A 45345-nucleotide genomic window follows, 5' to 3' on the forward strand; every position below is an offset into this window, starting at 1 on the left:
GGTCGCTGGGCGGCCGGTCGGCCCGACGTCGTCACGCGGCGGCCGCACGTCGAGGCGGGCGCGTTCGTGCTCGCGGCCGTGCTCGGCGTGGTCGTCGCGCTCGTCGTCCTGCTCACGTCGACCGCCCTGGCGGACCCGACCGCGGCCGTCGTGGCGGCCGTCCTCGCGGTCGCCGCCGTCGCCGTCGCGCTCGGGCGCACCGCGGCGGTCGCCTCCGCGACGGTCGCGGGCCCGGCGCTCGGGTTCGCCGCCGGCGTGCTGCTCGTCGATCCCGTCGACGGTCCCACCGGACGGCTCGCGGTCACCGTGGGCCTGGTCGTCGCCACCGTCGTCGCGGGTGTCCGGCTGGTCGCCACCCGGGCGGCCGGTGCGGGTGCCGACGACGCCGGCGTCGTGCTCGTCGTCGTCGCGCTCGCGGCGGCCGTCCAGTCCGCCGTCCTGCTGGCGGGCCTCCCTCCGGTCGTCGCGGCCGCCGTCCTCGTGGGCGCGGCGCCGCTCGGCCTGCGACTGCTCCCCTCGCTGTCGCTGAGCGTGCCCGACGAGCAGCTCATCGACCTCGCACACGTCTCGCGGACCGCGGCGTCGGTGCGCAGCCCGCGCCCGCGCGCGCTCGGCCGCGTCAACGAGCGCCAGGTCGGGACGAGCGTCGGCCACGCCGAGCGCCGCAAGGCCACCGCGACCGTCGTCCTGTCGATCCTCCCACCCGCGCTGCTGCCGGTGGTCCTCATCGCCGCCGAGCCCGGGACGGTGCCCGGCGTCGGCGCCCTCGTGCTGTCGGCGTGCGTGGTCGTCGCGCTCGTCCTGGGACCCCGGTCCGCGCGGGGCGCCGTGGGCCGGTGGGTGCCCCGCGGCGCAGCCGCGGTCGTGCTCGTCGAGCTCGCGCTGGGCGCCCCCCTCGACGCTTCGTGGCGCCTGCCCGTCGCCATGGTGGCCCTGGTGCTCGTCGTCGGCCTGGCGGCGCTGTCCATCGCGCTCGGCAGCGGCTGGCAGTCGGTCGTCGCCTCGCGGCTGGCGGACGCGCTCGAGGGCCTGGCCGTGGTGCTGGCCCTGCCCGCCGCCCTGGTGGCGGCCGACATGATCGAGACCTTGCGGAGGGTGACGTCGGGATGAGCGTGCAGACGGACCAGGCCTGCGTCGCGTGCGGGAAGCCCCTGCGGCCCGGCGCGCGCTTCTGCACGGCCTGCGGCACCCCGGTCGATGCGGCCGTCGTGGTCGTCGAGGCCCAGCGACCCGGTGCGCCCGGACCCGCATCGCCCCCCGTGGCCGCGCGGCGCCGTCGCGAGCCGGACCCGGTCGCCGCACCGCTCGGCGCCGCCTTCGACGGCGTGCGGACCGCGGGTGTGGGGCAGCGGCTGCTGGCGTTCCTCGTCGACACCCTGGCCGTGTCCGTCGCCGGCGGGGTCGTTCTCGCGCTCACGCACAGCGCCGTGCTCGCCGGACTCGCGGCCGTCGAGGTCATCGTCGGCATCGTCGTCTGGGAGGCCCGCACGGGACGCACGTTCGGCAACACGCTGCTCGGCCTGCGCTCGGCCCGCCAGGAGACCCCTTACGCGCCCGGGCTCGCCCGCAGCGTGCCGCGGGCGCTCGTGCTCGCGGCCGGTCACCTCGTCGCCGGCCTCGGGCAGTGGCTGGTCGTCGGGTCCGTGTCGTTCGACAAGGCCGGCCGCGGACAGGGCTGGCACGACCACGTGGGACGGTCCGTCGTGGTGGACGTCCGCGGCCCGCGCGCTCCGCTCGCGGCCACGTCCGGGGTCTCCGGCGGCCGCGCGCCGGTCGCGGTGCCGGTCCACGCCGCGGCGGTGGCGACCTCGACGCCGCCCGCTCCCGCGGCCGTGGCGACGTCCCCCGCGCCGGCGGTCGTCCCGGCGCCGACGGCCTACGTCGTCACGCTCGACACCGGGCAGGCCATGACCGTCAGCGGTCCGGGGCTGGTGGGCCGCGCCCCGCAGGTGGTGCCCGGCGAGCGGTGCGACCACGTCATCGCCATCGACGACCCCGAGCGGAGCCTCTCGCGCACGCACGCGCGATTCGGCCTGGACCGCGCCGGGTTCTGGGTGGCCGACGCCGGCTCGGGCAACGGCACGGTCGTCGTGCTGCCGAGCGGTCAGTCCGTCCGCGCGGCCCCCGAGCAGCGGGTCGTCGTCCCCTCCGGGTCGACCGTGCGCATCGGCGACCGCACCTTCACCGTCCAGGCAGTCACGCCGCGCTGACGGCGCCTGCGTCCAGCCGGGTGCCCCGCACGCGTCTCGCCACTCGACGGCGGCCGCCCCCCTCGCGACACGACGACGGGCCCCGGCGCACGTCATGACACGGAGACGGCCCCGCACCGGTGAGGTGCGGGGCCGTCGCTGGACTCGTCGCGCTGAGCGGACGGCCGGCTCGTCGGGTCGCCGCTCAGCGGTGGCTCACCAGCCGTCGTCGCCCGTCTCCACCTCGGGGAGCTCGCTCAGGACGGGGCCGTCCTCGCGCGACCCGGCCTTGGCCCCGGCGCCCAGGGCCGGCGTGGAGCCGTCCTCGTCGTCGAGCCCCAGGTCCGGAGCCAGGTAGCCCAGCGCGGTGCGCTTCTTGCCCTTGGACGACCCGCCGCCGCCCGCGCCACCGCCGCCGCCGGCCATCATCGTCCCGCCGCGCGAGCCGGCCGCCGTGCCCGCGGCACCGGTCTGCGAACCGGAGAGGACGGAGGCGCCGCCCGTGCCGCCCTTGGCGGCGGCCGCACCGGCGAGGCTCGACCCGGCACCGCCGCGTGCGCCGCCGAGGGCCGAGCCGCCCGCGCCGTTCGATCCGGGCAGGATGCCGAGACCGCTCGCCCCGCCGGCACCGCCGAGACCTGCTCCGCCGCCCGCGCCGAGGCGGTTGAGCCCGGCCGCGCCCAGCGCCGTGCCGCCGACGGCCAGGCCGCCCGCCAGAGCGCCGCTCGCGGCGCCGCCGGACCCGAGTCCGCCGCCCGCCCCCGCGCCACCGTTCCAGCCACCGGCACCGCCGCCCGAGTCGGGGACACGTCCGTCGACGCTGCCGTCGGACGTCGTGTCGCCGGGCGTGTGGACCGTGGTCGGCGGGAGCGAGACGGGTGGCTCGGCGGGCGTGTCGACGGGGTGGGGGTGGGGGGCAGTGGTCGGGGGCTGACCGGTCGTCGTGGGCGGGAGCGCCGGGGTGCTGCCCCACGTCGGCGTGCCGATGCCGTGGGTCGGGGTGGCGGGCTGCGCGTGCCCGAGCGTGGGTGCGCCGCCGACCGGGCTGCCGCTGCCGGACGGGCTGCCGCCGCCGGGCTGGCCGCCGATGGGGCCCTGCCCCTCGTCCTCGTGGGAGTAGTCGTCGGTCGCGGGAGGGAAGCTCGCGCCGGCGGCCTGGAGCGAGGCGTTCAGGGTCTCGATCGCCTTGCGGGCCGCCTTCTCGCGCTCGGCCTCGCGCTGGTCGGACCAGATCCCCCCGGCGACGATCGCGGTGACCGTGCCGATGCCGGGGAGGGCGACCGTGCCGCCCGCGGCGAGGGCCGCCCGCTCCCCGAAGCTGAGCTCGCCGTCGGGCAGGGCCCGGTAGTCCTCGCGGGCCTGCAGGATCGCCGAGCGCGCGGCGGCGGCGGACTTCGCGACCCCGTCGAACCGGTCGGCCGTGTTGACGATGGCCGTGGCCAGTTCGGCGAAGCTGTCGCCGGCGAGGTCCGCGGTCGAGCCGCCGAGCCCCAGGTCGGTCGCCATCGACCGCAGCGACTGGGCGTAGGAGCTCACGGCGTTGCCGATGAGGCCGAGCTGGTCGGTGTCCTCGTGCAGCGACCCCACCTCGGCGCCGAGCGAGGCGCTCAGGTCGTCAGCGTGCTGTCCCATGTCTGTTCCCCTCTGCGGTCGTGCGGTATGGCTGGGTGGCGGCCGTGGCGGGCACGGTCAGGTGGGCGGTGGAGTCGGGCCGGTGCGGCGTCGGGCGACGAGGACCGCGATCACCACACCGACGACGGCCAGCGCAGCAATGATCCCGCCGACCACCAGCATCGTCGACGGGCCCGAGGCCGGCTCGCTCTCGGGCGCGGTCGTCGCGTCCGGGGAGCTCGCCGGGTCCGTGGGTCCGGCGGTCGATGCCCCGGTGATGTCCGCGATGCTCGGCTGCACGTCCGGGTCGTCCGTGAGCAGCGGGTTGACGTCCGGGTACTCGGTCGGGTCGTGCTCGAGCATGTGCCGGACGTTCACCGCGCCGTAGCCCCAGGCGTCGTCGTGCGCGAGCTCGTGGTCCTCGGCGTCGGTGTTGCGGACCAGCGTCTGGATCAGCTGGTTCGCCGTCGCGCCCGGGTAGGCCGACCAGACCAGGGCGAGCGCGCCGGACGTGTACGCCGTCGCGTTCGAGGAGCCGCCGGTGTACTGGTAGACCGACCAGTCGTCCGCCGCGGTCAGCGTCGCGAAGTACTCGCCCGGGGCCGCGACCGTCAGCCGCGGGTCGGTGTTGTTCTTCGCCGCCAGCTGGCCGTCCGGGCCCATCGACTCGACCGCGACGACGCCGTTGCCCGAGGCCGGCGGCTTGAGGCCGGTCCCGCCGTCGTGCGGCGACGCGGCCACGACGATCACGCCCTGCTGCTGCGCGTAGGCGATGTCGGCCCAGTCCTGGTCGGCGTCGGTGATCGACATGCTGATGATGTCCGCACCGTCGTCGACCGCCTGGCGGACGGCACCGACTGTCCGGCCCGCCGGCGCGAAGCACGGCCCCAGCGTCCCGTCGGCGGCCTGGTCGCCCCGCGAGCCCGCGTAGTGCAGGAGGCGGACGCCGGGCGCCACGCCGAGCGTGCCGGGCTGCCCGGCCACCCCGACCCCCGTCCCGACGAGGATCGCCGACATCGCGGTGCCGTGCTCGGCGCCGACGTCGGCCGTGACGGACTGCTGAGGGGTGCCGCCCTCGGTCGTCGCGCAGAACGACGGCTCGTGCGTGACCAGGTCGGTGCCCGCCAGGTCGGCGATGCCCGGGTTGATCGGGCCGTCGATGACGGCGACCGTGATGCCCGAGCCCGTGGTCCGCTGGTGGATGTCCGCCAGGCCGGTCTGGTTGATGTACCAGTGGCCGCCCTCGCGGATCGGGTCGTCGGCGGCCGAGGCCGCGGAGACGCCGGTGGTGAGCAGCCCGAGCAGCACCAGGGCGGTGCTGCAGGCGCGTGCGGGCAGCCTCATCCGGCGGAGTGCGTGCTCGGCGCCGGGGTGGTCGAGGCGGGGCTCGTCGGTGCCGAGGTCGGCACGCCGGGCGGCGGCGTGGCGCCGTTGGGGGAGGCGTTCAGGCGCGCGGCGACCTGCATGAGCCGCTCCTGCACGTCCGCGTCCGTGCTGACCAGCGCCTTCATGTTGTCGTGCAGCGCCGTGTGGTACGCGTCCATCTGCCTGCGGATCTTGGCCAGCTCGGAGTCGAGCGAGCGCAGCTGCTGGCGGTAGAGCGCGACGAACTGCGCGGTCGCGCCCGCGTCCGACCAGGTGCCGGTGGTCTGGCGGCCGAGCAGGTCCTTGAGGGAGTCGCGCAGCATCGTCACGTACTCCTGCAGGTGCACGAGCGTCTCGAGGCGCTGCTTCACGACCTCGCGTTCGAGCTGGATGTCCCCTGCGGCCACCGTGGAACCTTTCGTCTGCGTGCCTGGGTCGGTGCCCATGCGTGTCCCCCTGCCCGTCGTGCGGTGAGGCTGAGCGCGGCGGTCGCGCACCGTGGAGGTGCGCGACGTCGTCGCCCGAGGTCGCCACGGCGCGCCCGACGTCGGCCAGCAGGGCCTTCATGTCCTCGATCGCGGCGGTCCACTTGGCGCGCGCCGCCTCGTAGGACGAGGCAGCCTCGCCCGACCAGTTGGCGCGCAGCGGCTGCAGCGAGGAGTCCAGGTCCGCCAGGCGGGCCTCGATCTGGCGGGCGCCGGTCTGGATGTCGGCGGCGGCGGTGGCCAGGCCACCGAAGTTGACCTTCAGGTCGCTCATCGTCAGCTCCTCGTGGTTCAGCCGAGGCGACCCTGCAGTCGCGAGAACGTCGACTGCTGGGCGTCGTCGGACGCGGTGTAGGTGGACTGGGACGAGACGAGGTTCGACTCGAACTCGTTGAGCGCGGACACGATCTTGGTCGCGTCCTCGCGCCAGCGAGCCATCAGCTGGTTGAACGCGACGGCGCCCTGGCCCTGCCAGTGCGACCCGATGCCGGCCAGCTTGCCCTCCAGCGAGCTCAGCTCGCGCTGCAGCTCCCCACGGGACCGGGCGACGACGTCCGCGCCCTGCTTGAGCGCACCGTCAGCTGCGGAGACTTCAGCTGCCATGACACCTCCCCTGCACGCGGCCCCAGACGGCGGGACCGAATCATGGGACACCCCCCGGGTCGGGCGGTGTCGACCGCGGGATCTTCCCCACGGAACCGTCTGGACCTTAACCGAAACGGACACCGGCCGTCGCCCCAGGCGACGGCCTGTGGACAGCGTTCACCCGCGCGGCGGACCGCTCGGATCCCGTCCGTCCTGCGCCGTGGAGGTCCGGCGGTCGGGGCGGACGCCACTGGTTATGCTGACCGACGACCTCACGCGGATCGGCCCACGCCGACGCACCAGAAGGACGCCGATGACCGATCCGACCTCGTCCCCGACGCCCGTCGGGACGCTCCTGCGGGTCTCCGTGACCGCCGGGGACCGCCGCGTGGACCTCGGGGTGCCGGGCAACGTCGCGGCGGCGGAGATCGTCCCCGGCCTGGCGCGCACCCTGGGCGTGCTGGACGCGGCCTCGGTGTACGGCGGCTACCGGCTGGTCCGCGCCGACGGCGAGCCCGTCGACTCCGCGCGCAGCCTGCTGGCCGCGGGGGTCGAGGACGGCGCGGTGCTGACGCTCGAGTCGGGCGCCCGCAAGCCCGAGGTGCGCGTGTACGACGACGTGGTCGAGGCCGTGGCCGACGCCGTCGAGTCGCAGTACCAGCCGTGGACCGCCCGCGACAGCGCCCTCGGCGCGGCGTGGGGCGCGGTCGCCCTGGTTCTCGTCGCGGCCGCGCTGCTCGTCGGCGCCGACCCGGCCGCGTCGATGCCCCCGGTCGTCGCGGCGGCGGGCGCTCTGCTGGCGCTCGCGAGCGGCGCCGTCGTCGGCCGGGTGGGCCGCGAGCCCGCCACCGGCCGCATCCTCGTGCTCGCCGCGACCGTCCTGGGCGGCGTCGCCGGCCTGACCGCCGGCGAGACGGCTCCGGCGTGGGGCTGGCCCGCCGTGTGGGCCGGGCTCGGGCTGGTGGTCACGGGGCTCGTGGCGATGCCGGCGCTCGTCGACCGCCGCGAGCTGGCGGCCGGCCCGGTCGTGCTCGGGCTCGCGCTCGCGGTCAGCGGGGCCTCGGTCGCCCTCACCGACGCGAGCGCGGGCGAGGTGCTCGCGGTCGTCGTCGCCATCGTCGTCACCGCGAGCATCGGGGTCCCGTGGCTCGCGCTGTCGAGCACGCCACTGCGCGTGGTCAGCGCCCGGACGGAGGCGGAGATCCTCCTCGACCCGCCGGTGGTCGACCCGGAGCGCGTGCGCCGTCAGCTGGAGAGCGGGCACCGGCTGCAGGTGTCGCTCCGCGTGGCCGTCGGGCTCTTCGCGCTGCTGGCCACGCCCGCGGTCGTCGCGACCGGCGCCGTGGGCACGGCCCTGCTGGTCGTCGGCTTCGCGGGCGTGCTCCTGTCCAGCCGCCAGTCGTACTCGCGTCTCGACGTCCTCCTCGTGGTCTCGGCCGGGATCGTCGGGCTGGCCGCGACAGTGCTCTCCGCCGCCGTCCAGCACCCGTCGTGGCGCAGCACGCTCGTGGTGCTGGCCGGGGCCGCCGCCGCCGTGGTCGTCGGGGTGGGCCTGGTCGCCCCGCGGCAGCGCATCGGGCTCGCCCGGGTCGGCGACGTGCTCGAGGTGACCTGCCTCGCGGTCCTGCTGCCGCTCGGCGTCGCCGCGGCCGGGCTGGTCTAGCGGCCGATGGCGTCCAAGCGTGACCTCGTCGAGGCGCAGACGTACAGCCGCCGCCGGCTCCTCACCGCGTTCGTCAGCGGCGCGCCCGCCGGTCAGGAGCTCGAGCCGACCAAGCCCATGCGCGGCGTCGTCGCCGGGGTGCTGCTGACGGTGATCCTGGTGCTCGGCAGCCTGGCGTACGGCCTGCTCAAGCCCACCCTCCCGAACGGCTGGGACGACAGCTCGCTGGTGGTCGTCAAGGACGTCGGCACCCGGTACGTCGCGATCAAGGGCACGCTCTACCCGGTGCTCAACACCACGAGCGCCCGCCTGGTCGTGCCGTCCTCGGCCTTCCACGTGGTGCAGGTCTCGCAGGACGACATCGCGGACACACCCCGCGGAGCCACCATCGGCATCGCCGGCGCCCCCGACTCGCCCCCGCCCGCGGACCGGCTCGTCGCCACGGGCTGGCTGTCCTGCCTCGTGCCGGACGGTGCGCGGACGACGATCGGGGTGGACCTGCCGATCGACACCGACGGGGACGGCGTCGACGACGAGTCCACCGCCCCGCCCGCGCTCACGGAGGCCGAGCAGGGCGTGCTCGTGTCCGTCGCCGACGACCTGTACGTCGTCGCGGGCGGCCTGCGGTACCTGATCCCGCTCGAGTACCAGTCGGCCGTGCTGCGCGCCCTCGGCCTCGACACGGCGACCCCGGTACCCGCTCCGGCCGCGTGGCTCAACCTCTTTCCCGCAGGCACCGACCTCGAGCCGGTGACCCTGCCCGACGTCGGCAAGCAGGTCCCGTCGATCTCGGGGCTCCCGCTCGACACGGTCATCGGCACGGTGGTCGAGGTCTCGGGTGTCGGCTCCGACACCAAGCGTTACGTGGTCGACCAGGACGGCAACCTCGCCCCGCTGGGCGACCTGGCGCTGCCGCTCTACGAGCTGGGCTCCGGCCAGGACGCCGCCGTCGTGCAGAAGTCCGCGGCCGACGTCGCGGGCGTCCGCACCGCGACCGAGCCGGTGGCGCCCGCGGACTGGCCGCAGGTCGCGCCCGTCCCCGTGCCGGACGGCCGGTCGGCCTGCGCGCGGCTGACCGCGGGCGACGACGTGCGGGTCGCCCTGGTGACGACGGCGGTCGATCCCGAGGCCGCCGCGGGCGTGCTGGTCGCGCCCGGCGGCGGAGCGCTGGTCCGCGCAGCCACCACCGAGGACGGGGCCGGGGGAGTGTCCCTCGTCGACGAGAGCGGCACGGCGTTCCCCGTGCCGGACGCGAGCGACGAGATGCTGGCCCGGCTCGGGTACCTGCCGTCGCACGTGACGCGGGTGCCGCCCGCCTGGACGGCGCTGCTGCCCGCGGGTCCCGCGCTCACGCAGGACGCGGCGGCGATGCCGGTGGGGTCGGCGGGCGCATGATCCGACGCCTGGCGGGGGGCGCGGCGGCCCTGGCGCTCGCAGCGGGCCTCGTCGGGGTCGGTTCGCCCGCGCTCGCCGCCGACAGCGCCTGCGAGCTCGACAACCCGGTCCCGATCGCGACCCGGCCGCCGAACCTCGACCGGTTGTCGGCGGACCTCGCCTGGACCACGGCGACCGGGGCCGGCGTGCTCGTCGCGGTCGTCGACTCCGGCGTCGACTCGAGCAACCCCCACCTGACCGGCGCGGTGGTGCTGGGCACCGACCTCGTCGGGGTCGCGGCGGACACGACCGGCCGCACCGACGTGTACGGCCACGGCACGGCGGTGGCCGGCGAGATCGCGGCCCGGCTGGTGCCGGGGTCCGGCGTCGTCGGGCTCGCGCCGGACGCCACGATCCTGCCGGTGCGGGTGTACTACGCGGACGACGACCAGGCGTCCCGCGAGGGCGTCGCGCCCGACGCGGGCCGGATGGCGGCCGGGATCGCCTACGCCGCCGCGCAGGGTGCGCGCGTCATCAACGTCTCGATGAGCACCACGGTCGACGACCCGGCCCTGCGCGCCGCGGTCGACCAGGCCACGGCGGCCGGAGCGCTGGTCGTCGCGAGCGCCGGCAACCGGAACACCGCCGACGACAAGGCCGACGTGCCGCACTACCCGGCCGCCTACCCGGAGGTGCTGTCGGTCACGGCGGTCGACGTCGACGGCAACGCCACCGAGGACTCGGTGCACGGGCCGCACGTCGACGTCGCCGCGCCGGGCACGAACGTGCTGACCACGCTGCCCGGCGGCGGCGACTGCATGCTCGGGGTCGAGGCGTCGAGCAGCTACGCGACCGCGTACGTGAGCGCCGCGGCGGCGCTGCTCGCGCAGCAGCACCCGGACGAGACGCCCGCGCAGTGGGCCTACCGGCTGGAGGTCACGGCCGCGCGGCTCGACCCGGCGACGCGCGACGACCTCGTCGGCTGGGGCGTGGTGCGGCCGGCGTCGGCCGTGAACTTCGTCGACGACGGGTCCGCCGCGGGTCCCGACAGCCCGACCCGCCCGCGCCCGACTGCCCAGGTGGTGCCGGCGCAGGTCATCGACACGACGGTGGTCGCGTCGCCGCTGGCCGGACCGCGGCGGGATGCGGCGTGGTGGGTGCTCGGCGGGCTCACCGCAGTGGCCCTCACGGCGCTGGGCGCGCGCATGGTCGGCGTCCGCCGGCGCCGCACGACGGTGCCGCGATGATCGACGACCGCGTCGGCCTCGACGTCGGCGTGGCGACCGCGCAGGCGCGGCGGAACCAGAACGAGGACAGCCTCTGGGCGTCGGACGGCGTCTTCCTGGTCGCCGACGGGATGGGCGGTCACGACGCCGGCGAGGTGGCCAGCGCGACCGCGATCGCCGTGCTCAAGACCCTCGCCGACCCGATGCCGACCACCGACGACGTCCGGCGCGCGGTCGCCGCCGCGCACGCCGCCGTGCGAGAGCTGCCGTCGACCACCGGCCGCCGACCGGGCACCACGGCGACCGGCGTGGTCCTCACGGTGCACGGCGACACCCCGTGCTGGCTGGTGCTGAACGTCGGCGACTCGCGGACCTACCGGATGGCCGGCGGCGTGCTCGAGCAGGTGACGCACGACCACTCGGAGGTCGCGGAGCTGGTCGCCCAGGGCCTGGTGACGGCCGACGAGGCGAGCCGGCACCCGCGGCGCAACGTGGTGACCCGCGTGCTCGGGGGCGGGGCGTCGGAGGTCGAGCCCGACGTCTGGCTGCTGCCGGTGAGCCCGGGCGACCGCATGCTCGTGTGCTCCGACGGGCTGACGGACGAGCTGTCGGACGCGCGGATCCAGGCCGAGCTGCGGGCGGCGCAGGACGGGTCCCAGGCGGCGGCGGACCGGCTGGTCGCGGCCGCGCTGGCGGCGGGCGGCCGGGACAACGTCACGGCGATCGTGGTCGACGCGACCCTCAGCCGGCGCTGACCTCGACCGCGCGACGGCTGAGCCGCTGGGACCGGCCGGTGCGCACGCCGTCGACCGTCAGCACCGCGAGCGCGACCCACACGAGACCGAAGCCCCACCACCGCGCGGCCGGCATCTGCTCGCCGAGCACCACGACGCCGATGATCAGCTGCAGGGTCGGCGCGATGTACTGCAGCAGCCCGAGCATGGCCAGCGGCAGGCGTCGGGCCGCGGAGTTGAAGAGCAGGAGCGGGATCGCGGTGACGACGCCCGACGACACGAGGATGAGCGCGTGCCCGAGCCCCTCGGTGGCGAACGTCCCGGTCCCCGCCGCGTTGATCCAGACCAGGTAGCCGAGCGCGAGCGGTGCGAGGACCAGGGTCTCCACGGCCAGGCCCGGCACGGCGCCGACGCTGCGGCCGACCCGGTTCTTGATCAGGCCGTAGAACCCGAAGCTGAGCGCGAGCGTGAGCGCGATCCACGGCAGCTGCCCGTAGCCGGCGGTGATGACGACGACGGCGGCGGCGCCGAAGCCGAGCGCCACCCACTGCACCGGCCGCAGCTTCTCGCGCAGCACGACGACCGCGAGAGTGACGGTGACCAGCGGGTTGATGTAGTACCCGAGTGCGGCGTCGACCACCCGGTCGGTGAGGATGCCGAACACGAAGACCAGCCAGTTGACGGCGAGCAGCACGGCCGCGATGGAGAGCAGCCCGAGCGTGCGCCGGTGCCGCAGCGCGGTGACGAACGCGCCCCAGGTCCGGGTGACGCCGAGCAGCAGGACGCAGAACAGCAGCGACCAGACGACGCGGTTCGCGATGATCTCGACGGCCCCGGCGGGCTGCAGCAGCGGGAAGTAGAGGGGCAGCACGCCCCAGAGCACGTAGGCGCCGACCCCGGCCGCGAGGCCGAGGCCGTCGAGGGGCGCGACGGCGGGACGGGAAGCCGTGGGGGAGTCGGGCACGGGATGAGCCTAGGTCCCGGTCGGCGGAGCGGTTGACGAGGCCGCGGACCTCCCCTAGTGTCCGGTTGCAGCAAGTTTCACGCCTGTTGCAGGATCTGTTACACGCCTTCCTGCGCGCCCTCTGCCGGTCGTCCCCGGCGGGCGGCACACCTCCTCCCGGGATCGATCCGTCGGTCCCACCCCCGCGTCGCAGGCGCGGGTGCAGGCCGGGCACCGCGACGATGCGGCGTCCGCGGAGCGGTCCGACGACGCCGTCGGTCCCCACCTCGAGGAGCGCACCACGTGACCATCCACGCCCCCGGCCGAGCCGCGCTCGGCGCCCTGCTCGCCGCCGTCCTCGCCCTCGCCGGCCTGACCGTCGCAGGGCTGACCGCAGCCACCGGCGCGGTCGCGGCGCCCGCGACGATGCGGCCGGCCGTCAACCTCTTCCAGTGGACCTGGACGTCGATCGCCCGGGAGTGCACGAACGAGATCGGGCCGGCGGGCTACGGCTTCGTGCACACCTCGCCGCCGAACGAGAACGTGCAGCTGGCCGGCCAGTGGTGGACCTCGTACCAGCCGGTCAGCTACAAGGTGGAGTCGAAGCTGGGCACCCGCGCCGAGTACAAGGCGATGATCGACACCTGTCGCGCGGCCGGCGTGAGCGTCATCGCCGACGTCGTCGTCAACCACATGACGGGCCAGACCAGCGGCACCGGGTGGGCGGGCACCACCTTCACCGAGGAGCGCTACCCGGGACCCGACGGCGGGTACGGCCCGCAGGACTTCCACTCGTGCCGCACGAACATCAGCAGCTACGACGACCGGTACCAGGTGCAGAGCTGCCGGCTGGTCGGGCTCCAGGACCTCGACACGGGCAGCGACTACGTCCGCTCGGAGATCGCGGCCTATCTCAACGACCTCGTCTCGCTGGGCGTCCGCGGCTTCCGGGTCGACGCCTCCAAGCACATCGCGGCCACCGACCTCGAGGCCATCAAGGCGAAGCTGACGGACCAGAGCGTCTACATCGAGCACGAGGTGATCGCGGGCGGTGGCGAGCCCGTCCAGCCCGCCGAGTACTTCGGCTCGGGCGACTCCAACGAGTTCACCTACAGCCGCACGCTCAAGTCGGTGTTCCAGAGCGGCAACCTGTCCTCGCTCGTCGGCCTCAAGGACCAGTCGTGGCTCCTGCCGACCGACAGGGCCGCGGTGTTCGTCGACAACCACGACACCGAGCGCAACGGCGAGACCCTGAGCTACAAGAACGGGTCGGACTACCGGTTGGCCAACGTCTTCGAGCTCAGCTACCCGTACGGCTGGCCCACCGTGTACTCGGGCTACGCGTTCAGCAGCAACGACGCGGGCGCGCCGCAGCAGGGCAACGGCAAGGTGAACGACGCCGTGTGCGGGCAGGGCACGTTCACGTGCGCGCACCGCTGGAACGAGACCGCGCACATGGTCGGCTTCCGCAACGCGGTCGGCACGGCGGCGCTCGGGAACGTCTGGTCCGACGGCGGCGGCGCGCTGGCGTACGGCCGCGGTGACAGGGGCTACGTGGCGATCAACAGGAACGGCTCCGCCCTGCAGCGGACCTTCCAGACGTCGCTGCCCGCCGGCCGCTACTGCGACGTCATCAGCGGCGCGACGACCAGCGGTGGGTGCTCGGGTACCACGGTCACCGTGGCGTCCGGCGGCTCAGCGTCGTTCACGGTCCCGGCCAACGGCGCGGTCGCCGTGCACGTGGGCCAGCGGGCCGGTGGCACGAGCACCCCGCCCCCGACGACCGACTCCCAGGTGTCCTTCGGCGTGAACGCGACGACGTCGTGGGGCCAGAACGTCTTCGTGGTGGGCGACCGCGCCGAGCTGGGCGGCTGGAACCCGGCGAGCGCCGTGGCGCTCTCGTCGGCCGGCTACCCGGTCTGGCGGGCGTCCGTCGCGCTCCCCGCCGGCACCGTCGTGCAGTACAAGTACGTGCGCAAAGAGTCGAACGGCGCGGTGACCTGGGAGTCCGGGTCCAACCGCACGGTGACCGTGCCGGCGAGCGGGGTGCTCACCCTCACCGACACCTGGCGCAGCTAGACCGGTCCGGGCGCCGTCCTTCTGTGGGGGACGGCAGCTCGGGCGTCGGGGACGGGGGTGGCGTCGAGCGCGTGGAGGTGTGCGGCGCCACCCCTGAGCCCCACCCGACCGTCTCACGTGTGTCCAGATGTTGGCGGACGACTCAGGGTCGCCTCACCGCCGGTCCTACACTGGACCGAGCACAGCCCTGCACCGTGCCGTCTGTCGCGCCCGGCCCTCGCCGGAGCAGACCGGACGCACCCGTCCGCAGGGCTCCCCTGATCGGAAGGCACCCGCGTCCCGTGAGCACCCCGACTCTGCGAGTGGCCGTCGTCGGCGCAGGACCGGCAGGCATCTACGCCGCCGACATCCTGTCGAAGACCGACCTCGACGTCAGCATCGACCTCTACGAGCGCCTGCCCGCGCCGTTCGGGCTCGTCCGCTACGGCGTCGCGCCGGACCACCCGCGCATCAAGCAGATCATCGTCGCCCTGCACAAGGTGCTCGAGCGCGGCGACATCCGCCTGCTGGCCAACGTCGACTACGGCACGGACCTCAAGCTGGACGACCTGCGCCAGTTCTACGACGCGGTCATCTTCTCCACGGGCTCCATCCGCGACGCTGCGCTGCCGGTCCCGGGCATCGACCTCGAGGGTTCCTACGGTGCCGCCGACTTCGTGTCCTGGTACGACGGGCACCCGGACGTCCCGCGCACGTGGCCGCTCGAGGCCCGGACGGTCGCCGTCCTCGGCGCCGGCAACGTGGCGCTCGACGTGGCGCGCATCCTGGCCAAGCACGCCGACGACCTGCTGCCCACCGAGGTCCCGGGGAACGTCTACGAGATCCTCAAGGCCTCGCCGGTCACGGACGTGCACGTGTTCGCCCGCCGCGGCCCGGCCCAGGTGAAGTTCTCGCCGCTGGAGCTGCGCGAGCTGGGTCACGTCCCGGACGTCGACGTCATCGTCTACCCCGAGGACTTCGACTTCGACGAGGGCTCGATGGCCGCCATCCACTCCTCGAACCAGACCAAGCAGGTGGTCAAGACCCTCACGGACTGGACCCTCAAGGAGCCGGAGGAGAACACCGCGAGCCGGCGCATCCACCTGCACTTCCTGCACAAGCCGGTCGAGATCCTCGGCGAGGACGGCCGGGTCGTCGGCATCCGGACCGAGCGCACCGCGCTCAACGGCGACGGCAACGTCACCGGCACGGGCCAGACGCACGACTGGCCGGTCGAGGCCGTCTACCGCGCGGTCGGCTACTTCGGCTCGCCGCTGGTCGACATCCCGTTCGACGACGTCGCCGGCGTGATCCCGAACCGCGAGGGCCGGGTGGTGGACGTCGACGGCGAGCACCTGCCGGGCGTCTACGCCACGGGCTGGATCAAGCGCGGCCCGGTCGGGCTCATCGGGCACACCAAGTCGGACGCGTCGGAGACCATCCGGCACCTCGGCGAGGACGTCGCCGAGGGCGGCGAGGCGTTCTACACGGCCACCGACCGCGACCCCGAGGCCGTCACCGAGTTCCTGCACGGCCGCGGCGTCGACGTCATCACCTGGCAGGGCTGGGAGCTCCTCGACGCCTACGAGCGCTCGCTGGGCGAGCCGCACGGCCGCGAGCGCGTCAAGCTCGTCCCGCGCGACGAGATGGTGTCGGTCTCGCTCGGCCGCGCCTAGAACCACCCGCAACGTCCGAGCGGATGCAGGTCAGAGCCTGCGGCTGCTCGGACGTTGTCGTGTGCGGGGGCGGGCTCAGCCCGTGATGCGGCGCAGGAACTCGCGCGTGCGCTCCTGCTGCGGGTCGCCCAGCACCTGCTCGGGCGTGCCGCGCTCGTGCACGCGGCCCTCGTGCAGGAAGCAGACCTCGTCGGCCACCTCGCGCGCGAAGCCCATCTCGTGCGTGGCGACGACCATGGTCAGCCCGGTCTGCTTGAGCTCGGCCAGGAGCGAGAGGACCTCGCCGACGAGCTCCGGGTCGAGCGCGCTGGTCACCTCGTCCAGGAGCATCACGGCGGGCTTCCCGACGAGGGCGCGCGCGATGGCCACGCGCTGCTGCTGACCGCCCGAGAGCTCGTCGGGGAACGCCTGCGCCTTGGTGGCCAGGCCGACGCGCTCGAGCACGGCCAGCGCCTCGGCCCGCGCCTGCTCGACCGGGATCTTGTGCACCAGCCGCGGGGCGAGCGTCACGTTGTCGATCACGCGCAGGTGCGGGAACAGGTTGTACGCCTGGAACACCATGCCGATCCGGGCGCGGACCGCGTTGGCGTCGAGCCGGGGGTCGGTGATGTCCTGCCCCTCGAGCTCGATCACGCCGTCGTCGATCTCCTCGAGCAGGTCGATGCACCGCAGCAGGGTCGACTTGCCGGACCCCGAGGCGCCGATCAGCACGACGACCTTGTGCGCACGCACGTCGAGCGAGAGGTCGTCGAGGACCACGTGCTCACCGAACGCCTTGCGGACCCCGCGCACGGAGAGCAGCGGCGTCGCCCCGACGCTCAGCGGCTTGCCGGGCATCGGGTCGCGCATGCGCCCCGGCGTCACCGCAGCGCCCCGCCGCCGGCGAGCGCGCCTTGCGACCCCACCCACCCGGAGCGCTTCGCGAACGCGTCCGTGAACCGGGTGAGGGGGATGGTCAGGGCCACGAACAGGACGCCGGCCACGACGTACGGCGTGAAGTTGGCGTAGCGGGCGGTCTCGATCTGCGCGGCACGGACCGCGTCGATGGCGCCGAGGATCGAGATGAGGCCCGAGTCCTTGGACAGCGCGACGAGGTCGTTGAGCAACGGCGGGATGACGCGGCGCACGGCCTGGGGGAGCACGACGTGCCGCATCGCCTGCGCATGGGTGAGGCCGAGCGAGCGGGCGGCAGCCACCTGCGACGGGTGCACCGACTCGATTCCCGCCCGGAACACCTCGGCCACGTACGCCGAGTACGTGAGCACCAGGGCGAGCCCGCCGAGCACCACCGCCGACGTCGGGATCCCCTGGAGTCGCAGGCCGGGCAGCCCGAACCCGACGAGCAGCAGGACGAGGATCAGCGGCAGGCCCCGGAAGATGTCGACGTACCCGGTGGCCAGCGCGCGCAGCGGGTAGAACACCGGGCCGCGCAGCGTGCGCACGAGCGCCAGCGCGAGCGCGAAGACCACGATGAACACGGCGCTGACCGCCATGACGCGGATGTTCAGCCACAGCCCCTGCAGGATCGCCGGGAACGAGGCCGTCGCGACGTCCCAGTCGAAGAACGACGCCTTGACCCGCGGCCACCCCGGCGACGACCTGAGCGCGAGGACCGCGACCGCGACCAGCGTGATCGTCGAGACGACGGCGACGGCCGTCGACCTGCGGGTGCGGGCCTGCCGGTAGGCGTCCCGCTCCTGCTGGCGCGCCGAGGGCACGAAGCTCGTCGCCGGGCTCACGGGCGAGCTCACTGGAGCATCACTTGAGGACCGGGGCACCCGCGGCGTCGGTGAGCCACTCGGCCTCGAGGTCGCCGAGCGTGCCGTCCTGGTCCAGCGCGTCGACCGCGTCGCTCACCGGCTTCGTGAGCGAGCTGCCCTTGTCGAGCACCAGGCCGAACTGGTCGCCACCGGCGCTCTCCGGGAGCGTGCCGACGAGGATCCCGCCGTCCAGCTCGGCGGCGGTGATGTAGAGCGCGGTCGGCAGGTCCACGACGATGGCGTCGACGAGCCCGGACGTCAGGGCCTGCTTGACCTGGTCGTTGTCGTTGAACGGCGACACGGGCGTGGTGGGGTCGATGACCTCCTGGGCGGCGGTGAGGCTCGTGGTGCCCACCATCGCGCCGATCTTCAGGGCCTTGAGGTCCGCGAGGGTCTTCGCGGCGGCGCCGGCGGAGCCCTCGAGCGTCACCACGGCCTGCGACGTCGTGTAGTACGGCGAGGAGAAGTCGAGGTTGGCCTTGCGCTCGTCGCTGATCGACACCTGGTTGATCGCGAAGTCGAACTTCTTGGCTCCCGGCGCGATGATCTGGTCGAAGCTGGCGACCTCCCACTTCACGTGGTCCTTGTCGAAGCCCAGCTGGTCGGCCACCGCGTACGCGACCGCGGACTCGAAGCCCTTGCCGCTCGACGGGTCGTTGTCCACGACCCACGGCTCGTAGGCAGGGTCGGAGGTCGCGATCGTCAGCACGCCCTCGGTCACGGTGGCCAGGGTGCCGTCGCTCGGAGTGGTTCCCGCATCGTCGTCGGTCGGCGCACACGCCGCGAGCGCCAGGGCGGCGAGGGCGGCGAGGGCTGTCCAGCGGGCTGTGCGCACGGCGATCTCCGGAGGGGTGTGGTCGGGACGTGGGGGCCAGGATACGAGGGAACCTGCGTGCGGCGGCGCGCGTTCCACGGGTGCACGTGCGCAGAGGGAGAGAAGGACGATGGGTCACCAGCACTACAACGGCGTGAAGACGGCGGCACTCTTCGGGGCGATGTGGGCCGTCCTCCTCGGCATCGGCTGGCTGCTCGGCGGCGGCACGTCCAAGTACCTGCTCCTGTTCACCGGCCTCGGCCTCGTGATGACGGCCTACAGCTACTGGAACTCGGACAAGATCGCGATCCGGGCCATGCGCGCTCGGCCGGTCAGCGAGATCGAGCAGCCGGGCATGTACCGCATCGTCCGCGAGCTCTCCACGGCCGCGCGGCAGCCCATGCCGCGCCTCTACATCTCGCCGACGGCCGCGCCCAACGCCTTCGCCACCGGCCGCAACCCGCAGAACGCCGCGGTCTGCTGCACGGAGGGCATCCTGCAGCTGCTCGACGAGCGCGAGCTGCGCGGCGTCCTCGGGCACGAGCTCATGCACGTCTACAACCGCGACATCCTCACGTCGTCGGTCGCGGCGGCGGTGGCGGGCGTCATCACCTCGCTCGCGCAGTTCGCCCTGTTCTTCGGCGGCGGCAGCGACCGCGACCGCGGGGGTAACCCGATCGCCGGCCTGCTCCTCGCGATCCTTGCCCCGGTGGCGGCCACGATGATCCAGCTCGCCATCAGCCGCACCCGCGAGTTCGACGCCGACGAGGACGGCGCCCGGCTCACCAACGACCCGCTCGCGCTGGCCTCGGCGCTGCGCAAGCTCGAGCAGGGCACCAAGGCGCGGCCGCTCCCGCAGGACCGCCAGCTGGTCGACGTCTCGCACCTGATGATCGCCAACCCGTTCCGCGGGGCCGGTATGGGGCGCCTCTTCTCGACGCACCCGCCGATGGCCGAACGCATCGCGCGGCTCCAGGCGCAGGCCGGCGCGCAGGGCGGCATCGAGCGCTACTGACGTATTTGGCTGGCGTGGGTGCCGCGGCGCCCGGCAAGGTACGGCAGTCGAGCACACGGGGAGGAGAACCCACGATGAGGTCCATCGACGACCGACGCCGCGCGATGCCCGCGGCCCGTGTGGTCGTCCACCTGCCGCGCGCGGTGACGCCGTCGTGACCTGACCACAGGTCGTCGAGGGCCGTTCTCCGCACGCGGGGAGCGGCCCTTCGCGTTCCCCCTGCGGGCGCAGGTGCCCGAGGGGTCTCATAAGCCCCGCCGGAGAGGTTCGACTCCTCTGCCCGCAACCCCGCGCCCGTCCACGCCCATCCATCCCCGTCCACGCCCGGAAGGAGACCGACATGGTCCGCCTCGTCAACCAGTCCCTGATCGCCTCGCACGCGGAGCTCTCCGCGCAGGACGCCGAGCGCGCCCGGCGCCGCATCGCCCGGCGCACCGCCCGCAACCCGTTGCGGCGCGTGCACCTGACGTGCGAGCCCGTCGCCGTGCGTGACCCGCTCGCCCGGGTCGGCGACCGCGTCTGGTGCGACAACCACGCCGACTGGGCGACCGTCGTCGACGTCGTCGAGTAGAGGCCCGGAGGCGAGCGCTCGCCGGGGCGCACGAACCGCGTCTCTGCAGCAGACTCGTCTGCGGTCGACCACGGCGGTGGGCGGACCTCGATCCGACGCAGACGGGACGCGGGGCATGACCGGTCACGACGAGGACCTGAGAGCGGAGCTCCGCCGGGAGCTGCGGCACCGGGTGCGACCGCTGACGGGCCTCGTCGCGCCGGGCGCCGCCCGCCGGGTCACCCCGCTGGAGCTGCTGTACGACCTCACGTACGTCATCGCGTTCGGGGCGGCGGCGGAGGAGCTCGCAGCCGCCTTCGCCGACGGCCACTTCACCGCCGGCGTCGCGGCGTACCTCTTCGCGATCTTCGCGGTCGGCTGGGCGTGGCTGAACTTCACCTGGTACACCTCCGCGTACGGCAACGACGACGCCCTGTTCCGCGTCGCGACGATCGTGCAGATGGTGGGCGCGCTGATCCTCGTGTTCGGCCTGCCGCAGAGCTTCGAGGACGCGGCGGACGGCCGGAGCCCGAACAACCTGCTCCTGGTCGTCGGGTACCTGGTCATGCGCGTGCCGCTCATCGCCCTGTGGTTGCGTGCCGCGGTCCACGACCCGGCCCACCGCCGGACGACGCTCGCCTACGCGATCACGATCTCGATCGCCCAGCTCGGGTGGCTGCTGACCGCCGTGATCCCGATGACGACGGGGATCGCCGTCCTGGCGCTGGGCGCGCTCGTCGCCGCAGAGATGACGGCGAGGGTCGTCATCGAGAACGTGCTGGGCTGGACGCCGTGGAACGCCAGCCACATCGCCGAGCGGTTCGGGCTCCTGACCCTGATCACGCTCGGCGAGATCATCTTCGCCACGACCCGCACCGTGAGCGCGCTGACGCAGGAGCAGGGGTGGTCGCTGCCCGCGGTGGTCATCGCCACGTCCGGCCTCGTCCTGGCGGCGGGGCTGTGGTGGGCCTACTACCTCGTCCCGTCCCAGGTGCTCCTGCGGCTCTGGCCCGAACGCGTCTTCGCGTGGAGGTACACCCACCTGCTCCTGTTCGCCGCGATCCCGGCCGTCGGTTCAGGACTGCGCGTCGCGGCCGACGCGCTCGAGGGCGGGGCGCCGACGCTGCTGCAGATCGCGCTCTCGCTCGCCGTCCCCGTCGCGGCCGTCCTCGTGCTGATCTTCGTCCTGTGGAGCGTTCTGGTGCGCTCCTACGACCTGACGCACGTCCCCCTGCTGCTGGTGTCGCTCGTGCCGCTCGTCGCCGCCGTCGTGGTGGCCGTGGCCGCGGGCCAGGGCGCGTCGTTCGACGCCGAGAGCGCCTCGGACCTCACGGCCCTGACCGCGATCGTCGCCCTCGTCGCCGGCAGCGCGGTCGTCGAGGTCGTCGGGCACGAGATCGTCGGGTACCCGCACACCCTGCGTGTCGTCGAGCGCCAGCAGCGCGAGGATGCGAGGACGAGCCCCCCGGACGACCGGCGCGCCGCCCGAGGGGGTCGCCGCGACTAGCGGTAGTTGGTGAACTGCAGGTCGGCGTCGACGTCGGCGCCCTTGAGCAGCGCGATCACGGCCTGCAGCTCGTCGCGGCTCTTGCCGGAGACGCGCAGCTCGTCGCCCTGGATCTGCGTCTTGATGCCCTTCGGCCCCTCGTCGCGGATGATCTTCGCCACCTTCTTGGCGGTCTCGCTGCTCAGACCCTCCTTGATGAGCGCCTCGAGCCGGTACTCCTTGCCGGACGGCTTGGGCTCGGGGCCGTCCTCGCCGGTGTCGAGGGACTTGAGCGAGATGCCCCGGCGGATGAGCTTCGACTGGAACACGTCGAGCACGGCGAGCACGCGCTCGGACGAGTTGGCGATCATCAGGATCTTCTCGCCGCTCCACGCGATCGAGGCGCCCACGCCCTTGAAGTCGTACCGCTGGGCGATCTCCTTCGAGGCCTGGTTGAGGGCGTTGTCCACCTCCTGGTGGTCGACCTTGCTGACGACGTCGAACGAGGCTTCGCTCGCCATGGCTCTCCTCCTGCTGCCCGGTCGTTGCCGGGACTCGTCTGATGGACGGGCGGCTGGCTCCGGGGGACCGCTTTCGCGAGCACCGCCCGGGTGTTGCTATCCTTCCACCCGCACGCTGCACGCGCGTTCGCCCCTGGGGCGTCCTCTCGGTCGGTGGGCACACCCTTGGCGGGTTACCCGAGTGGCCAAAGGGGGCTGACTGTAAATCAGCTGGCAACGCCTACGGGGGTTCGAATCCCTCACCCGCCACGTCCGGACGGCCGTTCTCCTCGAGAGAGCGGCCGTCCGTCGTTCCCGGGCAGACGAACGGGCCGCCCCGGTCGAGGCGGCCCGAGCGGCATGCGGTCAGGACGAGGCGCCGCAGGTGTACGTCCCCTCGGTGAGCGAGACCATCGATCCCTCGTAGAGCGTGAAGAACGTCCCGGCGTCCTGCTCCGACGCGAACGCGACGCCCACGCCGAGCGGGTCGGCGATCCCGGTCAGGCCGGCCAGCTGTTCCTCGGCGCCGCTCTGGCACGCGGGGTCCCACGGCAGCGTCTGGTAGCCCAGCGCGGACAGCGAGTCGATCGACGGCTGGAGCGTCGTCGTGTCCCCGTCGCCGGTCTCGGTGACCTCGGTCCACACCACCCAGAAGGGCGCGGAGGTGGCGGTCGGGTCGATCGCGGTGGGCCACGTGGACGGGGTCGGGGTGCCCGTGGGGGCGGGTTCGGCGGTGGCGCCGCGGTTGTCGCCCGTGCACGCGGCGGTGCCGAGCAGGAGGGCGGCGGTGAGCGTGAGGGCAGCAGCGGTGCTGCGTCGAGGCGGGCGCATGGGCGGGAGCGTGGCACGCACCGCGGGGCGCCGACCATGAGGCGAAACGTTTAGGCAGGGCGCTCCGGGACCGGTCGGAGCAGCCGATTTCGCGACCACCCCAGGGCCCGTGTAACCTTGCTCGCGCTGCCCCGATAGCTCAGTCGGCAGAGCGTCTCCATGGTAAGGAGAAGGTCAAGGGTTCGATTCCCTTTCGGGGCTCTGTGGTGTGTTCGAAGAAGTGCCGTGATTGCGCGGCACGGACCGCGGGCGCATCGACATGGCGGGGTAGCTCAGGTGGTTAGAGCACACGGCTCATAATCGTGGTGTCGCGGGTTCGAGTCCCGCTCCCGCTACCGCCAGTGACACAACAGCGCGTCGGCCGGCGCGCAATGACGAGATCGCATGCATCCCGTACCGGGTGCGAGAGGTGGCAAGACCATGGCCAGCAAGAGCTCGGACGTCCGTCCGAAGATCACGCTCGCGTGCACGGAGTGCAAGGAGCGGAACTACATCACCAAGAAGAACCGTCGGAACGACCCCGACCGTCTCGAGATGAAGAAGTTCTGCCCGCGCGACAACCGTCACACCCTGCACCGCGAGACCCGCTGACCTCGCCGCGATGCCGGTCGATGTCGGGTACGCGGGACGCCAGTACCCGCCGACCGAGGCCTACGAGGTAGGCCGCGAGAAGCTCCGGGAGTTCGCCGACGCGGTCGGCGCCTCCCACCAGGCCCACACGGATCCGTCGGTGGCGCGCACGCTCGGGTATCCCGACGTCATCGCGCCGCCGACGTTTGCCGTCGTGGTGGCCCAGCGGGCCGAGGCCCAGCTGTTCGAGGACCCCGCCGCCGGCATCGACTTCAGCCGGGTCGTGCACGCGGACGAGCGCTTCACGCACCACCGGCCCATCCACGCGGGTGACCGCCTGGTGACCGTGCTGCACGTCGACGCGATCACGGTGCGCGCCGGGCTGGCCATGATCACCACGCGCGCCGAGATCGCGGCCCAGGACGGCGAGCCCGTCGCGACCGTCGTGTCGACGCTCGCCGTGCGCCCGGAGGAGTCATGACCGAGCTGGCCGTCGGCGACGAGGTCGCCCGCCGCGAGATCACCGTCGACCGCGCGCGCCTGGTCCGGTACGCCGGCGCGAGCGGGGACTTCAACCCCATCCACTGGAACGACCGCGTCGCCACCTCGGTCGGCCTCCCGGGCGTCATCGCGCACGGCATGTGGACCATGGGTGCGGCCTCGAGCGTCGTCGCCGACTGGATCGGTGACCCCGGTGCCGTCCTCGACTACCAGGTCCGCTTCACGCGTCCGGTGCCCGTGCCCGACCCCGGCGCCGCCACCATCGAGGTCGTCGCCGTCGTCGGCGCGATCGACCCCGAGGCCGGCACCGCGCGCATCGACCTCACCGTCGCCGTCGACGGCGTCCGGGTCCTCGGCAAGGCGCAGGCGGTCGTCCGCCTCAGCTGAGGTCGGCCGGCGCCGGGCCGGTCGTCGTCCCGATCCGCAGCTCGACAGGCAGCTCCCGCGTCGACGGGCCCTCGCCGGCGAGGAAGTCCTCGACGGCGTGCCCGACGGCGGCGCCCTTCTCCTCGAGCGGCTGCACCACGGTGGTCAGCACGTCCGGCTGGAGCCAGGGCAGGTCGAGCCCGTCGAACCCGCTCACCGACACGTCCTCAGGGACGCGCAGGCCGAGCTCGCGGGCGGCGAGCACGACGCCCGAGGCGAGCAGGTCCGACTGGCACGCGATGGCGGTCGGGCGGTCGGGCGTGGAGAGCAGCGCGGTGCCGGCCGCGCGGCCGTGTTCGACCAGCGAGGCCGGCGTCTCCCAGATCGCGACCGGTGTGACGCCCGCGTCGGTGATCCCCGCCAGGCGGCGACGCGTGATCTCCCAGTCGAGGTGGCCCATCTTCTCCGGCGCGACCAGGCCCTCGCCGCGCGAGCGGTCGAACGGCAGCGTGACCGTGGCGATCCGGGTGTGGCCCAGCGCCAGCAGGTGCTCGGCCGCCTGCCGCATCCCGCCGCGGTCGTCGATCCCCACGGAGCTGACGTCGCTCTGGTGCTGCCCCTCGACCAGGACGGTCGGGATCCCGCGGCGTCGCAGGGCCCCGAGCATGGGGTCGTCGGTCGTGCCGCCCCACATGATGACGGCGACGTCCATCGCGGCGGACTCGAGCAACGGGTCGACCGCCGGGCCGCTCGGGTCGCTCGAGCCGGGGATGAGCAGGACGCCCAGGTCGAGCGGGCCGAGGGTGCTGACCAGGCCGTCGAGGACCTGGATGGACACGGGGTCGCGGAACGAGCGGCGCAGCGAGTCGCCGACCACGACGCCGACGATCCCGGACCGCCCGCGGCGCAGCTGGCGGCCGAGGGGGTTGGGCCCCGAGTAGTCCAGCGCGGTGGCGGCGTCGAGCACGCGCTGGCGGGTGGCCGCCGCGATCGGACCGGCCCCGGAGAACGCGAGGGATGCCGTCGACACGGAGACGTGCGCGGCGGCGGCGACGTCGGCCAGGGTGGGACGGTGCGGGGACAGGGGTCGGACCTCCGAGTCGGCGTCGCGGGGCCGAGGCACGCGACGCGCGGGACGCGCGCGCAGGTTTGACGCAGCGGCAAGCGTACCCGCAGAATGACACCGTCCCTCAAATCGATTCGACCGATCCCGACGGCGCCCGGTCGAATCGATTCGATACGTCAGTCAGATCCGATGGAGCAAGCCCGTGCGCCACCCCGCCACCGCCGTGAGTCGAGCCCGTTGGCTCCTCATGGGTCTGTTCGCCCTGACGGGCATCACCTTCTCCAGCTGGCTCGCCCGCATCCCCACGGTCCGCGACCTGCTCGACCTGTCCACCGCCGAGCTCGGCGTGATGCTGCTCATCGGGTCGGTCGGTGCCCTGCTCACGGTCACCGTCTCGGGCGTCGTCGTGCAGCGGTTCGGCAGCCGCGTCGGCATCGTCGCGTCGACGGGCGTGCTCGCGGTCGGCCTCGTCCTCATGGGCATCGGGCCGACCATCGGCTCGCTGACCCTGCTCGGGGTCGGCATCTTCCTCAACGGCGTGGCCGTCGCGCTGGGCAACGTGCCGCTCAACGTCGAGTCGGCCCGCATCGAGCGGGCGATGGGCCGCACGGTCATCCCGCAGTTCCACGCGGCCTTCTCGATCGGCGCCGTGACGGGCTCCGCGCTGGGCGCGACCGCGTCGCACCTCGGCATCTCGGTCGCGGCGCAGTTCACCGCCGTCGCGGTGCTCGCCGTCGTCTGGCGGCTGGCGTCGCTGCGCGGCGTCGTCCTCGCCGGGGCGCCCAGCGACCGACCTCGCGCGCACACCGTCGCGCCCGCGGGCACGCCGACGATGGGCCGACGCCGGCGGATCGCCAGCTCGCTCGACTCGTGGCGCGAGCCTCGCACGCTGCTCATCGGCGTCGTCATCATGGCCGCCGCCCTCTCGGAGGGCTCGGCCAACGACTGGCTGTCGCTCGCCGTGGTCGACGGCTTCGACCAGCCCGAGGCGGTCGGTGGCGCGATGCTCGGCGTGTTCGTGGGCGCCATGACGCTGGTCCGGCTGCTCGGCACCCGCCTCATCGACCGGTTCGGCCGCGTGGCCGTCCTGCGCGCGTCGGGGCTCGTCTCCCTCGTCGGCCTCCTGCTCTTCGGCTTCGCGCCGAGCCTCGCCCTCGCCGGCGTGGGCACCGTGCTGTGGGGCTTCGGCGCCGCGCTCGCTGTCCCCGTCGGCATCGCCGCGGCGTCCGACGACCCGATGCGCGCGGCCGGCCGGGTCGCGGTCGTGTCGTCGTTCGCGTCCGTCGCGTCGATCGCCGCCCCGCCGCTGCTGGGCATCGCGGCGGCCTCGACCGGCGCCCGGCACGCGCTGGTGTTCATCGCCGTCGCCATGGTGGCGAGCGTCCTGCTCGCCGGCCGGGTGGCCCCCGAGAAGGCGTCGATCTCGGAGGCGCCCGAGCGTCACGAGAGCGACGAGCCGTTCGTCCACCTTGCGGACGCCGACCCGGACCCGCTGGGTGCGATCGCCGCCCGGCACGCCGACCATCTGGCGGCCGACCGCCGCCGCCGTTCCCGCCGCCGCCTCGTGCGCGTGACCTGACCCAGATCGGACGACATCATGAGCACCGGAGGGCCGATGACGACGCCAGCGGGACAGGACGACGAGCTGATCGGGACGGGCGCGCGGGACCGGGTGGTCGCGAAGGCGTCGGTCGCGGTCTTCCTCGTGTTCTTCCTCAACGGCTTCAACTTCGCCAGCTGGGCCGCGCGCCTGCCCGCGATCCGCGACGGCCTCGACTTCTCGCCGGCCCAGATGGGCCTGCTGCTGCTGGTCGGGGCGGTCGGCTCGCTGGTCGCGCTGCCGCTGTCCGGCATGGTGATCGAGCGCCTCGGCGCCCGCCGGACCGTGCTCGCGTTCGCCATCCTCAACGCCTTCGGTCTGGTCGTCGCCTCGATCGGGGTGGCGCTCGGGCAGGTGGCCGTCGTCGGCCTCGGGCTCGTCCTGTTCGGCGTCGGCACCGGGGTGTGGGACGCGTCGATGAACGTGGAGGGCGCGGTCGTCGAGCAGCACCTCGGACGCACCGTGATGCCGCGGTACCACGCCGGCTTCTCGTTCGGCACGGTGGCCGCCGCCGGGGTCGCCGCCGTGGCGGCCGGGCTGCACGTCCCGGTCGTCGTGCACATCCCGATCGCCGTGGTCCTGTCGGTGATCGGCGTCGCGTTCGCGGTCCGCGCGTTCCTCCCCGCGGCCGACGAGCCCGAGCTGCGGCACCCGTCGGACCGCCCGGAGAAGGGTGCGCGCGGCGCGCTGGCCGCCTGGCTCGAGCCGCGGACGCTGCTCATCGGCCTCGTCGTGCTGGCCGCGGCCCTCACCGAGGGTTCCGCCAACGACTGGGTCAGCCTCGCCGTGGTGGACGGCTTCGACGTCCCGCACGCGCTGGGCGCCCTCGCGTTCGCCATCTTCGTCACCGCGATGACGGCGATGCGCTGGTTCGGCACCACGTTGCTGGACCGCTACGGCCGCGTCACGATCCTGCGCCTGTGCGCGGGGCTCTCGATCGTCGGGCTGCTCACCTTCGCGCTCGCCGGCCAGCTCTGGCTCTCGATCGTCGGCATCGTGGCCTGGGGCGCGGGGGCGGCGCTCGGCTTCCCGGTCGGCATGAGCGCGGCCGCCGACGACCCCATCCGCGCCGCCGCGCGCGTCAGCGTCGTGTCGACCATCGGCTACAGCGCGTTCCTCGCCGGCCCGCCGCTGCTCGGCCTCCTCGCCCAGCACGTCGGCTACCGGCACGCGCTGCTCGTCATCATCGTGCCGGTGGTCCTGGGTCTGCTCGTGGTGAACGCCGCGGCCCCGCTCAAGTCCCGAGAGATAGCCTGATCGGGTGCAGACCGAGCTGAGCACGGACGACTGCTCGCCCGCGAGCGTCCCCCCGTCGATCGTCTGGCCGGGCCGGACCGCGCCGTCCTCCGCCCTCGCGGACCTCACGACCCTGCGGGTCGGCGGGGCCCCGGCCCGGTACGTCGAGACGACGACCGAGGCCGACCTCATCGCGGCCGTGCGCGACGCCGACGAGTCCGGAGAGCCCCTGCTCGTCGTCGGGGGCGGCTCCAACCTCCTCGTGGCCGACGCGGGCTTCGAGGGCGTGGTCGTGCGCGACGTGCGCAGCGGCATCGACGTCCCCGACGCCTCCGCCTGCGCCGGGGCGACGCTCACCGTGCCGGCGGGCACGCCCTGGGACGACGTCGTGCGGTACGCCGTCGAGCAGGAGCTGACGGGCATCGAGACCCTCTCCGGCATCCCCGGCTCGACGGGCGCGACGCCGGTGCAGAACGTCGGCGCCTACGGCCAGGAGGTCTCGCAGAGCATCGCGAACGTCCGGGTCTGGGACCGCGGCCGCGGCAAGGTCCGCACGCTGCCGCTGGTCACGCTCGCCTTCGGGTACCGCACGTCGCTGCTCAAGCGGTCGATGCGCGAGGTGGACCCTGCCGACCCCCAGGCGCCGTGGTCGCCCACGCCCCGCTACGTCGTCCTCGACGTGACGTTCCAGCTGCGCCCCGGCGACCTGTCCCGCCCGATCGTCTACGCCGAGCTGGCCCGCACTCTCGGCGTCGGGGTCGGCGGCCGGGCTCCGCTCGCTCAGGTCCGCGACACCGTGCTCGCCCTGCGCGCCCGCAAGGGCATGGTGCTCGACGCCGCCGACCACGACACGTGGAGCGCCGGCTCGTTCTTCACCAACCCGATCCTCTCGCCCGACGCCGCGGCCGCCCTGCCGCAGGACGCTCCCCGCTTCCCGACGGACGACGGCCGCGTGAAGTCGAGCGCGGCGTGGCTCATCGAGAGGTCGGGGTTCTCCCGCGGGTTCGGCGCCCCCGGCCCGGCCACCCTCTCGACCAAGCACGCGCTCGCCCTGACCAACCGCGGGGGAGCGAAGGCCGAGGACCTGCTCGCGCTCGCCCGTCAGGTGCGCGACGGCGTCCGGTCGTCCTTCGGGGTCGAGCTCGAGCCGGAACCGGTGCTGGTGGGCGTCACGCTCTGACGCCCGAGCAGCGCGCCGTGCACCAGCACCAGCGCCTCGTCGTCGGTCAGGCCGGCGGCACGGACCGCGGCCACGTAGGTCTCGGCGGCGCGGCGCGCGAGGTCGGTCGGCACGGACGCCCCCGCCGCGATGACGGTCCCGGCCCGGCGCCGCGTCTCCACGACACCCTCGGCCTCGAGCTCCCGGAACGCGCGCGCGACCGTCCCGGCGGCGAGGCCCAGATCGGTCGCCAGCGCGCGGATGGTGGGCAGCCGGTCGCCGGCGACGAGCCGCCCGGCCGCCACGTGCGCGACCACCTGCGCGCGGATCTGCTCGAACGCGGGGACTCCCGAGGTGAGGTCGACCTCGAGCTGCGCGGTCATGACGCCTGCGGCTGGGCCGCGGGCTGGCGGTAGGCGTCGGGACGCTGGTCGGCGCCGTCGCGGCGGGGTGCCCCCGTCGAGCGCCAGGCGACCACCGCGCTGACGATCACCACCGCGAGCGCGGCGCACATCCCCAGCGTCGCGACGGCGACGAGGACGGGGTTGCCGAGGGTGACGCCGTCGAACACGCCGCCCTGGGTGCGGCGGAGGCTGTCGGCGGCGAAGAAGAGGCAGCCGCCGAGCGTCCACGCGAGGACGAGCTGGACCCCCCCGAGGAGCCGACGGGCCGAGAGGCGTCGCAGCGCGGCGTCGTCGCTCGCCGCCGTGTCGCTCACCGCCGGGCGACGCGCGATCAGCAGGAGGACCCCGCCGCACCCGGCGAGCACGACGAGTGCGGCCAGCCCGAGCGGGACGCCGTAGAACCAGCCGGGGAACGGGCCGGCACCGGACGTCGCCACGTCGGAGAGTCGCCAGGTCAGCGACCGGCCGTCGTCGTCGGCCGCAGCTCCGCAGATCACGAGCAGCGCACCCAGCGAGAGCGACCACGCCGCCGTGAGGCGGACGAGGCCGCGCGGCGCGATGTCGCGCGCCCCCCGAGGGGCGAGCGGCGCGCGCCGGACCACGCCGGTCGGGCGTGGCCACGTGAGCTCGCCCACCGCCAGCACCGCGACGAACGCCAGGCCGCTCGCCGCAGGGACGAGTCCGAGGCCGGAGCCGCGCACGAGGGTGGTGGCCACGATCAGGACCAGGAGCTGGGTCCCCACCAGGACCGACCAGGCGACGGCCGTGACACGGCGGGCGTGCCGCGTCGCCGTGAGCCAGGCCTCGGACGGGCTGACCGGGCCGGAGGAGCGGGTCGGGCGCAGGGCCCAGCCGACCGCCGCAGCGAGCAGCAGGACCGCCAGGAGGGGAGGCAGGGCGGTCATCGGGTTCTCCTTCTGTATCAATTAATCAACTAATTGATACAATGGCCCTCGGTGCGTGGTGTCGTCAAGACGCCAGCCACTCGTCCACCCCGGCCAGCAGCCGCGCCCGCACGCCGTCGGCCGCGCGGCTTGTCCGGATGGAGGACCGCGCCAGCTCGGCGAGCTCGTCGTCGGAGAACTCGTGCACCTCGCGCGCCAGGACGTACTGGTCGACCAGGCGGGAGCGGAACAGCAGGGGGTCGTCCGCACCGAGCGCCACGGTCGCGCCGGAGTCGACCAGCGCGCGCAGCGGGACGTCGGACGCCCGGTCGTACACGCCGAGCGACACGTTCGAGGCGGGGCACACCTCGAGAGCCACGCCCTCGCCGACGACGCGCTCGAGCACCCGCGGGTCCTCGACCGACCGCACGCCGTGCCCCAGCCGGTCGGGGTGCAGGTGGTCGACGACGTCCTCGACGTGCGCCGGCCCCAGCAGCTCCCCGCCGTGCGGCACGGAGGCCAGGCCGGCGTCGCGGGCGATCGCGAACGCGTGCGCGAAGTCCGCGGTCTCGCCGCGCCGCTCGTCGTTGGACAGCCCGAATCCGACCACCTGGCCGGGCCCGTCCCCGGCGTGGTGCGCCGCGAGCCGGGCGAGCGTGCGGGCCTCGAGCGGGTGCCGCATGCGCGACGCGGCGACGATCACGCCGATGTCCACCCCCGTGCTCGCCGCGGCGTCGCGTGCCGCGTCGAGCACGATCTCGAGCGCGGGCGTCAGGCCGCCGACGAAGGGCGCGTACGACGTCGGGTCCACCTGGATCTCGAGCCGTCCCGACCCCTCCGACGCGTCGTCCTGCGCCGCCTCGATCACGATCCGGCGCATGTCCGCCTCGCCCCGGACGCAGGCGCGGGCGGCGTCGTAGAGACGCTGGAACCGGAACCAGCCGCGCTCGTCCGCCGGGACGTGGAGGGCGTCGTCGTCGAGCAGGGCCGACGGCAGCCGGATCCCGTGGGTCGCGGCCAGCTCCGCCAGCGTCGACACCCGCATCGAGCCGGTGAAGTGGAGGTGCAGGTGGGCCTTCGGGAGGAGGGCCAGATCGCGGGGGGTCACACGCCTGCCGTGGTCGCGTCGATGAGCCGGTACCCGACCCCGCGGACGGTGTCGAAGTGCTCCGCGCCCACCTTGCGGCGCAGGTACCGCACGTACACGTCGACCACGTTCGACCCCGGGTCGAAGTCGAAGCCCCACACCTCGGACAGCAGGCGCTCGCGGGTCAGGACGTCGCCGGGGTGCCGCAGGAACGTCTCGGCCAGCGCGAACTCCCGCGCGGACAGGTCCACCTCCTGAGTGCCCACCTTCATCCTGCGCGTGCGCAGGTCCAGCTGGAGCGCCCCGTGGCGCAGCACGGAGGCCTCCGACGACGACGTGGTCTGCGCGCGCAGGCGCAGCCGGACCCGGGCGAGCAGCTCCTCGAACCGGAACGGCTTGGCCATGTAGTCGTCGGCCCCGGACTCCAGGCCGGTCACGGTGTCGGTCACCGACGACCGCGCGGTGAGCACGATGACCGGCAGGGTCCGGCCGTCGGCGCGCAGGCGGCGCAGCACCTCGAACCCGTCGATGTCCACCAGGCCCAGGTCGAGGATGAGCAGGTCGACGTCGCCGTCCCCGATGCGCGCGATCGCCTCCTCGCCCGACGTCACCGCGCTGGTCTCGAACCCGGACGCGCGCAGGCCCTTGGCCACGAACGCGGCGATGCGCTCCTCGTCCTCGGCGATGAGGATGTGGGTCATCGGTTCTCCAGCAGCTGGGGGACGGGGCGGGGTTCGCCGTCCACGAGGTCGACGGCCGGCAGGTCCAGCACGAAGACCACGCCGGGCCCGACGTTAGCCGGTGGATGCTCCACGAACACCCGTCCGTGGTGGGCGTGTGCGATCGCGGCGACGATCGGCAGGCCCAGCCCGGCGCCGTGCGAGATCCGGTCGGCCTGCCCGCGGTGGAACCGCTCGAAGATGCGGTCGGCCTCCTCGGGCGGGACCCCGAGGCCCTCGTCGCGGACCCACAGCAGCAGACGGTCGCCCGCGACCTCGCTGCCGAGGCGGACCGTGGAGCCGGGCGACGAGTACCGGTACGCGTTGGCGAGCAGCTGCAGCCACGCCTGCGTGATGCGCTGCGCGTCGAGCTGCACGGTGACGTCCGCCCGAGCGGCCACGACCCACCGCCGGTCGCCCAGCCCGCGCGCCTTCTCGTGGACGTCGTCCGTCAGTCGGCCGACGTCCGTCGCGGCGTAGCGGACGAAGTCGGGGCGGTCCGCCGTGGCGAGCGTCATGAGGTCGTCGACCAGGCGCTGCATGCGGTCAAGCTCGTCGAGCGCGAGCGCCTGCGTGGCGCGGACGTCGTCGGGGTCGTCGGGGTCCAGCAGCTCGAGGTGCCCGCGGACGATGGTCAGCGGCGTCCGCAGCTCGTGCCCCACGTCGTCGAGGAGCTCACGCTGCGACCCGAACGCGCGCTCGAGCCGGTCGAGCATGGCGTTCACGGTCCGGGCGAGGTTGGACAGGTCGTCCTTGCCGGTCACGGCGATGCGCTCCGACAGGTCCGACTCGGTGATCCGGCGGGCCGTGTCCCGCAGCAGGCGGATGGGTCGCAGCAGACGTCCGACGACGAACCAGGCCACCACCGCGATGAGCGCGAGGGCGCCGAGCCCGACCGCGGAGTACGTGATGAACGTGCCGCGCAGGCTCGCCAGCTCGGCGGACCGGTCGAACGCGACGACGAACATGCCGGTGCCTGGGTCGCCGGCCAGGAGCACGGGGACCGCGATGAGCCGGTACTGCGTGACGGGCGTCGAGACGGTCTGCGGGACGGCGGGGGCGTCGGTCGGCACGGCGGCCAGCGCCGCGATCAGGTCGGGGTCCTTCTCGAGGTGCACGGCGCGCGTCTCGGGCTGCGCCCACCACGCGGGGCGCCCGTTGAGCAGCGCGACGACGCCCTCGTTCTTGCCGGGCACGCGCTTGCGCACGCTCTCCAGCAGCACCGCGTTGACGTCATCGAACGGCAGGTTGGTGCTCGGGTCCACGCCTGCCTGGACCGCTCTGAGTGCCGCCACGGCCCGGGCGAGCGAGTTGTCGATGCGCGCGTCCGTGGCCCGGGCCTGCAGGGCGAACGCCGAGGCTCCCGCGATCATCACGGCGAGCGCCGCGAGCAGGACGACCGCGGTGAGCAGGCGGGCCCGCACGGTCAGGTGCGCGAGCGAGCGCCGGTGCATCGGGATCGCACCGGTCACGGCGCCGGGGAGCTCGGCGCGGCCGCCGGCCCTGGCGCTGCGTGGCATGGGGGACAGTATGTCCGCCACCCCCCGCCCGGCGCAGGCCTCTCAGTCGAGCGCGCGCATGAACGACCAGAGGTGCCCCTCGAGGTCCCACGCGCTGTAGACGCGGTACCCGTAGTCCTGGTCGACGGGGTGCTGCCGCACGGTGACGCCGGCCTCCACGGCGCTCGCGTGGTGCGCGTCGACGTCGTCCACCAGCACGGCCACCGATGCCGTCGAGGCGCCGAGCGACCGGGGCGACGCCAGCCGGTACGACTCCTGCTCCGGGTGCAGCCAGAGGACGCCGTCGCCCGCGTGGAGCTCGCCGTGCACCGCCCGACCGTCCGGGCCGTGCACCAGCTCGCCGGGCACGAGGCCGAACGTCCGGACCAGCCACGCGTGCGCGGCGCCGATGTCCGCGTACACCAGCAGCGTGATGCGCCGGTGCGCGGCCGGTTCCAGCGTCGTCATCGCCTCGACGACGCCCAGGAGGTCCGAGCCTTCCGACGCCAGCGCGCCGGCGACCCGCGACCGCAGCCGGGCGGTCGCCTCGAGCCGCTCGTCGAGGGTCGCCAGGTGGGTGCGCATCGCCGACGCCAGGTCCCACGCGGGGTCGTCGAGCGCACGCCGCACCTCGCCCAGCCCCATGCCGAGCCGGCGCAGCAGGCAGATCTGGTAGAGCCGCTCGACGCCGGCCGCGTCGTAGAGCCGGTGCCCGGCGTCCGTGCGCGCCGACGGCGTCAGCAGCCCGATCTGCTCGTAGTAGTGCAGCGTGCGGACCGTCAGCCCGCTCGCCTCCGCCAGCTCGCCCACGCGGTGCCCGGTGCCCATGGACAAGGACGCTAGGACCTCACGCCGCGTGAGGGGCAAGAGGTCAGCCGTCGTCCCGGCGCTGCCAGCGGAAGGTCCGGATGCCGACCAGCAGGGCCGCGACCGCCCACACCAGCAGGACGACGGCCGTCGCGCCGTGCTGCCACGATCCGCTGACCTCCCACGACTCCGCGCCCGGCGGCAGGAAGACCGACCGCATGCCCTGCGCCATCCACTTCAGCGGGAACACCGACGCGATCTGCTGCATCCACGTGGGCAGGTCGTTGTAGACGAAGAACACCCCGGAGATGAACTGCAGGACGAGCACGATCGGCGTGACCACGGCGCTCGCCGACTTCCCGGAGCGGGGGACCGACGAGAAGGCCACGCCGCAGAGGGTGCCGGCCGCCGTCCCCAGCAGGAACACCCAGGCGAACGTGGTCCACGCGGCGGCGGCCGTCGGCAGCGGGACGTCGAAGAGCAGCGCCGCGGCCGCGAGCAGCAGCGCCGTCTGGACCAGCGAGGTGACCAGCACCTCGCCCGTCTTGCCCAGGAAGTAGGCCGCCGGCGGCAGGGGCGTCCCGTGCAGCCGCTTGAGCCCGCCGTCGTCCCGCTCGACCGCGATGGTGATGGCGAGGTTCTGGAAGCTGGAGAGCATGATGCCCGTCGCCAGCATGCCGGGGAGGAAGTACTGCGCGAACGGGATCCCGGGCGCCGGACCCACCGTCGCGCCGTCCTGCCCGAACACCGTCGCGAAGATCGCGAGCATGATGATCGGGTACGCGAAGATGAACACGACGGCGTCGCGCTCGCGGAAGAACGTCCGGACCTCGTAGCCCGTGCGCGCGAGCCCGAGGCGCAGCACCCCCGGCAGCGCCGTCCGCGTGGTCGAGTCGGCGCTCACACCCGGGCCTCGTCCGCGATGAGCCCGAGGTACACGTCCTCGAGGGTCGGCCGCAGCACCTGCAGGCCCGGCACCTCGCCGCCCAGGCTCGCGGTCAGCTCGACCACCGTCCGCGTCGGGGTGTCGGTGCGGACCTCGCGCGTCTGCCCGTCCTGCGTCCAGCGCACCACGGCCTGCCGCGCGGTCCGGCCGCCGAGGTCGGCGGGCGGCCCCTCGGCCACGACGTGCCCGTCACGCACGACGACCACGCGGTCGGCCAGCCGCTCGGCCTCCTCCAGGTAGTGCGTGGTCAGCAGGATCGTCGCGCCCTCCGCCGCCAGCGCCTCGACCAGGTCCCAGAACGAGCGCCGGGCCTGCGGGTCGAAGCCCGTCGTGGGCTCGTCGAGGAACAGCAGCTCGGGTCTGCCGACGATGCCGAGCGCCACGTCGAGCCGACGCCGCTGTCCGCCCGACAGCTGCCGCGCGCGGGTCGAGACCTTCTCCTGCAGCCCGACCGCGACGATCACCTCGTCGGGGTCGCGCGGGTCCGGGAAGAACCGGGAGAAGTGCCGGACCAGCTCGCCGACGGTCGCCTCGGCGAGGTCGTTGTTGCTCTGCAGGACGATGCCGAGCCGCGTGCGCCAGGCCCGGTCGCCGGACTGCGGATCCCGCCCGAGCACGCGGGCGTCGCCGCCGTCCCGGGACCGGTAGCCCTCGAGGATCTCGACCGTCGTCGTCTTGCCCGCGCCGTTGGGTCCGAGGATCGCGACCACCTCGCCGGTCGCGACGCGCAGGTCGAGGCCGTCGACCGCCTTCTTCTCGCCGTAGACCTTGCGCAGGCCGGCAACCTCGACGGCGTCGGGCACGGGCTACTCGGCCTCGGCCAGCAGCGACTGGATCCGGCTGATGCCCTCGACCAGGTCGTCGTCGCCGAGCGCGTACGAGAGGCGCAGGTAGCCGCTGGGCCCGAACGCCTCGCCGGGCACGACGGCCACCTCGGCCTGCTCGAGGATGAGGGTCGCCAGCTCCGCGGACGTCGTCGGGGTCACGCCACGGATGGTGCGCCCGAGCACGCCCTCGACCGAGGGGTACACGTAGAACGCGCCCTGCGGCGTCGGGACCTGCACGCCGTCGATCGTCGCGAGCATCTCGACGATGGTGCGCCGGCGCCGGTCGAACGCGGTCCGCATCTCCTCGACGGCGGCGAGGTCGCCGCTGACTGCGGTGATCGCCGCCCGCTGCGACACGTTGGCCACGTTGGACGTGAGGTGCGACTGCAGGTTCGTCGCGGCGGTGATGACGTCGGCGGGCCCGATCATCCACCCCACCCGCCACCCGGTCATGGCGTAGGTCTTGGCGACGCCGTTGAGCACGATCGTCGTGTCCGCGAGCTCCGGGACGACGCGCAGGATCGGCGTGAACACCGCGTGGTCGTAGGTGAGGTGCTCGTAGATCTCGTCGGTGATGACCCAGATGCCGTGCTCCAGCGCCCAGCGGCCGATCTCGGCCGTCTGCTCGGGGGAGTAGACGGCGCCCGTGGGGTTCGACGGGGAGCAGAACAGCAGCGCCTTGGTCCGCGGGGTGCGGGCCGCCTCGAGCTGCTCGACGGTCACCAGGTATCCCTGGTCCGCGCCGGCGAACACCTCGACCGGCACGCCGCCGGCCAGCCGGATCGCCTCCGGGTAGGTGGTCCAGTACGGCGCCGGCAGCAGCACCTCGTCGCCCGGGTCCACGATCGCCGCGAAGGACTGGTAGACGGCCTGCTTGCCGCCGTTGGTGATCAGCACGCTCGACGGCTTCACCTCGTAGCCCGAGTCGCGCAGCGTCTTCGTCGCGACGGCCTCGCGCAGCGCAGGGAGCCCCGCGGCCGGCGTGTAGCGGTGGTTGGCAGGGTCCTTGGCCGCGGCGACCGCGGCGTCGACGATGTAGGCCGGCGTGGGGAAGTCGGGCTCCCCGGCACCGAAGCCGATGACCGGCCGGCCGGCGGCCTTGAGCGCCTTGGCCTTGGCGTCGACCGCCAGCGTCGCGGACTCGGCGATGGCGGCCAGTCGGGCGGACACACGGGCACGGGGAGGGTTCTGCTCGCTCACGGCCCCCATAGTGGCAGAGGTCACGTGGCCCCGGGCTCGTCATTTCGCCGGCCGTATCGGTGGCTGGCCAGGGTGCCTGGGACGGTTCGACCCACGGGCGCTCGTCGCGTACAGTGGACCCCCGGCGGTTGACGTCCGCCATGATGAGCCGTGCCCCGGAGGTCTCCGGGAGCCTGCGCGGACCCCCTGCGGGTGGTGTCCGTCGGTGCGCGCCCTCGAGCGTACGGATCGTCGTGGAGGCCCAGGCCGCCGTAGGGCAGTGGCGCAATTGGTAGCGCAGCGGTCTCCAAAACCGCAGGTTGCAGGTTCGAGTCCTGTCTGCCCTGCGCACGCGTCTGGTCGTCCGGGTCACCCCGGGGGGCCGGGAGGCGAGCAGGACCGCCGGTCGGTCCGGCGCGACGCGTCGGCCCGTCCGTCATGTCGGGCCCCGCACGGGGCCTGACCACCACGAGACGTAGGGGCCAGACGTGAGCGAGACAGCACCGGCTGCGGCGTCCGACGCCGAGGGTTCGGCGGCACGCCCGTCCACGCCCAAGGGTGCCCGGAAGGGCTCGTCCGAGTCTCGTGGCATGTTCGCCCGCATCGCACTCTTCGTCCGCCAGGTCATCGCGGAGCTGAAGAAGGTCGTCCGCCCCACCCGGTCGGAGCTGATCACCTACACGAGCGTCGTGCTCGTGTTCGTCGCCGTGATCATGGCCTTCGTCACCGTGATCGACCTGGGCATCGGCAAGCTCACGTTCTGGGTCTTCGGAGGCTGACGGCCCGCTCGGGGTCCCGCCCCGACAGCCAGGCAGTCGCCCCACCAGGTCGAGCAACCACCGCGCCGGTTCGCCGGGCGCACACGCTGGAGAAAGCAGGTTCGCACGTGTCGCAGGAGTCGCAGGAGCCCACCACGGGCGCCGAGGCGGAGCTCGAGGACGCCATCGCGTCGGTCGAGGCCGTCGAGTCGTCGGCTGACGAGGTCGTCGTCGACGACGCCGTCGACGCCACCGAGAGCGACGAGCCGGCTGACGAGGTTGCCGAGCCTGACGCCGAGGCCGAGGCCGACGACGAGGCCGAGGTCGACGACGAGCCCGACGTCGAGGAGGACCCGGTCGCGGCGTTCAAGTCGCAGCTGCGCAGCCAGCTGGGCGACTGGTACGTCATCCACTCCTACGCCGGCTACGAGAACCGCGTGAAGGCGAACCTCGAGAACCGTCGCCAGAGCCTCAACATGGAGGACTTCATCTACCAGGTGGAGGTCCCCATGGAGGAGGTCGTCGAGATCAAGAACGCGCAGCGCAAGGTCGTCAAGCGCGTCCGGATCCCCGGCTACGTCCTCGTCCGCATGGACCTGACCGACGAGTCGTGGGGCGCGGTCCGGCACACGCCGGGCGTCACCGGCTTCGTCGGCCACACGCACCAGCCCGTCCCGCTGACGCTGGACGAGGTCTTCTCGATGCTCGCGCCGTCGCTCGAGCCCAAGCAGCCGACCACGGCCGCGGGCGCCGCGAAGGCCGCGTCGCAGATCAAGGTCGACTTCACCGTCGGCGAGTCGGTCACCGTCACGGACGGCCCGTTCGACACGCTGCCGGCCACGATCTCCGAGATCAACGCCGAGAACCAGAAGCTCAAGGTCCTCGTCTCCATCTTCGGCCGGGAGACCCCGGTCGAGCTGTCCTTCAGCCAGGTCGCCAAGATCTGACTGGGCTGACGGTCGGGCGAACACGCTCGACGGTGCAGCACTGCAACCGGGTCATCGCCCACGGCGTCGGCCCACGACACGAACGGAAGTAGCAATGCCCCCGAAGAAGAAGGTCACCGGCCTGATCAAGCTCCAGATCAAGGCCGGCGCGGCCACTCCTGCGCCGCCGATCGGTCCGGCGCTGGGTCAGCACGGCGTCAACATCATGGAGTTCTGCAAGGCGTACAACGCTGCCACCGAGGCGCAGCGCGGCAACGTCATCCCCGTGGAGATCACGGTGTACGAGGACCGCTCGTTCACCTTCATCACGAAGACGCCGCCGGCCGCCGAGCTGATCAAGAAGGCCGCCGGTGTGGCCAAGGGTTCCCCGACCCCGCACACCGTCAAGGTCGCCACGCTCACCAAGGCCCAGGTCAGCGAGATCGCGAGCACCAAGCTCGAGGACCTCAACGCGAACGACCTGGCCGCGGCCGAGAAGATCATCGCGGGCACGGCCCGCTCGATGGGCATCAAGGTCGAGGGCTGAGCGACCAGCACGACGACAGCGGGCCGAGTCCGGCCCGCTGAGGAATGTGGAAGGGCCTGACCGGCCCGACTGACCACGACAGGAGAACAGCATGGCGAAGCACAGCAAGGCGTACCGCGCCGCGGTCGAGAAGATCGAGGCCGACCGCCTCTACACCCCGCTCGAGGCCGTGCGTCTCGCGCAGGAGACGTCCACCACCAAGTACGACGCGACCGTCGAGGTCGCGTTCCGCCTCGGTGTGGACCCGCGCAAGGCCGACCAGATGGTCCGCGGCACGGTCAACCTGCCCCACGGCACCGGCAAGACCGCTCGCGTCATCGTCTTCGCGACGGGCGAGCGTGCCGAGCAGGCCCGCGCCGCGGGTGCCGACGAGGTCGGCGGCGACGAGCTCATCGACAAGGTCGCGGCCGGCTACACCGACTTCGACTCGGCCGTCGCGACGCCCGACCTCATGGGCAAGGTCGGTCGACTGGGCAAGGTCCTGGGCCCGCGTGGTCTCATGCCGAACCCGAAGACCGGCACCGTGACGATGGACGTGGCCAAGGCCGTGTCCGACATCAAGGGCGGCAAGATCGAGTTCCGCGTGGACCGTCACGCGAACCTGCACTTCATCATCGGCAAGACCTCGTTCACCGAGGTGGCGCTCGTGGAGAACTACGCCGCCGCGCTCGACGAGATCCTGCGCCTCAAGCCCTCCGCCTCGAAGGGCCGCTACATCGCGAAGGCGACCTTCTCGACGACGAACGGCCCCGGCATCCTCGTCGACCAGAACAAGACGCGGAACCTGCTCGAGGACGACGCCGCCTGACGGTAGCCCCAGCACGACGAAGGCCCGGTCCCCCCTGCGGACCGGGCCTTCGTCGTTCCCCCGACAGCCGGGCTCAGCGCATGCGCCGCGCCGCCCCCGGACGTGCTGCCCCGACCAGCTCCAGCGGGCGGGTCCACAGGCCCGAGAGCCAGGTGAGCTCGTCGTCGCTCGGGTCACCGGCGACGGCCAGGTGAGCGCTCCACTCGATCGCGGTGGCCAGGGTGCGGGCGACCGCCGTGGCGCGCGTCGGCGTCGCATCGCCCCCGAGGCTCCGGTACTCGGTGAGGAAGAGCGCCACCGGGTCGAGGTCCCAGGCGGGTTCGAGCACGGGCCCGAGCGCGATGGCGATCCAGTCCAGGGCCGTCGCGACGTCCCAGCGCGGGTCGCCGCACCCGGCCGACGAGCGGTCGTCGGAGTGCGGCCCGCCCAAGAGCACGGCGCGCACCGCCCCGTGCGCCCGCGTGATCGCGACCTCGTCGCCGGTGGGGTCCCCGTGCGTCCACTGCGCCGCCGTCCACGAGGCGCCGGCCTCGACCAGCGCCCGCCGGACCGCGGGGTGCGCGCGCACCGCCCAGACGGGGCCGGCCTGCGCGGGCAGCTCGTCGAGCCAGTCGGGCAGCGGCTCGTCCAGCACCCACGGCCGCGGGGCGTACGGCGTCAGTGCGCTCACCGGCGTCCGGTGCAGCCGGACCAGGGCGGCCGCCCACGCGCCGAGCAGCGAGGTGAGCTCCGCGCGGAGCGTCGCAGCCGGCCCGGTCCCGTGCATCCGGCCGACAAGGTCCTCGAGCTCGCGCACCAGCGGTCGCCCGTCGGGTTCCTGCCCGGCCCAGGGGTCGGTCAGGTGTCGAGCCGCATGGGCCGCGGGCACCTCGTCGACCAGCGGGGCGACCTCGGGTGACGCGCCGTCCGCCGTGTGGCGACCGACCTGGGGACGCAACGCCACGACGCGCGCCGACGGGCTCCGGTCGACCGCCGTACGGCCGGCGCCCGGACCGGTGGCGGTCCTCTCGACTTCGACGGACATCGTCTGCTGGCTCCCTCGTGCGTGGACGGTTGCGGTGGTGGCGACGGTCAGCGGGCCCGACCCCGGACGATCGCCGTGACGTAGCCGGCCCAGAACGCCTCGCGCAGGCGGAGCGTCGCGTAGGCCCGGGCACGGGCCGCGCCGGCGCCGCCCGCGGCCTGCTGGCGCGCGTACGCCTCCGTGAACGGCTCGGTGAACGGTTCGGTGAAGGGTTCTGTGAACGGTTCGGTGAAGGGCTCGGTGAACGGTTCCGTGAACGGCTCGGTGAACGGCTCGGTGAACGGGTTCGCGCCGAGCGCCTCGGTGAACGGCTCGGTGAAGGGCTCGGTGAACGGCTCCGTGAACGGTTCCGTGAACGGCTCGGTGAAGGGCTCCGTGAACGGTTCGGTGAACGGTTCCGTGAACGGGTTCGCGCCGAGCGCCTCGGTGAACGGCTCGGTGAACGGTTCTGTGAACGGTTCGGTGAACGGTTCCGTGAACGGCTCGGTGAAGGGCTCCGTGAACGGTTCGGTGAAAGGCTCCGTGAACGGGTTCGCGCCGAGCGCCTCGGTGAACGGCTCCGTGAAGGGCTCCGTGAACGGCTCGGTGAAGGGCTCGGTGAACGGCTCGGTGAACGGTTCGGTGAAGGGTTCCGTGAACGGCTGCGCCTCCGCCTCGCCACGGCTGGCGGCGTGCGCGGCTGCCGGGCCGGACGGCTGCGGCTGCGGCGACGCGGGTCGGCCGGGGGCCCCGTTCGCGGTGCGCGGGTCGCCGGCGGCGGGACGGCGGCGTGCTCGTCGGCCCCCGAACGCGGCCTCGACCGGCGGGAAGAGCGACCGTGCGGCCGCCGGGCGGGCGGGACGGGCCTGCCGCGTGCGGCGGGCCGCCAGGGCGCGCGCAGCGGTCGGCGTGAGGACGTCGACGCCCAGGGTGCCCAGCACGACGGCGATGGGGCTCGCGACGGAGAAGCTGCCGTCGTCCTCGCCGGCCCAGAGCAGCCCGACGACCTTCCCGTCCTCGGTGACGATCGCGGAACCGGAGTCACCCTCGGCAGAGAAGGCGTCGACGCCCTCCGCGGGCTCGATGCGGATCTGGTCGCGCAGGGTCTTCCACCCGATGCCGGGCCCGAAGTCGACGGACGTGGTGTAGTCGGTGGACGTGATCGTGCCGCTGGTCAGGCCGGTGGTGCGCCCGCTCTTGCGGACGGCAGTGTCCTCGGCGGCCGGTGCGGACCCGGTGACGGCGCCGATGCCGACGATCCCCGGCAGCCAGGGCGCGCCGGGAGCGAGCGCGACGACGGCTGCGTCGATGCGGTCGGTCAGCGCGCCGCGCACGAGGGCGCCGATGCGGTCGCGGCGGGGGTCGCCGCCGTCGGCGAGCGCGGGCTGGATCCAGGTGCTGGCGACGTCCTCGAGGCCGTCACCTGCGGCGACGTGCCAGTTGGTGAGGCCGAGCGTGCGACCGGTGTGCCGTTCGTAGACCAGGACGCCGAGCGTGCCGTTGACCGACCGCAGCTGCGCCTGGCCGTCGATCGGGACGGTCACGGGGGTGGCCGGCCCGAGGCTGATCCCGCCGGCGAGCGGCCGGATGCGCTTGCTGGGTGCCGGACCCCCGGCGGCCAGGAGCCGCACGCGGTGCTCGACGATGTCCGTCGGGATGCCGTCGATCTCGCTCGGGATGCGTTCGCCGTCCGAGAGGTCGTCGTCGGCGCGCTTGCGCTCCACGTGCACGACGATCGCCTGCCGGCCGGTGGGCGACCCGTCGGACCACTTCTCGCCGATGTCGACCCCGACCACCCCGGGGCGCGCGATGAGGGCGTCCTCGATCGTGCGCTTCGTCGTGCGGATCTCGTCGCGTGTGTGCGAGGCGGGTGCGGGGTCCTGCTCAGTCATGGCGCGCTTCTCCTCAGGGGGGGTCGGGTGCTGGTCAGGAGCGGGTGAGAACGGGTCAGATACATCGATCCGGCAGAACACTCGCAGAGATGTATCTGGCCGTGGGGTCGATGCTCCTCCTGGGCGACCCCGATCGGTGGGGCCGCCCGCGGGTGCTCGCGGGGGGACGGTCCGCGACGCGGGCGGTCCGGGGGCACCCGACGGCGGCCGTATCGTCCTTGTCGGGGTTGTCCGGGTCGCCTTACTGTGTGCGGGGCGGCCGCCCGACGAGGCCTGCCTGTGAGGGGTCCATGATGAGTGACGACCTGGTGGAGCCGGTGGACACCGAGCTCCGCAGCCAGGGTGAGGGGCTCGCCGAGCAGGCGGCCCGCGCGGTGGTGGCCTACCGCGACGGAGACCGAGCTCCGCTCGCCGCCCTGGTGCAGGTGATGACGCCGTTGCTGTGGCACACCGTGCGCGCCCAAGGGGCGGATCCCGAGCTGGCGCAGGACATCGTGCAGAACACCTGGCTGACCCTCGTGCGGGACATCGAGTCGATCCGGGACCCGCGCGCGACCCTCCAGTGGATGCTCGTCACGGCCAAGCGTGCCGCGTGGAGGTCGGTACGCCGCAGCCGCGACGAGCTGGTCCGCCACGAGCAGGACGAGCACGTGACCGACTGGTTGGCCGCGCCGGCCGACGACCTGCCCGACTCCGTGGCGGTGCGCTCCGAGCGCGACGCGGTGCTCTGGCGGCACGTGTCGGAGCTGCCGGACCGGTGCCGTCGGCTCCTGGGGCTGGTCGCGCTGGTCGACCGCCCCGACTACTCCATCGTGTCGCGGTCGCTCGGGATGCCCGTCGGGAGCATCGGACCGACCCGAGGAAGGTGCCTCGCCAAGCTGCGCGTCGCGCTGGCCTCCGACCCCGCCTGGAGCATGTCATGAGCGCCGACGAGAGGACGCTCGCCCTGGTCGCCGCCGGCGGCCTCGACCTGGACGACGCCCGCATCCTGCGGCGCCTGGCGGCGATGGTCGAGGAGGCGGACCCGGTCCCGGCCGGTCTGGTCGAGAGCATCGGGATGGCGCTGACCATCGAGGCCATGCACGCCGAGCTCGCGGAGCTGCACCTGGTCGGGGAGCCGGCGCTCGCCGTGCGCGCCGACGAAGCCAGCATCGAGGCGGGCACCATCACGTTCACCACGGACGTGCTGACCGTGATGATCTCGGTCCACGCCGAGGCCGGCAAGGTGCGGGTCGACGGGTGGGCGGCCCCCGCCGGGGAGCTGTCGGTCGAGCTCCACCAGGGCGGCGAGGTCACGACGACGGCGTCCGACGCCGACGGTCGGTTCTCGTTCTCCGACATCGAGCGCGGCCCGGCTCGTCTGGTCCTGCGACGCCCGTCGGACCCGACGGTGCCCATCGTCACGCCACAGATCGAGCTCTAGCGCAGATGTCCGAACCCGGCAGTCCGGCGGCGTCCGGGCCGCCGAGCCTCGATGCCCTCGTCGAGCAGGTCCAGCGGGCGGACGACGACAACGCGGAGGGGCGGCCCACGCGCGCGCGCCGTCGGCTCCGCCCGGCGCTGCGCGCGCTGGACGCGATGCCGGCGTCGCCCGAGGTCGCGCACTGGCGGGGCCGGGCGCTGATCGAGCTGGCCAAGTGCGACTTCGAGACGCGCGGCGGCCCGCGGCCGGTGCTCGAGCGGCTGGACGCGATGC

General features: G+C 73.7%; 44 protein-coding genes, 4 tRNA genes and 3 pseudogenes. 28 read left to right on the forward strand and 23 right to left on the reverse strand.

The features are described 5' to 3' along the window. Both AC1DT4_RS16195 and AC1DT4_RS16200 read left to right on the forward strand, forming a co-directional pair. A pseudogene (locus AC1DT4_RS16195) lies at nucleotides 1–1110 on the forward strand (hypothetical protein); the annotation flags it as partial. Then, nucleotides 1107–2210 (forward strand): RDD family protein, encoded by a 1104-nt coding sequence (locus AC1DT4_RS16200; protein ID WP_477090827.1) that lies wholly within the window; start codon nucleotides 1107–1109, stop codon nucleotides 2208–2210. The pseudogene AC1DT4_RS16195 and the gene AC1DT4_RS16200, both read left to right, overlap by 4 nt. Nucleotides 2211–2405: 195 nt before the next feature. Here AC1DT4_RS16200 and AC1DT4_RS16205 read toward each other — a convergent pair whose 3' ends face one another. The 5 genes and pseudogenes from AC1DT4_RS16205 to AC1DT4_RS16225 all read right to left on the reverse strand — a co-directional run bounded on the left by AC1DT4_RS16205 (nucleotide 2406) and on the right by AC1DT4_RS16225 (nucleotide 6253). Next, nucleotides 2406–3821, reverse strand: a complete 1416-nt coding sequence (locus AC1DT4_RS16205) for a hypothetical protein (protein ID WP_477090828.1) — start codon at nucleotides 3819–3821, stop codon at nucleotides 2406–2408. Between the two features lie 57 nt (nucleotides 3822–3878). Continuing rightward, complete coding sequence (locus tag AC1DT4_RS16210; protein ID WP_477090862.1) at nucleotides 3879–5144, reverse strand: S8 family peptidase; 1266 nt, start codon at nucleotides 5142–5144, stop codon at nucleotides 3879–3881. Then, a complete protein-coding gene (locus tag AC1DT4_RS16215; RefSeq protein ID WP_477090866.1) occupies nucleotides 5141–5572 on the reverse strand; it encodes a hypothetical protein in 432 nt (143 codons plus the stop codon). The genes AC1DT4_RS16210 and AC1DT4_RS16215 overlap by 4 nt, the downstream gene beginning before the upstream one ends. 109 nt (nucleotides 5573–5681) lie before the next feature. Then, nucleotides 5682–5924 (reverse strand): annotated as a pseudogene (locus AC1DT4_RS16220) (WXG100 family type VII secretion target); the annotation flags it as partial. Nucleotides 5925–5941: 17 nt separating this feature from the next. Further along, nucleotides 5942–6253 (reverse strand): WXG100 family type VII secretion target, encoded by a 312-nt coding sequence (locus tag AC1DT4_RS16225; RefSeq protein WP_477090829.1) that lies wholly within the window; start codon nucleotides 6251–6253, stop codon nucleotides 5942–5944. Nucleotides 6254–6548: 295 nt separating this feature from the next. Between AC1DT4_RS16225 and eccD the strand changes: the two genes are divergently transcribed. The 4 genes from eccD to AC1DT4_RS16245 are packed head-to-tail and all read left to right on the forward strand — an operon-like array spanning nucleotide 6549 to nucleotide 11253. Continuing rightward, nucleotides 6549–7898 carry a type VII secretion integral membrane protein EccD gene (gene eccD / locus AC1DT4_RS16230; RefSeq protein ID WP_477090830.1) on the forward strand — a complete coding sequence of 450 codons (1350 nt, stop codon included), beginning with the start codon at nucleotides 6549–6551 and terminating at the stop codon, nucleotides 7896–7898. 6 nt (nucleotides 7899–7904) lie between these two features. Continuing rightward, the gene (gene eccB, locus AC1DT4_RS16235) at nucleotides 7905–9293 is read left to right on the forward strand and encodes a type VII secretion protein EccB (RefSeq protein ID WP_477090831.1); all 1389 of its coding nucleotides are present in this window, start codon (nucleotides 7905–7907) and stop codon (nucleotides 9291–9293) included. Continuing rightward, nucleotides 9290–10519: a S8 family serine peptidase gene (locus AC1DT4_RS16240; protein WP_477090832.1), complete on the forward strand. Its 1230-nt coding sequence runs from the start codon at nucleotides 9290–9292 to the stop codon at nucleotides 10517–10519. Before eccB ends, AC1DT4_RS16240 begins: the two co-directional genes overlap by 4 nt. Beyond that, the gene (locus AC1DT4_RS16245; protein WP_477090833.1) at nucleotides 10516–11253 is read left to right on the forward strand and encodes a PP2C family protein-serine/threonine phosphatase; all 738 of its coding nucleotides are present in this window, start codon (nucleotides 10516–10518) and stop codon (nucleotides 11251–11253) included. The genes AC1DT4_RS16240 and AC1DT4_RS16245 overlap by 4 nt, the downstream gene beginning before the upstream one ends. On the opposite strand, the gene rarD is transcribed toward AC1DT4_RS16245, so the two are convergent. After that, on the reverse strand, nucleotides 11240–12196 hold the full coding sequence (rarD, locus tag AC1DT4_RS16250; protein ID WP_477090834.1) for an EamA family transporter RarD: 957 nt from the start codon (nucleotides 12194–12196) through the stop codon (nucleotides 11240–11242). The two genes, AC1DT4_RS16245 and rarD, sit on opposite strands and share 14 nt — an antisense overlap. A gap of 282 nt (nucleotides 12197–12478) precedes the next feature. On the opposite strand from rarD, the gene AC1DT4_RS16255 reads away from it, so the two are divergent. Both AC1DT4_RS16255 and AC1DT4_RS16260 read left to right on the forward strand, forming a co-directional pair. Continuing rightward, nucleotides 12479–14254: a carbohydrate-binding module family 20 domain-containing protein gene (locus AC1DT4_RS16255; protein ID WP_477090835.1), complete on the forward strand. Its 1776-nt coding sequence runs from the start codon at nucleotides 12479–12481 to the stop codon at nucleotides 14252–14254. Between the two features lie 281 nt (nucleotides 14255–14535). Continuing rightward, a complete protein-coding gene (locus AC1DT4_RS16260) occupies nucleotides 14536–15909 on the forward strand; it encodes an FAD-dependent oxidoreductase (RefSeq protein WP_477090836.1) in 1374 nt (457 codons plus the stop codon). Nucleotides 15910–15984: 75 nt separating this feature from the next. On the opposite strand, the gene AC1DT4_RS16265 is transcribed toward AC1DT4_RS16260, so the two are convergent. The 3 genes from AC1DT4_RS16265 to AC1DT4_RS16275 are packed head-to-tail and all read right to left on the reverse strand — an operon-like array spanning nucleotide 15985 to nucleotide 18504. Next, on the reverse strand, nucleotides 15985–16758 hold the full coding sequence (locus AC1DT4_RS16265; RefSeq protein ID WP_477090837.1) for an amino acid ABC transporter ATP-binding protein: 774 nt from the start codon (nucleotides 16756–16758) through the stop codon (nucleotides 15985–15987). Nucleotides 16759–16769: 11 nt separating this feature from the next. Further along, entirely contained in the window at nucleotides 16770–17660 is an 891-nt protein-coding gene (locus AC1DT4_RS16270) for an amino acid ABC transporter permease (RefSeq protein WP_477090838.1), read from the reverse strand. A gap of 7 nt (nucleotides 17661–17667) precedes the next feature. Further along, nucleotides 17668–18504, reverse strand: coding sequence for an ABC transporter substrate-binding protein (locus AC1DT4_RS16275; RefSeq protein ID WP_477090839.1), 837 nt, complete (start codon nucleotides 18502–18504; stop codon nucleotides 17668–17670). Nucleotides 18505–18613: 109 nt separating this feature from the next. Here AC1DT4_RS16275 and htpX point away from each other — a divergent pair, with 109 nt between their 5' ends. The 3 genes from htpX to AC1DT4_RS16290 all read left to right on the forward strand — a co-directional run bounded on the left by htpX (nucleotide 18614) and on the right by AC1DT4_RS16290 (nucleotide 21555). Then, nucleotides 18614–19498: a zinc metalloprotease HtpX gene (gene htpX, locus AC1DT4_RS16280; protein WP_477090840.1), complete on the forward strand. Its 885-nt coding sequence runs from the start codon at nucleotides 18614–18616 to the stop codon at nucleotides 19496–19498. Between the two features lie 340 nt (nucleotides 19499–19838). Beyond that, nucleotides 19839–20069 (forward strand): hypothetical protein, encoded by a 231-nt coding sequence (locus AC1DT4_RS16285; RefSeq protein ID WP_477090841.1) that lies wholly within the window; start codon nucleotides 19839–19841, stop codon nucleotides 20067–20069. 115 nt (nucleotides 20070–20184) lie between these two features. Next, entirely contained in the window at nucleotides 20185–21555 is a 1371-nt protein-coding gene (locus AC1DT4_RS16290) for a low temperature requirement protein A (protein WP_477090842.1), read from the forward strand. Here the strand turns inward: AC1DT4_RS16290 and AC1DT4_RS16295 are convergent. Continuing rightward, nucleotides 21552–22055 carry a YajQ family cyclic di-GMP-binding protein gene (locus tag AC1DT4_RS16295; RefSeq protein WP_370505095.1) on the reverse strand — a complete coding sequence of 168 codons (504 nt, stop codon included), beginning with the start codon at nucleotides 22053–22055 and terminating at the stop codon, nucleotides 21552–21554. The two genes, AC1DT4_RS16290 and AC1DT4_RS16295, sit on opposite strands and share 4 nt — an antisense overlap. 167 nt (nucleotides 22056–22222) lie before the next feature. Between AC1DT4_RS16295 and AC1DT4_RS16300 the strand changes: the two genes are divergently transcribed. Further along, nucleotides 22223–22304 (forward strand) — tRNA-Tyr (locus AC1DT4_RS16300). A gap of 96 nt (nucleotides 22305–22400) precedes the next feature. Here the strand turns inward: AC1DT4_RS16300 and AC1DT4_RS16305 are convergent. After that, complete coding sequence (locus AC1DT4_RS16305; protein WP_477090843.1) at nucleotides 22401–22865, reverse strand: hypothetical protein; 465 nt, start codon at nucleotides 22863–22865, stop codon at nucleotides 22401–22403. 128 nt (nucleotides 22866–22993) lie between these two features. Between AC1DT4_RS16305 and AC1DT4_RS16310 the strand changes: the two genes are divergently transcribed. From AC1DT4_RS16310 to AC1DT4_RS16330, 5 genes are all read left to right on the forward strand, one after another. Continuing rightward, nucleotides 22994–23066: transfer RNA gene (locus tag AC1DT4_RS16310), tRNA-Thr, on the forward strand. 60 nt (nucleotides 23067–23126) lie between these two features. Next, nucleotides 23127–23200 (forward strand) — tRNA-Met (locus AC1DT4_RS16315). Between the two features lie 85 nt (nucleotides 23201–23285). Continuing rightward, nucleotides 23286–23456 carry a 50S ribosomal protein L33 gene (gene rpmG, locus AC1DT4_RS16320; protein WP_029290226.1) on the forward strand — a complete coding sequence of 57 codons (171 nt, stop codon included), beginning with the start codon at nucleotides 23286–23288 and terminating at the stop codon, nucleotides 23454–23456. A gap of 10 nt (nucleotides 23457–23466) precedes the next feature. After that, nucleotides 23467–23916, forward strand: coding sequence for an FAS1-like dehydratase domain-containing protein (locus AC1DT4_RS16325; protein WP_477090844.1), 450 nt, complete (start codon nucleotides 23467–23469; stop codon nucleotides 23914–23916). Beyond that, nucleotides 23913–24323: a MaoC family dehydratase gene (locus AC1DT4_RS16330; RefSeq protein WP_477090845.1), complete on the forward strand. Its 411-nt coding sequence runs from the start codon at nucleotides 23913–23915 to the stop codon at nucleotides 24321–24323. Before AC1DT4_RS16325 ends, AC1DT4_RS16330 begins: the two co-directional genes overlap by 4 nt. On the opposite strand, the gene AC1DT4_RS16335 is transcribed toward AC1DT4_RS16330, so the two are convergent. Then, complete coding sequence (locus tag AC1DT4_RS16335) at nucleotides 24316–25386, reverse strand: LacI family DNA-binding transcriptional regulator (RefSeq protein WP_477090863.1); 1071 nt, start codon at nucleotides 25384–25386, stop codon at nucleotides 24316–24318. The genes AC1DT4_RS16330 and AC1DT4_RS16335 overlap by 8 nt on opposite strands. A 184-nt stretch (nucleotides 25387–25570) precedes the next feature. On the opposite strand from AC1DT4_RS16335, the gene AC1DT4_RS16340 reads away from it, so the two are divergent. Genes AC1DT4_RS16340 through AC1DT4_RS16350 form a run of 3 tightly spaced genes read left to right on the forward strand, consistent with a single transcriptional unit; the run spans nucleotide 25571 to nucleotide 29384 of the window. Next, a complete protein-coding gene (locus AC1DT4_RS16340; RefSeq protein WP_477090846.1) occupies nucleotides 25571–26947 on the forward strand; it encodes an MFS transporter in 1377 nt (458 codons plus the stop codon). Between the two features lie 36 nt (nucleotides 26948–26983). Beyond that, entirely contained in the window at nucleotides 26984–28225 is a 1242-nt protein-coding gene (locus AC1DT4_RS16345; protein WP_477090847.1) for an MFS transporter, read from the forward strand. A gap of 58 nt (nucleotides 28226–28283) precedes the next feature. After that, nucleotides 28284–29384, forward strand: coding sequence for a UDP-N-acetylmuramate dehydrogenase (locus tag AC1DT4_RS16350; protein ID WP_477090864.1), 1101 nt, complete (start codon nucleotides 28284–28286; stop codon nucleotides 29382–29384). On the opposite strand, the gene AC1DT4_RS16355 is transcribed toward AC1DT4_RS16350, so the two are convergent. The 9 genes from AC1DT4_RS16355 to AC1DT4_RS16395 form a co-directional block, all read right to left on the reverse strand. Beyond that, nucleotides 29306–29746, reverse strand: a complete 441-nt coding sequence (locus AC1DT4_RS16355) for a GntR family transcriptional regulator (RefSeq protein ID WP_477090848.1) — start codon at nucleotides 29744–29746, stop codon at nucleotides 29306–29308. The two genes, AC1DT4_RS16350 and AC1DT4_RS16355, sit on opposite strands and share 79 nt — an antisense overlap. After that, on the reverse strand, nucleotides 29743–30672 hold the full coding sequence (locus tag AC1DT4_RS16360) for a hypothetical protein (protein ID WP_477090849.1): 930 nt from the start codon (nucleotides 30670–30672) through the stop codon (nucleotides 29743–29745). Before AC1DT4_RS16360 ends, AC1DT4_RS16355 begins: the two co-directional genes overlap by 4 nt. 64 nt (nucleotides 30673–30736) lie before the next feature. After that, nucleotides 30737–31759: an adenosine deaminase gene (locus AC1DT4_RS16365; protein WP_477090850.1), complete on the reverse strand. Its 1023-nt coding sequence runs from the start codon at nucleotides 31757–31759 to the stop codon at nucleotides 30737–30739. Further along, nucleotides 31756–32439 (reverse strand): response regulator transcription factor, encoded by a 684-nt coding sequence (locus AC1DT4_RS16370; protein WP_477090851.1) that lies wholly within the window; start codon nucleotides 32437–32439, stop codon nucleotides 31756–31758. The genes AC1DT4_RS16365 and AC1DT4_RS16370 overlap by 4 nt, the downstream gene beginning before the upstream one ends. After that, nucleotides 32436–33977, reverse strand: coding sequence for a sensor histidine kinase (locus AC1DT4_RS16375; protein ID WP_477090852.1), 1542 nt, complete (start codon nucleotides 33975–33977; stop codon nucleotides 32436–32438). The genes AC1DT4_RS16370 and AC1DT4_RS16375 overlap by 4 nt, the downstream gene beginning before the upstream one ends. 42 nt (nucleotides 33978–34019) lie before the next feature. Further along, nucleotides 34020–34784 carry a VOC family protein gene (locus AC1DT4_RS16380; RefSeq protein WP_477090853.1) on the reverse strand — a complete coding sequence of 255 codons (765 nt, stop codon included), beginning with the start codon at nucleotides 34782–34784 and terminating at the stop codon, nucleotides 34020–34022. A gap of 43 nt (nucleotides 34785–34827) precedes the next feature. Further along, complete coding sequence (locus AC1DT4_RS16385) at nucleotides 34828–35667, reverse strand: ABC transporter permease (RefSeq protein WP_477090854.1); 840 nt, start codon at nucleotides 35665–35667, stop codon at nucleotides 34828–34830. Next, a complete protein-coding gene (locus AC1DT4_RS16390) occupies nucleotides 35664–36512 on the reverse strand; it encodes an ABC transporter ATP-binding protein (RefSeq protein WP_477090855.1) in 849 nt (282 codons plus the stop codon). The genes AC1DT4_RS16385 and AC1DT4_RS16390 overlap by 4 nt, the downstream gene beginning before the upstream one ends. A 3-nt stretch (nucleotides 36513–36515) precedes the next feature. Then, nucleotides 36516–37745: a pyridoxal phosphate-dependent aminotransferase gene (locus tag AC1DT4_RS16395; protein ID WP_477090865.1), complete on the reverse strand. Its 1230-nt coding sequence runs from the start codon at nucleotides 37743–37745 to the stop codon at nucleotides 36516–36518. Between the two features lie 244 nt (nucleotides 37746–37989). Here AC1DT4_RS16395 and AC1DT4_RS16400 point away from each other — a divergent pair. The 5 genes from AC1DT4_RS16400 to rplA all read left to right on the forward strand — a co-directional run bounded on the left by AC1DT4_RS16400 (nucleotide 37990) and on the right by rplA (nucleotide 40754). After that, nucleotides 37990–38062, forward strand: a tRNA-Trp gene (locus AC1DT4_RS16400). A 141-nt stretch (nucleotides 38063–38203) separates the two neighbouring features. Beyond that, nucleotides 38204–38494, forward strand: a complete 291-nt coding sequence (gene secE / locus AC1DT4_RS16405) for a preprotein translocase subunit SecE (protein WP_477052244.1) — start codon at nucleotides 38204–38206, stop codon at nucleotides 38492–38494. A 107-nt stretch (nucleotides 38495–38601) separates the two neighbouring features. Beyond that, on the forward strand, nucleotides 38602–39420 hold the full coding sequence (gene nusG, locus AC1DT4_RS16410; protein WP_477090856.1) for a transcription termination/antitermination protein NusG: 819 nt from the start codon (nucleotides 38602–38604) through the stop codon (nucleotides 39418–39420). Between the two features lie 94 nt (nucleotides 39421–39514). After that, complete coding sequence (gene rplK / locus AC1DT4_RS16415) at nucleotides 39515–39946, forward strand: 50S ribosomal protein L11 (protein WP_056023364.1); 432 nt, start codon at nucleotides 39515–39517, stop codon at nucleotides 39944–39946. A 91-nt stretch (nucleotides 39947–40037) separates the two neighbouring features. Beyond that, on the forward strand, nucleotides 40038–40754 hold the full coding sequence (rplA, locus tag AC1DT4_RS16420; protein WP_477090857.1) for a 50S ribosomal protein L1: 717 nt from the start codon (nucleotides 40038–40040) through the stop codon (nucleotides 40752–40754). Between the two features lie 73 nt (nucleotides 40755–40827). On the opposite strand, the gene AC1DT4_RS16425 is transcribed toward rplA, so the two are convergent. After that, entirely contained in the window at nucleotides 40828–41778 is a 951-nt protein-coding gene (locus AC1DT4_RS16425) for a phosphotransferase family protein (protein ID WP_477090858.1), read from the reverse strand. A 47-nt stretch (nucleotides 41779–41825) separates the two neighbouring features. Further along, the gene (locus AC1DT4_RS16430; RefSeq protein WP_477090859.1) at nucleotides 41826–43649 is read right to left on the reverse strand and encodes a trypsin-like peptidase domain-containing protein; all 1824 of its coding nucleotides are present in this window, start codon (nucleotides 43647–43649) and stop codon (nucleotides 41826–41828) included. 293 nt (nucleotides 43650–43942) lie between these two features. Between AC1DT4_RS16430 and AC1DT4_RS16435 the strand changes: the two genes are divergently transcribed. The 3 genes and pseudogenes from AC1DT4_RS16435 to AC1DT4_RS16445 form a co-directional block, all read left to right on the forward strand. Next, nucleotides 43943–44572 carry an RNA polymerase sigma factor gene (locus AC1DT4_RS16435; protein WP_477090860.1) on the forward strand — a complete coding sequence of 210 codons (630 nt, stop codon included), beginning with the start codon at nucleotides 43943–43945 and terminating at the stop codon, nucleotides 44570–44572. Then, nucleotides 44569–45072: a carboxypeptidase regulatory-like domain-containing protein gene (locus AC1DT4_RS16440; protein WP_477090861.1), complete on the forward strand. Its 504-nt coding sequence runs from the start codon at nucleotides 44569–44571 to the stop codon at nucleotides 45070–45072. The genes AC1DT4_RS16435 and AC1DT4_RS16440 overlap by 4 nt, the downstream gene beginning before the upstream one ends. A gap of 5 nt (nucleotides 45073–45077) precedes the next feature. Then, nucleotides 45078–45345, forward strand: a pseudogene (locus AC1DT4_RS16445) (CHAT domain-containing protein); the annotation flags it as partial.

This window comes from Cellulomonas sp. P4_D11, assembly GCF_056401915.1.

Bases quoted from the DNA above. Each gene is read 5' to 3' on its own strand.
- AC1DT4_RS16430 (WP_477090859.1), bottom strand. From the start codon at position 43,649: ATGACTGAGCAGGACCCCGCACCCGCCTCGCACACACGCGACGAGATC.
- htpX (WP_477090840.1), top strand. From the start codon at position 18,614: ATGGGTCACCAGCACTACAACGGCGTGAAGACGGCGGCACTCTTCGGG.
- AC1DT4_RS16245 (WP_477090833.1), top strand. From the start codon at position 10,516: ATGATCGACGACCGCGTCGGCCTCGACGTCGGCGTGGCGACCGCGCAG.
- AC1DT4_RS16440 (WP_477090861.1), top strand. From the start codon at position 44,569: ATGAGCGCCGACGAGAGGACGCTCGCCCTGGTCGCCGCCGGCGGCCTC.
- AC1DT4_RS16330 (WP_477090845.1), top strand. From the start codon at position 23,913: ATGACCGAGCTGGCCGTCGGCGACGAGGTCGCCCGCCGCGAGATCACC.
- AC1DT4_RS16435 (WP_477090860.1), top strand. From the start codon at position 43,943: ATGAGTGACGACCTGGTGGAGCCGGTGGACACCGAGCTCCGCAGCCAG.
- AC1DT4_RS16295 (WP_370505095.1), bottom strand. From the start codon at position 22,055: ATGGCGAGCGAAGCCTCGTTCGACGTCGTCAGCAAGGTCGACCACCAG.
- AC1DT4_RS16225 (WP_477090829.1), bottom strand. From the start codon at position 6,253: ATGGCAGCTGAAGTCTCCGCAGCTGACGGTGCGCTCAAGCAGGGCGCG.
- rpmG (WP_029290226.1), top strand. From the start codon at position 23,286: ATGGCCAGCAAGAGCTCGGACGTCCGTCCGAAGATCACGCTCGCGTGC.
- AC1DT4_RS16325 (WP_477090844.1), top strand. From the start codon at position 23,467: ATGCCGGTCGATGTCGGGTACGCGGGACGCCAGTACCCGCCGACCGAG.
- AC1DT4_RS16200 (WP_477090827.1), top strand. From the start codon at position 1,107: ATGAGCGTGCAGACGGACCAGGCCTGCGTCGCGTGCGGGAAGCCCCTG.
- AC1DT4_RS16360 (WP_477090849.1), bottom strand. From the start codon at position 30,672: ATGACCGCCCTGCCTCCCCTCCTGGCGGTCCTGCTGCTCGCTGCGGCG.
- rplK (WP_056023364.1), top strand. From the start codon at position 39,515: ATGCCCCCGAAGAAGAAGGTCACCGGCCTGATCAAGCTCCAGATCAAG.
- rplA (WP_477090857.1), top strand. From the start codon at position 40,038: ATGGCGAAGCACAGCAAGGCGTACCGCGCCGCGGTCGAGAAGATCGAG.
- AC1DT4_RS16345 (WP_477090847.1), top strand. From the start codon at position 26,984: ATGACGACGCCAGCGGGACAGGACGACGAGCTGATCGGGACGGGCGCG.
- AC1DT4_RS16305 (WP_477090843.1), bottom strand. From the start codon at position 22,865: ATGCGCCCGCCTCGACGCAGCACCGCTGCTGCCCTCACGCTCACCGCC.
- AC1DT4_RS16205 (WP_477090828.1), bottom strand. From the start codon at position 3,821: ATGGGACAGCACGCTGACGACCTGAGCGCCTCGCTCGGCGCCGAGGTG.
- AC1DT4_RS16370 (WP_477090851.1), bottom strand. From the start codon at position 32,439: ATGACCCACATCCTCATCGCCGAGGACGAGGAGCGCATCGCCGCGTTC.
- AC1DT4_RS16240 (WP_477090832.1), top strand. From the start codon at position 9,290: ATGATCCGACGCCTGGCGGGGGGCGCGGCGGCCCTGGCGCTCGCAGCG.
- AC1DT4_RS16355 (WP_477090848.1), bottom strand. From the start codon at position 29,746: ATGACCGCGCAGCTCGAGGTCGACCTCACCTCGGGAGTCCCCGCGTTC.
- eccB (WP_477090831.1), top strand. From the start codon at position 7,905: ATGGCGTCCAAGCGTGACCTCGTCGAGGCGCAGACGTACAGCCGCCGC.
- AC1DT4_RS16375 (WP_477090852.1), bottom strand. From the start codon at position 33,977: ATGCCACGCAGCGCCAGGGCCGGCGGCCGCGCCGAGCTCCCCGGCGCC.
- AC1DT4_RS16210 (WP_477090862.1), bottom strand. From the start codon at position 5,144: ATGAGGCTGCCCGCACGCGCCTGCAGCACCGCCCTGGTGCTGCTCGGG.
- AC1DT4_RS16285 (WP_477090841.1), top strand. From the start codon at position 19,839: ATGGTCCGCCTCGTCAACCAGTCCCTGATCGCCTCGCACGCGGAGCTC.
- AC1DT4_RS16265 (WP_477090837.1), bottom strand. From the start codon at position 16,758: ATGCGCGACCCGATGCCCGGCAAGCCGCTGAGCGTCGGGGCGACGCCG.
- AC1DT4_RS16395 (WP_477090865.1), bottom strand. From the start codon at position 37,745: ATGGGGGCCGTGAGCGAGCAGAACCCTCCCCGTGCCCGTGTGTCCGCC.
- AC1DT4_RS16425 (WP_477090858.1), bottom strand. From the start codon at position 41,778: ATGTCCGTCGAAGTCGAGAGGACCGCCACCGGTCCGGGCGCCGGCCGT.
- eccD (WP_477090830.1), top strand. From the start codon at position 6,549: ATGACCGATCCGACCTCGTCCCCGACGCCCGTCGGGACGCTCCTGCGG.
- AC1DT4_RS16380 (WP_477090853.1), bottom strand. From the start codon at position 34,784: ATGGGCACCGGGCACCGCGTGGGCGAGCTGGCGGAGGCGAGCGGGCTG.
- AC1DT4_RS16290 (WP_477090842.1), top strand. From the start codon at position 20,185: ATGACCGGTCACGACGAGGACCTGAGAGCGGAGCTCCGCCGGGAGCTG.